This window comes from Magnetococcus sp. PR-3 (genome assembly GCF_036689865.1).
Taxonomy (GTDB): Bacteria; Pseudomonadota; Magnetococcia; order Magnetococcales; family Magnetococcaceae; genus Magnetococcus.
In genome coordinates this window covers 461,373-519,043 of sequence record NZ_JBAHUQ010000001.1, presented here as the reverse complement: position 1 = coordinate 519,043, position 57,671 = coordinate 461,373, and the positions used below count along the sequence as shown (strand labels likewise).

Sequence of the window (57,671 nt, the reverse complement as noted above, 5' to 3'; positions counted from 1 at the left end):
TTGTTATGTATTCCTCTGTTTTTGCCATTTCAATCCTGCCCAGGGCCAGTGATGTACCATCAGCATGGCAAAATGTATCCAAACTAAGTAAAACGACCGCATGTTGGATGTTTACTCTGTTTTTTTAGTGTTTGACGCTTACCCAAAAATATAACAAGCGTTTGTCATGTTTTTGGGTGATCACCACAAACGATTGTAGGGTTGGTTAAAGAGAGAATGAAGAGATCTTGTGACGAGGTGCAAGCTTGTCTCGTTTTATTCTCTTAACGACGTACCATCCCAGCTCTACGTACTTCTCTCTTATGGAGCAATCCTCTGCAAACACCCCAATTCACATGGGGTTTGGTTATTCTGCCATCGCTATAAAGACTTTAGAATTTATATCAAAATCAAATATCTAACTTCTTTGTGGTCGTTGGAGAAAAGGGGGGTGTCGCACCCTGGTTAATCCACTCTAACCGCTGCCATTTCAGAGTCATGTTCCCTAGGTGTTGAGGAAAAAGTTCATGGCTATGCTATCCGTCGCTTGCCTTATCTATGTCAGCGAGAACAGCAGTAACGACGGCAAACACGCAAAGGATATGCCGATGGTGGGGCAGAGGGCCAATCCTCACCTTTTCTGGGTGGATCCCTCATTATATTGGTAAGGGTAAGACCCCGTACATCGAGCAAAAATACACTGCACCTAGAGAAGCAGGTTCAAACGCTTGACCAGAAAAAATATTTGTTTTACAAAATCATTGAGGCGCACAACAAGGCTTATCGAGCATTTATAAACCATGACGAATTTGGCCAAAATGGCTCATTCAACCCATGTGAGATACTGCTATGATTCAATCTGTTTTAGTTAATCCACCCATGACTGCGGCAGAGAACTATGGTGATCTGGCGGATATGTCGCCTGAATTTCCTCTGCTTGGGTTGGCTTTTATGACAACTTACGCCAAACAGGCGGGGCACCATGTGGCGTTATTGGATCTGGCCAATGCGACCATAGACCAAGCGGTGGCCCAGCTGGCTAAGTATGATCTGGTCGGTATGAGCGCCTATATTACCAATGTGCGTTCGCTCTCTATTTTGGTGCAGCGTCTTAAACAAGCCTACCCGCATCAAACCCTTGTGATTGGTGGGCCTCACGCGACTCTGTTTCCCCATGATTTTGAAGAGTGGCCGGTCGATTATGTGGTGTCGGGGGAGGGGGAGCAAATTTGGGTAAGCTTATTGGAAGCCTTGAACCAGGGCATACCCCCTAAACCAATGCCCGGCTTGGGTATGCGCCAAGCCATGGGTAAGCTGGTTATTGCTGGCAAGGCTGATGTGGTGAACAATTTGGATGAGATCGGTCCTCCAGATATCAGCCAATATGATATGGCGCGCTACTATAGCCCCATGCATATCCGTGGAAAAAAAGTCATCCATACCCTAACAACCCGTGGTTGCCCTTTTAAGTGTACCTTCTGTGCTGCAACGGAGGTGATGGGGCGCACCATGCGGTTTCGTTCCGTGCCTGATGTCATTGAGGAGCTTAAGCGGTATCGAGATCAGGGCTATGATTCCCTGATGTTCTACGATGATATTTTTACCATCCGCAAACGTCATGTCTTTGAGTTGTGTGAAGCCATGGCGCAGAACCATTTAAAGTTTAAATGGACCTGCTTTACGCGCACCAATGCGGTCAATGATAGGGATATGTTGGCTGCCATGCGGCAAACAGGGTGTTATCTGATCACGTTTGGTTGTGAAACCGCCCATGATAAAACCTTGGCTCTCATGAAAAAAGGATTGACCCAAGAGGATAATGTGCGTGGTATTGAAAATGTGCATCAAGCAGGGATAAAAAGTCTCTCCTCTTTTATGATTGGCTTACCCAATGAAACCGCAGAGGATATTCAGCGCACCATCGATTTTGCAACACGCTCCAAACTTACGTTTGCCGTATTCCCCATTTTTGAACCGTTTAAGGGTACGGCCATTTACGAAACCTGCAAAGAGACTGGGCGCTGGGTTAATATTAAGGGCGAAAAAAATAGTTTACTGGTCGATGACGAGACCATTTGGGTGCCCAACACCATCTCTCGGGCAGAGATCCAACGACTGGCCGCTAGCGCCTTTAAACAGTTCTATTTCAAACCTGATCGTCTCATGAAGGTGGCCCACCATGCGTTATGGACATTGCCACCGGCGCGGGCATGGAAATTTATGCATGGTGGTTTGTCTTATTTCCTCCGTAAGAGCAAGGACGTCTCTGCTGGGCTGCTTCAGGGTTCCCGCTATTAAGCGTTCTTTTTTTCCCTATACCCAGGCTTGAAGGCAATGTCGGGCATGGTTAAAGCATAGGTGGTCACGCTATACTCTTCGCGCAAATGGTTTTAAAGGTCCATGGCGTTGATCAGTTTTACCTGTGTGATGGGAGCAGAGTATGTGTGGTATAGCAGGAACGGTTGGAACACCAGGTGATGCTCAAGCTCTGATCTCCACCATGACAGCGTTGCTGAGCCACCGCGGGCCAGACCATCAGGGTATTCATCATGATGGGGATGTGGCCATTGGGATGCGCCGCTTAAGCATTATTGATCTCAGTAGCGGTAATCAGCCAATCTCTACCCAAGATGAGCGCTACACCATTGTCTTTAATGGTGAAATTTATAACTATCGTACGTTGCGTTCTGAGTTGATCGAGCAAGGGTGCCATTTTCAGACCCATTCGGATACCGAAGTTATTCTACAGCTTTACACCCTGCATGGACCGGCGTGCTTGCAACATTTGCGCGGTATGTTCACCTTTGCCATCTGGGACCGTGTTAAGCGAAAGCTCTTCGTCGCCCGTGATCGGCTGGGTATTAAACCATTGTACTATTGGCAGCAGGGTCAACATCTGCTGTTTGCCAGTGAGATGAAATCTCTGTTGGCTTTTGCAGGGGTTCCTCGCCACCTTCATTATGGCAAGCTTAACGAATTTCTGACCTTACGCTATGTGCCGGGTCCAGAAACGCTTTTACGTGATGTTCATAAACTGCCAGCTGGGTGTTGTTTAACTTGGCAAAAAGGTGAGGTCAGCATTGAACCGTATTGGTCCTTGCCTGAAGCCGCCGCTGCCTGGGATGTGCCCCACACCCAGGCCGAGTGGCAGGCCCAGTTTGATGATTTGGTGCAGGAGTCCATTCAACTACGCATGATCAGTGATGTTCCGCTTGGGGCTTACTTAAGTGGTGGGTTGGATTCCAGCAGCATCGTTGCCACGATGGCTCAGATGAGCAACCAACCCGTCAAAACCTTCTCCATCGGTTTTGGTTGGGAAGGCGATGAGTTGGAAGAGGCGCGTATCATGGCCCAGCAATTGGGGTGTGATCATCATGAGGTGCTATTTAAACCCGAGCATTTTGACCTGTTACCGGAAATTGTTTGGCACAGTGATGAGCCGTTGGGTGATGCCATTGTTATTCCAACTTACCTGTTGGCCGCAGAGGCGGTTAAGCATGTTAAAGTGGTCTTGACTGGGGAGGGGGCTGATGAAACGATGGGTGGGTACATGTTCCATAAGATCATGCGCTTATCCAGCTATTATCAGAAGTTCATGCCCGCCACCATCCACCGCCATATGGTCGCGCCCCTGGTGGCCAGAACACCAGAAAAACTACTGAATGTACTCTTTGATTATCCCGCAGATTTAGGATCAAGTGGACGAGAGAAGGTGGTTCGTCTGGTCAACCAAATTGGGGAGGCTTCGCCTGAAGCGCTCTATCACCATTTAATCTCCCTGTTTGATGACCATGATAAACAGAGCCTCTACACACCCGATGCTTTGGCGCAGATGGCAAATGCTGGCCCTTCTACCATTGAAGATCCATGGCAAGGGGATTTTAATCAACGTATGTTGGGGGCTCAGTATGGCCACTGGTTGCCAGATAACATTTTGATGCGGCAAGATAAAATGTCCATGGCAAACAGTCTTGAGGCACGTGTTCCCTTTATGGACCACAAGCTGGTCGAATTTTTGTGGCGTGCCCCGCTGCAAAGCAAACTGACCTTGCGGCAGAACAAAATTATGCTGCGGGATTATGCCAACCGCATCCCTTTGCCCTCTGCCAAGCGGCGTAAAAAAGCCTTTTATATTCCCATGGAGAACTTCTTTCACCACCAGTCCTTTCAGCAGCTTGTTGATCAAACGCTTTCGCCAGACAAGGTGGCTGCGCGTGGTCTGTTTACCCAGAGCGCCATAGAAAAACTAAAAGCCCGTGTGGCCAATAAAGATTTTCTGGCGGCCAAGCAATTGTTTGCACTTATTTCGCTGGAACTGTGGATGACGCGTTTTAACGTACAGATGAACTAATATCGAGCGGGTAGAGGGGTGAGACGGACCCCTGGTGGTTGGTTAACATAAGGGGGCTTGGTTTGCTCCCTTTCTGCACAGGCTAAGACAATACGGGCACATGGCCTAAGCTTGCGGGGGGTGGTTGGGTACCCGAGGCATGTTTAAATAAAAAGGGAACAGGAACCGTGAACGATCATTCATTGTCAGCGGGTCGATACGACATCAGTAAAAGGCTTGTGGGTCTTTACGCGCTGTTCTTTGCTGTTGTTAGCTATCTGTTTTTTAATGAAATTACCATTGCTTCGAGCCAGGATAACAATTTTGTTCATGTGCTGAATGTCTATCTGTCACCGGAACGGTGGCAGGAGGATTTAGAGGGAAACATTGGTGGCTTTATCACCTATACCCTCTCGTATTGGCTGCCTGCGCTTATGCAGTATCATTTTTCTTTTCTTGAACCGATTTTGGCTCCTCTGCTCTTTGCTATACGGCCCATTTTGGTTCTTTTTCTCTTTGTTTTTATTCTTAAAAAGTATTCAGAACAGACCTCCTTATCCTTTTATGCGGCCTCACTTTTGCTTTTTGGCCATTTTTCCATCTTTTTGCTCACACCTGCTGGGTATGATATTGATTTTTTTTCGAACTATTATGCTCAGGATGTGTTAATCCCCATTTTGCTGGGGCTCTATTTTTTATTGAAAAAAAGGCCGGTTGCCGTGGGCCTTATGCTGTTTATCAGCCTATTAACGCATCCTGCTCAGGCCACCATATACGGTCTGTTCTTTCTGTTTTTTGTGCTGATCGAACGCTGGCACTGGAAACAGATACTGATCTTAGGGGCTTTTGCGGTAACAGGGAGTGCGCTAGAGCTTTATCTGCTTGATCATGGGGCTTTGGTCGCGGCTGAAACCATTAATGATCAGCAGTGGTGGCAGATTTTTGAAAAAAATGGGCATTTAAATGCCCCCTTTGTTCTTAAAAGTGAATTTATCTTACGGCTTGGTCTGCTGGGCTACATGAGCGCGCTGGCGTTTATGATCTCTACAGGTCGTTGGCGCAGGATTCTGGTTATCGGTCTGATCACCTATGCCTTTGCCCTTGCTCTTTTTATGCTGGGCGCATGGCTGCAGATCGCAACCCTTATGCAGCTGGCCCCTCTGCGCTATGCGAACTTTCTTATACTGTTGGTTCTGCTTGTGGTTGGGGGCTCTGAATACCAAGCTAATAAGAGATCCTTACTGATCCTTTTTGCTTTTCCCTTTTTGGTTTCTGCGGTGCCCTTGACCGTTGATCTTCTGCATATCCATAGCCTATCGACCCTCTCTAAGCTGATGGTTATCGGCTTGATCTTTATGCTCTTGTTGGCCGCTGTGTTTGCAAAAAAAGCCACGACCTTGCAGCTTATGGTGCCTTTGGTCTTTGTTGGTCTCATCGTCCTACCTGTTGCCAAGGTTTATGATCAGGTTAAAGCGGGTCGGCCGATGTTGGATATGGCTCGCTTTATTCAATCTCTGCCTGAAAAAAAGGGGGTGGTCATAATGTGGGGGAATTTACCCACCATGGTCCCCCTTAGAACAGCAACGGGCTACCCTGTTCTTGATGTGCGACGTAAGGGCTCTGCCATCTATAGTCGGTCTGTGCAGGTATACCAGGATGACCAGTTTCGAGCGGGGTGCTATCAAACCCACCGGGCGCCCTTAACGGAAAAAATGGTGGCCTGTTTAAAAGAACACCACCCCCTTCACTACGTTTTGAGTGATCTGGCCACACCGGTTGAAGGGGCTGAGCTGGTTTACGCCAACCATACCTATGGGCTCTACAAGCTATAATCTCTACCGGTACGCATGGGGGTGGTGTTTAACCATGGCCAGCGGCGTGGGGTTGGTCGGGGTGATGCCGTGTGATACGCCGCGCGGTATGGCTGAAGGGGTGGGGGGTGATCAGGAGACGTTTGGAAGTTGAGCGTTTGCGTGATCTACTGTTAGGGGGATAAGCTCGACCACACGGCCATGCGTGGGGTGGGGGGCTTGTTTCTATCGCTTAAGGTTGCCCAAATTTATGCTGTGCTTGGGCGACCATTATTTTGTCCGGTATGGTGTCATCTCTACGCCTTTGTTTGTGAGATTTGGGGGGTGTAAACCTCTTGAGTCATGAACGCTCAAGTGCATCGTTAACTGCTGTTGTTATATTTGCCGTATATGTGCGGAATGTATTGGAAATGAGGGAGAAGGTTGGGGCGTGCCGTGGGTCTGTTATTCTCACTAAAAATCACATATACGGTTTACTGGGGGCGAGAGTAGTGGTTGTATGGAACAGTTCGTTAGTGTCAGGCTCTGTCAGGTATGCGCAGCTTGTGACTACTCTGTCCTCATGCTGGCTGAGCATGCCAACAATAAGGGGGGGAGCCTGTTTCTCTGTCAGCTAGACCAACCATTGATCTGTACTTTATGACTCTGACATTTATGTGAGTATGTTGGGCCTTGGGTGGCGTGGGGGAGAGGGCTGTTTGTGTGACTGTAAGCAGGGTTGGTAGATATGATCCCCTGATGAGGGCGGCAAGCGCGCCTCCGTATGGTGGATGATGGCGGTACCAAGTGTTCGACCAGATATTGGATGGCATAAATAATGATGCATTCTTTTGTCAAACAGAAAATTTTATTGATTGAAGACGAAGCCTCTTCTCGTTTTATCTGTGAGAATGCGCTCGCCAAAGAGGGGTTTGAGGTTGTCTCGGTGGGGAATGCCGAGTCTGGTTGGCGGTTGGCGAAAGAGGCGCCTTATGACCTTTTTATTGTTGATCTGCTCTTGCCGGATATGGATGGGTTGACCCTTATTGAAAAGCTGAAGTCTCACTTTCCTGAAATACCCGTTTTGATTATGTCCATTCGCGGTGCACCAAAAGAGCGGTCAGAAGGCTTTGAAAAAGGTGCTTCGGATTATCTGATTAAGCCCTTCAACGTGGTTGAGCTCAACCACCGGGTCTGTAATTTGATCAAATGTCATGTTCGCCATGAGGGCGAGCAGGATAAGCGCTTTCAGCAACAGTTTGGTGCCTGGGTGTTGGAGACGCAGATCTACCGGCTGATGGGGCCTGATGATGTCGTGATACAGCTTACCCGTGGGGAGAGTACCATTTTACTGGCGCTTGCCCAGGCCGGTGAGCGGACGGTCAGCCGCGAGATGCTCAGTGAGCGTATTGAGCGTAAAGATGGTGAAGGACATTTACGCACGGTGGATGTGTTGATCTCTCGTATACGGCGTAAAGTCAGGAGCATAGAACCCCCTCCGTTTGAGGTTGTTACCGTGCCGGAAATGGGTTATCGGCTTACTGTTTTTGGGGCATAACCCCTTTTGCCTATTGGGTGTCTGCCCGTTTTTATCGCTGTTGTCTGGATCTGAAAAGTGGCTTTGACCTAAAGCCAAGCTTTTTGGGTCCGGTTCTCTCTCGGGAGTGGGATCTACCCCTAAAGCCCCCTGTTTTCTCCTGCTGTGTATTGAAGCCCCTTGATAACACAGTTTGTGCCTGATCTCTGTTGCCCGTGGACAGGTTAGCGGTTCGGGGCTGCCCCATCCAGCATACCGATGGCGCGGATCAGCCGGTCCAGCTCTTGGCTTAATACCACCCTTAACGTGGGTTCATGTGCCAACCCATGTTGCGCTATCGCCTCCTCCAGCATCTGCGCATGCTGCTGCATCACCACCGCACCCACGTTGGCGGCGTAACCCCGTAGACTATGTACCAAACGTATGGCTTCTTTATGGTTTTGCTGCTGGTAGGCCAGTTCCAGCTCTTGCTCAAAGGAGCTGAAATCTGTGGGCAGTCGCATGAATAGCTGTTGATAAAGGGCCCGATCCCCCATTAAGCGCTTCACGGCTATATCCTGTTCAACACCTTCTATGTCGGGCAGTGTGAACGAAGGGGGGGGCGGAAACGCGAGCTGTGCGACAGACGAGGCTTCGACGCCTGCTGTAGAGGTTGGCGGAATCCAGAGTGTCAGGGTGTCGAACAGTGTGTGGGTATCCAGGGGTTTGGGGATGAGGTCATCCATACCAGCATCAAGGCAGCGATTTTTCTCATCCGAGGTCAGGCTGGCTGTCATGGCAATAATGGGAAGATCCTGCCACTGAGGTTGCTTGCGGATGTGGCGTGTTGCTTCATACCCATCCATTTGGGGTAATTGAATATCCATCAAAACCGCATCATAACGCTGTTTGGGCAGTTGCGCCAAAGCCGCAGCCCCATGTTCCGCCAAATCAACATCTATCCCCCCCCGTTGGAGCAGGGTCATGACCAGCTCCTGATTAACCGGGGTATCTTCCACCAGCAAAATCCGCGCACCTTTAATGGGCTGACCCAGTATTTTTGGGTTAGCCAGGGTTGTGTGCTGGTGGGGGGCGTGGGGGATGCTCAGACCCATGACCTGCTGCAGTGCCACCATTAACTCAGAAGGGGTAAAAGGGGAGGGTAGATAACGGTGGCGGTGTTTGGTGCCCTCCAAAGGACCGATCAGAGATTGGGGCGGTTGTGTTGAGAGTTCAACAATCCCCAGTGTGATCTCCGTTTTTTGAACCAACGGTTGGAACGGTTGCGGGTGCTGTTGTGCCTCTATCAGCCAAAGGGTCGGGGGCTTAGGCTGTTGTGTTAACCATAGCTGCGCCTGATCCAGCGTTTCGTGACCATAACAAGGTAGCTGAAATGCGTTGAATAGATCCAACAGATAGTTACGGGTTTTACGGTCAGAGTGAACCACCCGTATAGGCTGGGGTGGGGTGGGCAAAAGTGCTTGCCCGTGTTGGGCCAGGGTGCGTGTATTTGGTGGCTGTTCAAGTTCAAGATAAACCTCAAAGCGGCACCCTTCACCCAACTGGCTGGTGACCTGAATCTCTCCCCCCATAAGTTCAATCAACTGGTGGCAGATGTTTAAGCCCAAACCCGTGCCGCCATAATGGCGAGCTGTGGTGCCCTCTGCTTGGGAGAAAGGGTCGAATAGATGTTGCTGATGTTCGGGGGCAATGCCAATGCCTGTATCGATAACCTGAATCTTTACCCCTAAGCGATGCTCGGTCTTTTTAACCACCTCTATGGCGAGCTCAAGGGCGCCCTGCTGGGTGAACTTAACGGCATTACCCAGTAGATTCATCACCACTTGGCGCAGCCGGGTGGGATCTCCCATGACACAAAGGGGTAAGTTTGGATCAATGGTTAGGTGAACGTTTAACCCTTTTTTATGCGCTTGGGGGGCGAGCAGTGCGGTTGTCTCCCCCAGTAGTTGTTCCAGATTAAAGGGGGTGGATTCCAGCACCATTTGATTGGCTTCAAGCTTGGAAAAATCCAGAATTTCATTGATGATCTCAAGCAGGGTGCGGGCGGCGGTATGCGCTTTGGATAGATAGTTGTGTTGTAGGGTGTTCAGGTGGGTTCCCAGGCACAGCTCCGTCATGCCGAGAACCCCATTCATGGGGGTGCGTATCTCATGGCTCATTTTTGCCAAAAAGGCACTTTTAGAGCGGTTGGCCTGCTCTGCAGCCTGTTTTTCCTGCTCCAGCAGCAGTGCCCGTATGCGAGCCTGTTCGGCCTCTTTTAGCGCCTCAATCTGGCGGTGAATGGCGTTGCGCATGTTGAGAAAGCTATTGGCCAGCGTGCCCAGCTCATCCGCTCGTTGAATATTGACCGGGTGGGTTAAATCCCCACGAGAAAAAGCGTCGGCACTGTTTTTTAGGCTCTGTAGCGGTTGTACAATGGTGCGCATAGAGACCCAAGAGATGGCAATAAACAGCAAGACAAAAAACACCCCCCCTTCAACCATCCGGTTAAAAGTGATCTGCTCAATCCGGCTATCTTGGTTGTGTTCAATTAACTCAATGGTGCGATGCAAACCCTGTTCGGCCCGCTGACGCAAAAGGGCCAGGCGATGGGTCTGGTAGTGGAATACAATCAGCCCCAGGTACTCCCCTTGGTCTCTAATCTCTTGTTGGATCCGTTGACTATCCGGTGGGGGGGCGATCGGCGCCTTTAAGCTTTGGATCTGCCCCTGGCTGTTTTGATGAAACCCTGCGTAAAACTGCCCCTCCCAGTCCAGAATTTCAATACTCACAACCTCACTGCTGGAGAGGATGGTTGAGGCGGTTGTGCGGATATAGCTACGGTTGAGAAGCTGAATAGCTTTTGGAATAAAAAAACGGGATTTCTGTTCGAGACAGCGGGTAATCTGGGGGGCTTCAGTCGTCTGAAAACAATCCTTAAATCCTTTAATAACCCGCTGGTTTGCAACATGGCTGTCATCTTCTATGGCGCTAATGGCGTTGAGTAATGGTGGGCGGACCATCTTGGTTAATAGCGCCAGCTGGGGTTGTAGCGCGGCGACCAGCTGCTGCTCAATATCTTGAATCTGCTTGGTCAGTAGGGTGCGCTGGTTGGCGATCTGCTTGGCCCCCTGTTGGGTGAGGGCGTTGCGTGCCAGATGAACGGTGAGGGTGTTGCCTGTCATAAAAATCAACAGGAGTACCAGGGAGAAACTGATCAGCAACCGCGAGACCAGGCTCTCGTGCCAGTATCGAAAGTAGCTGCGCATGGGGTTGTTTCTCCCTCAATATTGATCACTGGGTTTTAAGTGGGCATTACCATTTTTCGGTGCGGCGCAAAGCGTTGAGCTCCTGCTCCAGCTGGGCTAAAGCGTCGGCGGCCTTCTGTTTGCCTGAAAGAATAGAGTGGACTGCTTTATGAAATTTGCGCGAAACCTTGGGGTACGCACGGGCGGTACGCTTGGCTGGGCGAGCAACCCCGTTGAGTAGGGCTGTTTTTAGGGCCCCCATAAAAGGGCGCTCCTGCTTGATGATGGCATCGTCATAGAGTGTTTCAATGGTGGGGCTGAACGAATGACGCATGGCATGCATTTTCTGTGGGGCATAGTCGGTCAGTTGCTGGACTAAGCGGGCCGACAGTTCAATGTTCTCTGAGTAGCGGGAGACGGCCAAACTCATATCCCCCAATGTACCCGAGTGTTTGCCTGTCTCCCCGCCCTTTGGCAGAGGAATAACCCCAACCTTACCTCGTATGGGGGAGTGTTCATCATTTATGCGTGCCCAGATCTCCATCCAATTTCGCATAAAGACGGCATGCCCAGCACGGAACTGCTCGGTGTTTTCCATCTCTGTGTCGTGTAGAACCGATTTGGGGGAGATAGCGCCAATCCAGTCACGGGCCATCTGCAAAGCCTTGATCGCTTGTGGGTTGTTGATGGTTACCTGACCGGTGGCATCATCCACGATGGTACCGCCGTGGTGTGAGTCAACCCACTCCAAGGCATTGCAGGTCAGCCCTTCATAGGCTTTGCCTTGCCACAGGTAGCCTGCAAGTTCAGGGTGGTTAGGCTGTTCTAAACGCACGATCTCTCGGGCAATATGGGCCATCTGCTGCCAGGTTTGGGGCGGTTCAAAGCCGTGTTTTTCCAGCAGATCCTTTCTGTAAAACAGTAACCCTGCGTCTGTAAATAACGGCAGGGCCAGCAGGTGGCCTTGGGCATCGGTTAAGTTGGCGATGATGGGCTTAAAGTGCTGGTTAATGTTCTGTTCCGGGATATACTCACGAAGATCAACCAGATGTTTGCCCAGTACGCCGGGCCAGATGGTATCCATTAAAATGAGATCAAAATCACTGCTCTGCGCAGCTAAGATTTGGCGATACAGCCCCAGCAGATTATCGGACAAGCGCCCCCCTTCATAGAGCTTGACCGTGTGGCCCTGTGGGTTGGCCCACTGGTTGGCTGTCTTCTCAAAACTTTGGCAACCCCAGGCTGTACAGCCGATATGCAGGGTTTCACTGTGTACAGGCTCTGCGGTTGTGAGGAGTGTGAATAGACCGATCCATAAGAGGGCCGCTAGGCTGCCACACTTGGCTTGGAGCATGTGAAGGGGCGACAGAGGTGTTTGGTCAGGCATGTCATGCTCCGTGATCTTTTAAGATGGTCATAGATCGAAGTTGTGCGTTGTTTACGTCAAAAAAGCCGGATAAAGGCATTCTAAAAAAGTGGGTATTTTAACCATAGACCCGCCGGATGGCCCCGCGCCTGATAACCAGGGATAGAGCGGGCGGTAACATCCGCGTGATGTAACCCTTGTCAGGGCTTTAGCCTCACCTGAGGATGTCGTGTCATGGGGCTATGTGGTTAAAAATAAAACAGTCATGCACCACCGGTTTTTTAGTGGGGGTGTATGCAGAACTGAAGGTTTTTTTGAGCATGTCCTGCAAAACTACAATTTTTTATCGACCCGTCAGATGGGTTCATATCGATCAATGCTCAGGTTTTTCCTTAAGGGCAAAGCCGCCATTTAGGTCGTTTTTTGGGGGGGCTAAGATCTGCAGGAAAGTGTGTTTAATACGCTAACCTGTCACTTGTTTTGTCCGTAAAAAGATCCCATTTTATCCTACGAAATTTCCATTCTGAACGTCTGCTTAGGCTGGTGTCTCTTCTGCCAAATGTCAACTAAATCTCATGGTGTTGAGTGTGGTTGAGCCTAAAAACATGTCGCGTGTTAATGTGCTGTTTATGGCAGTGTGGTTTTATCATTTTTAATATTTCATGATGGATGAAAAAAGCTGGCATGGGGGTGCTGTTTTTCCGCAACTAACATGGGGGAAAATGGTATTATGTTTGGTCACTAATAATTTGAGTTGCATAGCCCCTCTTCAGGGTGTTCACACACGGTGTGTGGGGGTATTTATGACGCACCGATTTTAAGCCTCTGAATTTAGGGGGCTGGAGCTGTTGTTGGATGGCTCCTATGTTTGTTCGATCCATGTATTTATAGCGGCATAAAGGGACAGACGGGGGCCGTTTGCAACAGCATCAACCCAGTAAAACCTATGGTTGAAAGATCTCTAGGTGAGATGGATGGTTTGTTCATCCCCTATTCGGTATACACGCTTGGTGCCAGCTTTGTATCAGTTGATCGGGTTGGGCGAGGGCTTTTAATGGTTTTTCTTACTTTTCGGGTGTGACGACCCAGCTTGAATATCTGCCCTCTCTACGACACTGGGTTTAGGGTGGGTTGCTCAAGGATCGGTGTCCGTCCATGTGAATTTTAGTCAACATCAAGGAAATGCAATGTTTGAATCTGTCGTCCCAATCAACAAAGAGCGTCATGGACAAAAGCGGGTACGTAATACCAACGATTTTGGTTTTGCCTCCTCTTTTCACGTCGCTTCGATCACGCTGCACGAAATGGCCCGCGCTGCAGCGATTTACCCAGTGGTGTTTTTAGAAGATACCGATAAAGACAGTTTTCGCCCGGTGGTATTGCTTGGCCTAGAGGCAGGCGAAAACCTGTTTTTGAATGAAGAGGGCAAGTGGGACGCCAGCTATATTCCAGCCATTATCCGTCGTTATCCTTTTGCCTTGGCTAAAGGGGGCGATGACCGTTATGTGGTGTGTGTGGATGAAGCCAGTGACCTGCTGAGCGATGATGAGGGACAGCTGCTGTTTGATGAAGAGGGGAACGCCACCCAAGTTGTGGAGAATGTGCGCCGCTACTTAGGTGAGCTGCAAATGCTCGATCAGGTAACCCAGGAGTTCACCGCCTTTTTGACAGAGAACAACATGTTCACCCCGTTGAACATGCGGGTTAATGCCAAAGAGGGCGTGCGTAGTATCTCTGGTTGTTATGTGATCAATGAGGAGCGTTTAAACAACCTCACGGAAGAGAAGTTTATGACCCTGCGCAGTAAGGGATTCCTCCCTGGTATCTACGGGCACTTGATCTCACTGGCTCAAATTGAGCGGTTGATCAGTATGAAAAAAGGATCCGCTGATCCCCAGGTGAATGACGTAGCTGATCAAGGTTTGACAGCATAATTAAAGATCTGCATCTCCCTTCCAGCTGGGTAGAGGACACCATGAGCGACCGACTTTTTGTACCGATAAAACCCCTCATCGTTTTGGGGGTGGGCGTGGCAGTGGGTTTCACCGTTATCACCACACCTGCTTGGTGTGGTGAGATCGATAACGCACCTGAACCCGATCCGCCGATCGTCGCTGAAATGGCTGACTTTGCCAAAACACCTGGCTTATTCGAGCTGGTTAAGGCCTTGCCACTTTTTGCTCAATTGAGTGGCACGGAGAAAGAGGCGACCACCACCGTTGTGGATATGCCTCACGCTCCGGTCTGGCCAGAGGGGGCTTTAACCCTGGAAGCACTGGTCAAAGCGTTGCGCCAGCGTAACGTTAATTTGCAAAGTGGCCGGTTATCCAAAGATATTGCGGAAGCCAGTATCTTAAGGGCTCAGGGGGCTTTTGATACCCAGCTGAGCGCCTCGATCTCCCGTGTGCATACCGAAGAGCCCAACAATATTGAAGAAAAGACCACCCGCTACACCTCGGTTTACGAGAGTGACAGTACCGATGTCTCGTTGCTGCTTAGCCGTACATTTGAAACCGGTGTTAAGGTTACCGCTGAGCTGAGTCAAAGTCAGTTAATGACCAGTACCATGCGGGTGTTGGATGCCACAGAGCCGGATAACCACCGGGTGGACTATTCGCTCAGTCTGAACCAACCCCTGTTGAAGGGGGCGGGTAAAAGTGTCACGACCATTCCGATTCAGGTGGCCAAAATTGGTCAGGATGTGGCGGCTTTTACCTATGAGGATACCGAGTCCGTCACCATTGCCCAGGTGGCCATGATCTACTACGACCTGCTGTTGGCACAACGCAAAGTAGTGGCTTTTGAAGAGAAAATTGCCATGGGTAAGAAGATGCTGACCATGGCCAACAAGCTGCGCAAAGAGGGGCGTTTGGCCGACGCTGATGTATGGGAGGTTGAAAATGCGCTGACCCGCTTTGAAAGTGCCTTAAGTGAGGCCCACCAAACCCAGCGTGAAAAGAGCAACACCCTACGTACCCAAGTGCAGTTCGCTCTGGATGGCAACGATGGCATGTTGCAGGTAGACGAGACCTTGATGGAAGATTTTCCTCAGGTGCCTGCATTTAAAGAGAGTTTGGACGTAGCCTTAAACCAACGTTCGGACCTTAAAGCCAAGCATTTGGAGCGGGCACAAAAAGAGAAGCAGCTCTCTTACGCCAAGAACCAAGCCCTGCCACAGGTTGATTTTCAAGCCAAGTATGGCCGGAGTGGGCTGGCTTATAACCGTTGGAACGCCTATGGCGAATCCAACGGTATTGACCCCAGCTGGACGGTTGGATTATCGGCCAACTTAAATTTGGAAGGTAACCGCGAAGCCCGTGCGGATGTCCTAACAGCGCGTATTCGGTTGGATGAAGCCAAGTTGGCCATTAAGGGGTTAGAGGTCTCCATTGCCAATGATATCCAGACCACCCTCAAGGCCCTGGGCCATACCAAGGCCCGTTGGCAAAAATCCTTGACCGTGGCCGAGCGGGAGGCCAAACGGGCGAAGATGGAGATGAACCGGTTTAATGCAGGGCGCAGTGATATGCGTGCCGTGCTACGACAGCAAGAACGGGTTATTGATGCCAAGTCACTGGTCACCGAGCAGCAGGTGGCCACCATGAAAGCACAAACCATGTTCCAAGCCGCCCAAGGTGCCCTGGCGGAGCTTTACCGTTGAGCCCCACGGGCATCATAAGCCGTCTCTTTGGGCTGCTGGTGGCGGTGGTGCTGCCCCTTAGTGTCTGGGCGCAAGGCGGCCACCCGCAGATTTTGGGTATTACCAAAGCGTGGCAAAGTGCCCAGCTTAGTCTGGTGGTGGGGGGGCGTGTTGAGCAGGTTGAGGTTGAAGAGGGCGCCATGCTACAGCGTGGTGATCTGATTCTGCATCTTAACCGTATTCGTGAACGTTTGGAGCTGAAGCATCAAAAATTGGTGCTGGCAGACCGGGTACGTTTGAACGCATTGGCACAGCGGCGCAAGACACTAAAAGCCCAGGTTGCCCAAGCCAAAAAATTGCTGGCGAGTGGTGCGGTTTCCACCAAGCAAGTTGAGGATGAAGTACTGGCCCTGCAGGCGGTTGAAGCGGAGTTGCAGTCACTTGTTTTAGAAAAAAAACGGCAACAAGTTGAGCTGGAGATGGCCCGTAATAGCTATGAACAGCGTCATTTGCGGGCACCCTTTGCTGGGGTTGTTACCAAAGTCTTGGCCCGTGTTGGGGAGAGTATTGCCCCAAATGAAGCTGCGGTGGAGCTGGTGAATGTGGACCGGGTACGCTTTGTGGGGACTTTTCCTGCAACTCAGGGTAAGGCGATGTTGCAGCGCGGGGAGCGGGTAACCTTGGTGTTGGGGGTGGGTAACGAGCGTATTCACCGGGAAGCTTCCGTGGTTTTTGTCTCCCCCTTGGTGGATTCAGCCAGTGGTTTGGTTGAGTTTGCCGCCGCGTTTGATAATGGCGATGGTTCGATTCGTCCAGGTCTCTCTGGTCATGTTGTGCGTCAGGAGCCGTAATGAATTGCTCTGTCCAACAGGTTGCTCCGTCAGAGGTTGAAGTTGCAGAGGGCCATGGGGCGAGCCTCTCTGATCTCTTGACTTTTGAGGGGGCGGTTGAGCAGTTTTGGCCCGCCTACTTGGCAGGGGCTAACACGGCCTTAATGGCCCGGAAAGTGATGTTGCTGATCCGCTCTGAGGTCCAGCCATGGCAGGGGGTGTTGACCTCACCACAGCGCGCAACTTTTGAGGAGTATGATGCCGCCGATTTGTCCCAGTTGGCGGATCAGGCGCTGGAGCGTGCGCTTCCCATGCCGGGTGGGGAAGATCAACCCATACTGGCCTTGCCGTTGGCAGCCTCTCCCGATGGAGAGCGGCCCCATGCGGTTCTGATTTGCTGGCTCTCCCAGCCTTTTGTATTTGATGCCTCATCCCAGGCCCTGACCTCGCTGGTTATGACCCTGCCAGCCCACTTTATGACCCAATATAGCCAGCGTATGGCGATGCCCAGGGATGCCGGGGCGGAACGGTTATTCGAAATTTTACAGCTAAGCGCCAGTTTAAGCCGCCAACCGCGGTTTATGCGGACCGCCTTTGATCTCTGTTCTGAGTTGGCGGTTCGGTTTGAGTGTGCACGGGTCTCCCTGGGCTGGGTGGATGGGGATTACGTTAAGTTGGTGGCGGTCAGCCATATTGAAAAATTTGATACCAAAACCCAGGCCGCGAAAGAGATGGCCTCCGCCATGGAAGAGGCGTTGGATCAATCCTGCGTGGTGAGTTTTCCGGCACGGGATGGCGACCGGGTTGTTAACCGAGCCCATGAGACCTATGTAAAGCGGTTTGGCGAGGGCAGTGCCAGCTCCATCCCCATCCACTGGGGTGAGCAGACCATCGCCGTGCTGCTGGTTGAAAAAGGGCTAGAACCCTTAACGACGACCGCGGTTTGGGAACTGGAATTAACCACCCAGGCTTGTGCCTATCAGCTACAGCAGGTGCGGGCCAGTGACCGTTGGTTTGGGGCTCGCTTTTGGCACAGCTTCCGCCAAGGTGTGCGTGCTCTGTTTGGCCCGGAACAGGCCATGTGGAAGCTGGTTGCGGTACTTTTTTCCTGCACGCTATTTGGGTTGATTGTGACCCCTTGGAACTATCAGGTTGATGTTGGGGCTCAGCTACGTAGCCAGGATCTGCTGTTCATGCCCGCGCCCTTTGATGGCTTTTTGCACAAAGTGCATGTGGATGTGGGGGACCGTGTAGGTCAGGGGGAGGTTTTGGCCACCCTGGATACCCGTGATCTCAAGCAAGAAGCGGCCATGGCGACCTCAGAGATCGTGCGCTACAAGCGGGAGGTAGAAAAAGCCAACGCCTCGCGTAAATTGGCAGAAATGCAGATTGCCCTGGCCCGTTTGCAACAGTCTGAAGCACGGCTGGCCCTGGTGCAGTACAGGCTGGACCATGCCCACTTGAGTGCCCCCTATGACGGTATGATCGTAGAGGGAGATCTAAAAACTCGGTTGGGGGCGCCGGTTCGTCGCGGTGATCTGCTCTTAAAACTGGCCCGGACCGAGAATATTTATCTGGAACTTGAAGTGAGTCAGGCCGATGTACACGAGCTGAAACGTGGGCAGATGGGGGAGGTCTCTTTGGTTGGGCGTCCCGATCAACGGTTTGAAATGTCCATAGAACGTATTGACCCCATGGCCACCCAACGGGAGAACCGCAGTGTCTTTTTGGCCCGTGGGCAGATTGTGGGCGAGGCACAAGAGTGGTGGCGGCCTGGTATGGGGGGGAATGCCAAAGTCTCTATTGAAGATCGGCCTTTGATCTGGGTTTTGAGCCATCGCACAGTGAACTTTCTTAGGGAGTTGTTCTGGCTATGAGCGGGGGCAAGCAACAGGAGCGGGTGTTTAGCGATGCATGGTATCGCGTAGCCGAGGTTCGTGTTGCGCTGCGCCATAGTGTGCGGGCCCACCGGCAGCAGTTCCAGGGCGAAGTCTGGGTGGTGCTGCGGGATACCCTGAGCAGTGACTGGTATCGTGTCTCCATGGCTGGTTACCGTTTTTTGTGTCGTCTCTCTCTCTTAAAAACTGTGGAGGAGGTGTGGCAAGCCTCTTTGGAAGAGGATGGTCAGGATGCCTTAACCCAGGAGGAGGTGATCCACCTGCTGGGGCAAGTCAACCTTTCCAACCTGCTTCAGTATGACCGGGTAACCGCTGGGGCCAGTCTGTTTGAACGCTACCGAAAGCGGCGTAATAAAGAACGGGCAGCTTTGTGGATGGGCTTTTTGGCCATCCGTATTCCACTGCTGGACCCTGATCAGGCTCTGGAACGTTCCAAAGGGTTGATCCGGTGGTTTTTGGGGCCTTGGGGTATTGCCCTCTATTTGGGGTTGCTGGCGACCGCCTTTTTCTCACTGATCACCAGTGATACCCCGTTGTTTGAACAGAGTGCCGGTATTCTTGCCCCCGGTAATTTGGTACTGCTCTACGTGGGGTTTGTGGTGGCCAAGGTGGTCCATGAATTGGGCCATGCAGGGGTGTGTAAGCACTTTGGCGGTGAGGTCCACCGCATGGGTGTGATGATGCTGCTGTTCGCCCCTTTGCCCTATGTGGATGCCTCCGCCAGTTGGGGGTTCCGCTACAGTTGGCAGCGTATTTGGGTGGGGTTGGCCGGGGTGGTGGCCGAGTTGGCTGTGGCTGCGGTGGCGGCCATTGTGTGGGTTCATACCGCACCGGGTACCCTCAATGCACTGGCCTATAATGTTATTTTTGCCGCCAGTGTCTCGACGGTGTTGTTTAACTTAAACCCTCTGCTGCGTTTTGACGGCTACTACGTTTTATCGGATCTGCTGGGGGTGCCTAATCTGTTTCAGCGTTCGCGGGATCAGCTGAAGTTTTTGGCACAGCGTTTCATCCTGCGGCTGCCGGATGCCCGCCCTGCGGCGCAAAACCGGTGGGAGGTTCTGTTACTCCCACTCTACGGTACTTTAAGCCTGATTAACTGGGCCTTTTTAATGTGGTCCATCATCTTTTTTGTGGCGGGTCAGTATCTGGAATTTGGCATCGCCATGGCCTGGATGCTGGGCATTATGATGGTGGTGGTGCCACTGGTAAAACTGGTTCGCTACCTGGGGTTTAGTACCCAGTTGGCCCGTTACCGGGGACGGGCGGTGGGGATCTCTAGCGGGTTGTTGTTGGTGACCCTGGGGGTGCTGGGTAGTGTGCCCATGCCAGACCGTATGCGGCTTGATGGTGTGGTTGAGGCTGAAGCTTTTCGCCCTGTGCGCAGTGAAGCGACTGGACGGATAGCCCGTGTTATGGCGCAGCCAGGCACCAGGGTAGAGCGTGGGCAGCTGTTGTTGGCGTTGGAAAATCCACAACTGGCCGTTGAGATGCGTGCTATCGGGGCCCAGTTGACTCAGTTAAAAGCACAGGCTCTATGGGCCATGACCAAGCAGATGGCCGACCTGCAGCCCATTGAACAGCAGCAGGAAGCGTTGGAACAGCATCTGGCCGATCTGCAAAAAGAGCACGATGCCCTGTTGGTTCAAGCCCCCATCGCCGGTGTGTGGTCGGTCCCCGATGAGGAGGCCACCAAAGGGCGTTGGGTGGCCCGTGGGGATGCCATTGGCCTGTTGGTGCAGCCCGATCAATGGCGTTTTGTCGGGGTACTGCCGCAGATCGGTTCTCACCTGTTTGAGCATGCGGTCAACCAGGCCGAGGTGCGTATTCAAGGGCAGGAGAATAAGAACATAACCACCGTGCAGGTCGATGTTATTCCCCATGAACATGGGGTGCTACCCACACCCGCACTGGGTATGCCCGGTGGCGGTAAGATTGCGGTGGATCCCATGGATCCCAACGGGATGACGGCGGCAGAGCCTTTTTTCCGTATTCAGGCCAAGCTGCCGGATGGTGGCGATGTGCAGTGGGTTCATGGCCGTTTGGGGGTGATGCGGTTGACCTTGAATAACCGTCCTTTGTTGGAGCAGTGGGAGCGGGCCTTGCGGCAGTTTCTCCAACGGAGGTTCCGGGTATGAACGGTTATTGGGCACTGGCAGAGCCCAGTCCCCTACCCAAGGGGGTGGAGGGCTGGCTACACAGCATGCATGGGGTTTGGCGGAGCCGCCCCCAGTTAAAAGGGCAGTTGCGGCGTATGGCACACACCTGTTTGCAGCGCTGTAACGCGTTGGCAGACCTGGACGACGCCACCTTGCAGGCCCAGTTGGTGACCACACGGATCGCCTTTCGTCTGCAATCCCCCATGACGGGGGAGGCCTTGATCGATGGCCTGGCGCAGGTTGGGGAGATGGCGTGGCGCCACCTGGGTAAGCGCCCTTATTTGGTGCAGTTTATGGGGGCTTTGGCGCTCTACCGGGGTTGGTTGGCGGAGATGTCCACCGGAGAAGGCAAGACCTTAACCGTGGGGCTGGCGGCGGTCTTGGCCGGGTGGGAGGGGCGACCTTGTCATGTCATTAGTGCCAATGACTACCTGACCGAACGCGATGCCGAGCAGATGCAGCCGCTGTTGGAAGCCTGCGGGTTGACGGTGGCCAGTGCAGGTGGAGAGCTTAGTCCGGAAGAGCGGCAGGTACGCTATGAAGCGGATGTCGCCTATGTGACGGCCAAGACCCTGCTGGCGGATCATCTGCGGGATCAACTGGCGGATGGCAAAGGGGTTGGGCGCGATAAGATGGCGTTTCAGCGCTGGTATCGTCACGACCTGGGAGAGTCTCTACCCAACACCCTGATGCTGCCCCGGGGGCTGCATAGTGCCATTATTGATGAGGCCGACAGTGTCTTGATTGATGAAGCGGTCACCCCCCTTATTCTCTCAGCACCTCAGGAGGTTGAGGGCCTGCACGATGCGGTGAAATGGGCCGAAGAGGTGGCGGAAGGGCTGCGAGAAGAAGAGGATTACCAGCTGGATATCCGCCATCGGCAGGTCACTTTTTTATCCACCGCCATGGAGATGATGGAGGCCATGGCTTGGCGGTTGGCCCCCGTGTGGCGCAGTGCGGTTAGGCGACAGGCCTTGGTGCGTAACGCTTTAAGTGTGCGTCATTTTTTTCAGCCTGGACGGCACTATTTGGTGGATGAGGAGAAGGTGGTGTTGCTGGATGATGCCACCGGGCGTATGACCCCTGAACGCTCACTCTCAGCTGGGTTGCATCAGGCCATTGAAGCGTATGAAGGGCTACCGTTAACGGACCCCAACGCCTCTATGGGGCAGATGAGTTTTCAGACTTTTTTTCGTCGTTTTGCACGGTTGGCGGGTACCACCGGTACAGCGGCTGAGGCCGCTCGGGAGCTGTGGAATATCTACCGTTTGACGGTGGTTTCCATTCCAACCCATCGGCCCCCCCAGCGGCAAGTGGCACCACCACAGATTTTTTCTACCGCTGAGGCCAAGTGGCAGAAGGTGGTGGAAGAGGTGGCCAGACAGCATGCGCTGGGTCGGCCGGTACTGGTGGGGGTGCGCAGTGTTCATACCAGTGAACATTTGGCTCAGCTCTTGGCAGAACAAGCGCTGACGGCCCAAGTGCTTAATGCGCAACATCATGCGCAGGAGGCTGATATCGTCGCCCTGGCCGGTCAAACCGGTGCCATTACCATTGCCACAAACATGGCTGGACGTGGGACCGATATTGCCCTGGATGATCATAGCCGCAGCCTGGGAGGGCTGCATGTAATCATTGCTGAGTGTAACGATTCAGCCCGCATTGATCGGCAGTTGGTTGGGCGTTGTGGGCGGCAGGGTGATCCGGGTAGTGCGGTAAGCTTACTCAGTATGGATGAAGGGGTGTTCAAGCGTCAGATGGGGACCCTGGTACGGCAATCCATGCGGATGATGGGGCGTAAAGCGTGGAAACGTGGTGTGCAGTATGTGCAAAGTCGGGCAGAGCGGATGGCTTTTCATCAGCGTCGCTCGGTGATGGAAGCGGATGTGTGGTTGGATAGCGCTCTTCCGTTTTAGTTGTTGTTCTTATTGTAAGAAATATGAATGCGTACCACCCTTCGTTCGGTTTTTGGCGAAGTGAGGATTGGTTGCTGGTACGGCGTGTGTAGGCCCATGATGGGCCTGCGTTGCCATCTTTTGGTGTGGAGTTGTGTCATGAAGAAAAAGCCTGTGTCTCGTAAAGTCGGTTCGGCTGTGCAGCAAAGCTTTTTCCATCAAAATCGAGCCATGGTGGAGAAATTGGAGGACCGTATCCTCCTCTCCGCCGAGGCCATGGTACAGCAGCAGACGGAGGAGGATGCCCTGACGGCAGACACCTTTGATCTGGCGGTGGCGCAGGTCAGCAGCAGCTTTAGCGATGTCTCAGAGATCGCCTCTCAAGGGACGGTGATCGACCTAAGCCAAGATGGCGAAGGGGCTGAGCAGCTGGAAGGGCTGACCTGGCTGGAGTCAGATACACTGCTTTCGCTCAATGAGAGCCTCTCCAATGTGGTCTTCAACCTGGGCAGTGGTGATGATATCGCCACACTCTCTCAGGATGATGATGGCAACATGCGCCTGTCTGGTGACTCCATCTACGACATCGTGTTTGCCGCCCCCATCAATATCTTTGGCATTATGGGGGGGGATGGCACCGACCAGCTGCTGCTCTCTACAGTGGATTTGGGGGATACCACCCTGTTGGCAGAGGCTGAGACCATTGAGGTCTCCGCCGATGCGGTGGTTGAGACCACCGCCAGTGTGGTGTTGCGCGCGCAGTCGGCTTTTTCAGAAGATCGTACGCCAGCCAATGCCATTAGTTCCGTGATGGATCTGTTCGATGGTATTGACCATGGGGCTTTGTTGCAGGTTGAGGGGGCGATTCTGGCAGCAGAGTCTGTGGTGCTGGAAGCGTTGGTGGAGACCGATGTCTCTGTGACGGCGGATGCCCCTTTGGATGTCGCGGTCCTGATGGCCGATGTCGAGGCCACAGCCCTGTTGGGTAGCCAAGCTGATATTCAAGCACAGAGTGTGGTGTTGCGTGCGGTGAACGAAACCCGTTTGGCGGTAGACTCTACCGCTTCTTTGGGTGTGGCGGGTGTGGACCTTACCCAGATCACCACCGCCGGTGTCGCGGGTGGCGCCTCTATGCTGATCAGCCAGCTGGAAGATGATGCGGGGGTGGATCTATTAATTGAGGCGGTGGACCAGACGGATATTACCGTCAAACTGGCCCCGTCGGATGAAGAGATCCCCGATCTGGCCGAAGGTTTGGAAATTGGGGTGAGTCAGATTGACCTGGATCGTACCACCTCCGCCTTTTTGGGGGATGGTACCGCAGCGGTCACGCTGGATGGAACCGACTATCAGTCCGCAGGTTCGGTACAGGTGAGTGCTGCCAGTACCGACCTGGGGCAGTTGGAGAACCCCGGTATTTTTGGGGAGGTGCTCTCTGACCTGATTGGGGTTCAGAACACCACCATTGCGGAGGATGTGACCGCTCAAGTGGTGGATGCCGACCTGAACGTGGCGGCGTTGCAGGTCTATGCCCTGAACAATAGTGGGTATGATGCCCGCGGTAAAATTGCCCGTGTTAAAAGCAGCGGTACCACCCAGGCATTGATGGATGGTGTGACCGTAACCGCAGAAGAGGGGCTGGATCTGCTGGCCAAGGATAGCAGCCACTATGCCGCCACCAGTGCCGGTTTTTCTGCCGATATCCCTAAACTGGATGGTATTAAGCTCGGTATCGCCTCAGCAAGCAATACCATCGATCGTATGACCTTGACTGATCTCTCCAACAGTACCATCGAGAGTGCTGGCTTGCGTCTGCTGGCTACCCATGCGGTTACCCTGGCATCCACCACCGAGTCCATGGCCATCGCAGGGGGCGAAGAGGAAGGCAGTGAGGGTTCCCAACTCTCGTTAGGGGGCGTGTTTGCCTGGAACCAGCTCAATGGCGGTGTGTTCTCCTCCATTGAGGGAAGCACCATTACCGTCCATACCGAGGGTGCCCTGCAGGTTGAGGCACAGAATACGGCAACGGTCTCAGCAGACTCTGTTGCCGGTACTGGGGTCAGTGATGCCGCCGGTTCGGCGGGGGGTGGATCCCTGGCTTTCAATGCCGTGGGTTGGGACATGGGCAACATTGGTGCCGTGGCGCTCAGTACCCTGATCGGTAGTGATGTCGGCATGACGGCAACCCCGATGGATACGGTGGCCTATATCGCGACCAGTAATGTCACCATTGCGGGTGATATCACCGTGCAGGCGGTGGATGGGATAACCCTTAATGCCAACATCAACAACAGTTCCGAGGTCTCTACAGGTGAGGCTGAAAGTAGCTTGAGTGTTGCGGCCTCGGCTGTTTTGGCCAGTAACCGGGTGCGGAGCAATACCCAGGCTTATGTGGATGGTAAGGATGTAGAGAACAGCTACCCCCTGTACAACACGTATGCTGGCGGTTCCATGGCTGTTATGGCTAAGGATGAGGCGATCATCAATGCCGATGTGGCCATGTCATCGATCACATCCAACGCCGGGGGCAGCAGTGTTGCCGTTGGTGCCATTGTGGTCCGTAACGATGTACGCCAGACGGTCTTGGCTGAGCTGGATTCTGCCCTCATTACCGTGGTGGGTGACCTGTCGGTGGATGCCATCGGCCATGGTGCCATCCATGCCACCCTAAGTGGTGAGGTACGGGCCAGTGATGAACCCGCGCTGGATGAGCCTGCCCCGGAAGGGGAGGTGGAAGCCACGGAAGAGCCTGGTGTATCGGAAGAGGTGTTGGATGCTGAAGCGGCTGCCGAAGCTGCGGAAGAGCTCCCTGAAGAAGATCTACCTGCGGAAGAGCCTGTGGAAGAAGAGCCCGCAGCGGAGGCCCCTGCGGAAGACCCCGCCACGGCATCCAACCCTGTCGCGGCAAATGCGCTCATTGCCAATAACCTGATGCTCAGTAGTGTGGAAGCGCTGGTGAGTGGTGGTGTGATCTCAGCCGATGGGGATATGGCGGTACGGGCGGATAATGGGGTAACCATTAACGCCACCAACAGTGCCATCACCGAAAGCAGTGGCACGGCGGTTGGGGCAACCCTGGCCTTTAACACCATCGGTTGGGAGGCGCGAAACCTCCTATATGGCACCATTGATACCCTGGTTGGCAGTGAAATTGGTGATGAACGCCCCACCTCGGTACTGGCCCATGTTGACCAGAGCAACCTGATTATTGGTGGTGGTGTCGAGGTCAGTGCGGTGCAGGTACCGCAAATTAATGCCACGGTGATCAACAACGCCACCTCCACGGGGGATGGCGCGGCGGTGAGTGCGGTACTGGCCAGCAATATGGTCAGTTCACGGGCCGATGCTCTGTTAACCCCCTATGCAACCCCCGATGAGAGTGTGTTAGAGGTTGGGGAGACCACCCATACCATCGGTGGTGGGTTGGTTCTTAAAGCCAGTGATACGGCGGGTATTTCAGCGGAGATCTCCATGCAGTCTGGCAGTGGCGGTGGCGTCGCTGTTGGGGGGCTGATTGTCCGTAACGATGTCCGTAACGATGTCTCCGCTTTGATTAATGACGCCCACCTGGATATTGGGGGCGATGTAGAAGTGCTGGCACGAGGTTCGGCCACCATTACCGCCAGTTTGAATGGTGAAGTGGTCTCGCTCTCCGATGAAGAGGCTGAAGAGAGTAGTGATGATCAGGCCGGTGGTCTGGCGGTGGGGGCTTTGATCGCGACCAATGCCATTCTTAGCGATGTTCGCGCCACCGTGGTGAATAGTGATATCGACAGTGCAGGCTCGGTAACCATTGATGCCAACAACGCTTCGCTGATTGATGCCACAAATAGTGGCACCATCAGCTCAGGGGGGACCGCCGTTGGCGCCACCCTGGCCTTTAATACCATTGGTTGGCAGCCACAAAACCTTCTGTTTAGCACCATCGACGCCCTGTTGGGGACCGAACTGGGGGATGCCCAACCTGCGGCGGTGCAGACGGTTATCTACAACAGCTCTATTGAAGCGGATGGAGATCTAACCAGTGGGGCAACCGGGGATGCACGCATTACAGCCAGCATTGCCAATGAGATCTCTGCCACCGGTGCCAGTACAGCGGCTGGGTTTATTCTGGCCAGTAACATGGTCTCCTCCCGGGTGCGTAATTTTGCCCGTAACGGTGAGGATGAAAATGGGGATATGACCCTGATGGCAGGGGGCAATATGAGCCTGACTGCCAGTGACAGTGCGGCCATTGAGGCTGACATTAGCTTAGCCTCCAGCAGTGGTGGCGGGGCCTCTGTTGGCGGGATTGTGGTCCGTAACGATGTGCGTGGTGATGTACTGGCCGAGGTCTATGATGCGGCGATGGATGGCGGGGGCGACTTTACCCTGAGCGCCCTGGAAAATGCGGCCATTACCGCCACAGTCTCTGGTGAAATGACCACCCAAAGTGCGGAAGAGGAAGAAGAGGCCTCCGATCTGGCCGCAGCCCCCAGTAGCTCTCCCTTGGCGATTGGGGCGGTGATCGCGACCAATACTGTGCTGAGTGAAGCCGACGCCCATGTAACCCGCAGTGCGGTGGATATGGATGGTGCGCTAACTGTGGCCGCAGACAATGTCTCAACCATTACGGCGGACAACAGCGCGGTGGTCTCCTCTGGTGGAACCGCCGTTGGGGTGAGCCTGGCTTTTAACACCATTGGTTGGGAACCACAGAACATTTTTACGCAGGCGGTCGATGCCCTGTTGGGGACCGCTATTGGGGATGAACAGCCCGCCAGTACCCAGGCCTCCATGACCGCCACCACCTTCCGGGCCGGTGGTGATGTCCGTGTCACAGCCGGTGCTTTTGATGCAACAGAAGAGAGCGTGGCCGGTGCGGGTATTTTTGCCACCATCAACAACGCCGCAGCCTCTGATGCGGCCAATGCCGCCGCCAGCTTTGTGCTGGCCAGTAACCTTATTAGCAGCGACACCGCCGCCTGGATCAGCCCCTATGAGAGCGCTGATGATGCGGGAACCGAGCAGTTGACGGGCAGCACCACCGGCGCTTTGACCGTAGCTGCCAGCGACTCAGCGGTGGTGGACTCTGGCATTACCCTAACCACCACCAGTGCAGGTGGTGCCTCGGTAGGGGGGGTGGTGGCCCGCAACGATGTGCGCACCGGGGTTGATGCCTATGTGGACCGGCTGGACCTGACCACAGGTGGTGATTTGTCGGTTCTGGCCATGGAAGCGGCTGCCATTAACGCCACCTTAAGTGGTACCAGTACCTCCTCTTCTGACGGGGAGGAGAGTTCAGGGTTGGCACTGAACGGTCTGATCGCGACCAATACGGTGTTGAGTGATGCCGATGCCTGGATTGCTCAAAGTGATATCCTAAGCGGTGGTACCCTGCAGGTACACGGGGAGAACCGGGCAGATGTGACCGCAGAAAACAGCGCTACCATGAGTTCCAACAATGGTACCGCCGTTGGGGTTAGCCTGGCTTTTAACACCGTGGGCTGGGCACCACAAAACCTGTTTGCCAATACCATTGATGCCTTGTTGGGTACCTCTATTGGCACCGAACAGCCCGCTGCGGTCTATACCTCAATTGATGACTCCTCCCTCACCATTGGTGGGGATCTGGATATGGCGGCCAAGGTCTCTGGTACCATCAACGCCACCACCAGTAACGAAGCCACCGCAGGCGGTCAATCTGCCGCGGCTGCCATTGTGCTGGGTTCCAATATGGTCAGTACCGTGGCGGAAGCGACCATTGTTGAACCCGCCGATAGTACGGATGCCATCACCGTCGGGGGAACCCTATCGCTCTCTGCCGATGATGCACCGGCTGTTTACGCCAACACCAAGCTGGTCGCTTCTGCAGCGGGTGAAGGGGAGGGGGCGGATGCGGAAGCCTACTCCCGCGTTGACTTTATGAGCAGCGATGGTGAGCAGGAGATCGCTTTTGGTGCACAGGTCCAGGTGGCCAGTGACCATGAGGGGGGGGGTAAAAGTGGTCAGATCTACCGGTATATGGGGGGGGAGACCTCTACGCTGGATCTAACCACCCAAGATTATACCGATAGTGGCGCGTGGTATGAGTTGATAGCCCCTAAAGGTAAGGCAGCAGAACTGATCGCCCTGCTGGAAGGGGCGCAGATGCCCTATTTTGAACGTTCGGTCGACTTTGGCTCCATCTCCATTGGTGGTGAGGATTTTGACCTAGGGTTCTCCGCTGGAATTGGCTGGCAGGATACACCCTTTTTGGAGTTCATTGCCGGGGGTAACGATTCCGCCGATGGCGAGGTCACCAAAACCGATGAGGGACTTAAAGTGACCGTCCCCACCTTGGATCTTGGTGGTCGTTCCTTTGAAGGGCCTGAGTTTAACTTGGCCCTGGATTTTCCCAACCCTGTTTTACCCTTCTTCTCCTTTGATGAAGTGCTGGGCACCATTGAGCATGGTGGGCAGAGCTTTGATTGGGGCATTAAGGCTTCCCTGGGTTGGGAAGATATGCGCCTGTTGGATATGGTTAATCTGGAGGCCTTGCTGCAAGGCAATGTGGATCCTCAGTTACCGACCTTCGATGCCGCTTTCTTCTTTGATGATCTGGTCATTGATGATCTACAAATTTTGCCTCAACAACTGCGTATTCAGCCCCCGGATGTACTCATTACCCTGTTTGGCACCCCGGTACGGCTGACCTACGGCGCAGAAATTGTTATTGAAACTCCTGAGCATCTCTCCGACTACATCGACCCTGAGCTTGAAGAGCTGGAGGTGGTGATTGAGGATGTGGATCTGGATGCACTGTTCAACCGTGCAGGTAGTGAAGATCGCCCCGAAGGGTATTGGGATGAGGCGGTCTCTATTGATGTCAGCAACCCTGAGCTCCCTTATTTTGAAGAGGAGCTGATTTTCACCACGGTGAACATTGGCGATACCGAATGGGATGTAGGTCTGCGTGCAGGTTTTGGTTGGCAGGATAACATCACCCTGCTGGAAATGCTGATGGCGGATGCACCCGAGACAGGCATCAGTGCGCTGGATACAGGTTTGAGTCTGCAATCCCCCGGTTTTGATATCGGTGGGGTTTCGCTGCAGGGGCCTGAGGTTAATCTAGAGTTGATCCTGCCTGACCCAGAGCTACCCTATGTGGAGTATGCTCAGGCGCTGGGCACGGTGGAGGTGGATGGTCAATCCATTGAGTGGGGCGCAACGGTCTCTCTCGGGTGGGAAGATGCCACCCTGCTGGATCTGGTGGATGTGGATGCCTGGTTAGAAGGGCGTTTTGAGCCCAACCTGCCGACCGCGTCGGTGGATCTATATCTGGACCTGCCCGAGGGGATTGAAGGTCAGGTCTTACCTCCCGAGGTCGAAATTTCCCTGCCATCGGTCAAGCTGGATCTGCTGGGACAAACCGTCTTGTTTGGATTGGGGGAGACGGTCACCGTCGCCATGCCTGATCTCTATGCGGATCTGGTGGATGACACCATGGATCCTCTCCAGGCCTCTCTGCCTGGGTTGGATCTGGATGCCGCTCTGAATGGTGATCTCTCAGCCTACGAACCGGATGGTTCGGAACTGAGTATGGATGTCACCGACCTGGACTCTGTAGAAGCCATTTTACTGGAGCTGATTCAGATACTGCCCGGCCATTTTGTCTTTACCAACTCTCCTTTGCTGGAGACGGTGGATGTGCTGGCCAGTAACATCCTGCCTTTCTCCATTACCGACTTCACCTTAGAAGATCTGCTGCCGGAGTCCCTGTACAATGTCGTGGGGCTGTTTGTGGATCCGGATGCCGATGCCGTTGAGCTGGATCTGGCAGAGATGACGCTGGATTATGATATTCCAGGGTTGGATATCCTCATCAATAATCCTCTGCTGCCCTGGTTTGAGGAAGATCTGATCGCCGATACGGTGACCATTAGTGGTGAGAGCTACGATGTGGGTCTCTCGGTCTCCACCGGTTGGGAAGATCTACGCCTGTTTGACATGCTTATGGGCGAAGGGGTTGATGCGTCGTTTGATATTTCCGAGACCGGTCTGTCGTTACAGACGCCGGGTGTGGATGTTGCGGGGATTAACTTCCACGGGCCCTCTTTGAACCTGGATCTACTGTTGCCTGATCCAGAGCTGCCCTTCTACCAGTACCAGCAGGAGCTGGGTACCCTGGAGCTGGATGGAGAGTCGGTCACCTGGGGGGCTGAGGTCTCGGTAGGGTGGGAGGATACCACCCTGTTGGATATGGTGGATGTTGGCGCATGGTTAGAGGGTCGGTTTGAGCCCGTTCTGCCCAGTATTGATGTTGACCTATGGTTGGATATGCCAGATGGCATGAATGTGCAGGCCCTGCCCAGTCAGTTTGAGGTGACGCTGCCGCAGATAAAAGTCACGGTACTGGATCGGATTTTACTGTTGGGTTTCTCCTCCACCGTGCTGGTAGATACCCCAGAGGCCTATGCGGATTTGATCGATCCAGATCTGGCCCCCATTGCGGCGCCGCTGCCGACCTTGGATCTGGACCGTGCTCTGTTTGATGATGAGCTTACCACCTACACCCCTACAGGGGATGAGTTGGTGGTGGATGTGCTGGATCCTGACTCCTGGCAAGATGCCTTGATGGACCTTATCCGTATAGTACCGGGTAACTACAGCATTACCGACCCCCACCTGTTGGGCAGTTTACTGGGCTTTGAAATTGACACAGACATTCCCTTGGCGGAGATCGCTCTGGATGTTGGGCTACCTTTCGATCTGTCTGATTTTACGCTGGATGAAGTGCTGCCCGCATCGGTCTATGATCTGGTAGAGATCTTTGTCGACCATGAGGCTGATCTGGTTACGCTGGAGATCCCCACCATCGACTTTGGGGCCATTGGTTCCTCTGTGCCTGCGGTGGATGCCTTTATGGATCTACTCAAGAGCATCCCCACCGAAGTCCGACTCTATGATCCAACCATCTCTGGTGATGTTTCGGTCAGTCTGGAGGACTTTAACAGTTATGCCAGTATTCTCGGCTTGTTGGGTATTGAAACCAGCTTTGAACAGAACATTGATTATTCGGTCCCCCTTACTGAGACCATTGCCGATCTGGATATTCCCTATTTAGAAATTCAGACCGATGATCAGGGGGAGAGCTATCTGGGCTTTAACCTCTACGATGTGCTCCCTGAGTCGGTCTTGGATGTTTTGGGATATTTTATCGATACCGAAACTGCCGATGTGGTGGAGTTGCGTATACCGGATTATGACTTCGGGACCATCGATAAAGATACCCTGATCAACGGTTTTAACGCGTTGATGGGTACGGATTATGGCCAGACCACCGATACCACGGATACCACGGACAGCACGGATACCACGGATACCACGGACAGCACGGATACCACGGACAGCACGGATACCACGGACAGCACGGATACCACGGACAGTACGGATACCACCGACAGCACCGACCCCGATGCCGCTGCTGAGGAGACCCCGGTTGTAGATTGGGCTGCTTTGCAGGAGATCAGTGGTGGTGAAAGTGGGGTTTCTGAACTGCAGCACCTGACATTAACCCGTGATGCGACGCTCACCGCAGGTATGGAAGAGAACCCCTCTGTACGTCTGGCCTTGGGGGATTACCTCACTGAACCGGTGGATGTATTGGCCATTGGTGAAACCAGCAATGAGTCGCAGCGTTTGACCATTAGTGCCACGGAATCTCTGTTACCTGTCGAGTCTGCCGGGGTGGCCACTGAGTATCAGTTAAAGATCCACTATGCCAACGGTCAGACCCCCAGCTCACGAGACTCCTTCCAGTTCTACTACGACAGTGATGTGGAAAACCTGTCGAAAAAGGCTACCTACAACGGTATGCCTTTCAGCCAGGGTCGCCATATTGCCGAGGCTCTGGGAGATCTGTTGGGGGTCAGTGGTCGGGCCAACCGCCTGGGTAGTACCGATGCCTACCGTCTGAGTGGCATTAAGGTCGATGCCCTAAACTCCCCCCTGAACAACCAGCTTTATAAGATCACCTTCTCCAACAAAATGTTGGACCGGATCAGTGATCTGGGAACCCTACAGGTGGTGGGGAAAGATGGCAGCATTCTGGAACTCAGCCTGACCCCCATGGAAACTGTGGTGGTGGCCGATCCTGAGCCGGTTGTTGTGAGCTATGAACTGTTCCTGGAAGGATACTCTACAACCGTTACTTTTGAAGGTCCCTCCAGTGAGGATGCTGCGGATATCGCCACCGCGATGGAGGCCAATGCCGCTGCGATACAAGACGCTTTGGAGCTTTTGGTTGGACCTTCCCATACCACGGTGACCTATGATCCCGATGCCTTGGTGGGCTGGAACTTTGATATCGAGTTTGTGGGGATCATGGCCGGTGAGAACTTTGAGGAACTCACCGGTAAGACCCGGGCCAGCTCGGATGGGTTGTTGCTGTTCAATACGGAAACCAAACTTGATGGCAGTGAAGGGGCGACCGTTGAAGACCAAGCCGCTTTAATTGAGCAAGCCCTTAATGCAGAGCTTGGGGAAGGTAGTACCACCGTTTTTGTGGATGATGAAGGGGGCTACCGTATTCTTTACGGGGCTGAGTTTGCCGATCAGGATATCCCCAACCTTCGGGTGTTGGAAGCCGATGTTGGGGTGGCGGGCAACAGCAGCACCCTGCTGGCGGGGCAAAACAGCCGTGGGGCCGAGTATCTGTTTAATCCCGATGGCTTGGGAGATGCCGCCAGCTTTGATCTACGGGTTAGTATTGATGGGGTGGCCTATGAGGTGGCGGGGCTATCCCCCGGGGCTAATGCCACGGCATTGGAACAGTCCATTGCCGGTGCCCGTAGTGAAGCGTTGGATGATGACGCTACCCAGCGCTTGGATGAGACCGGGTTGGATGTTGTGGTGCGCGCTGCAACCGGTGCTGAAGGGGGACAAGGGTGGGTGATCGGCTTTGAGGGTGAGGTGGACAGCCACCGTATTCAGGGGCTGGATATTCTGGTCAATGAGACCCCTGCGGCAGAAGAGCCTTTGGAGACCCCGGCCTCAACCTCCTCCCAGGCTATGGCAGTGGGTGGTGTGGTGGTACGCAACGATGTTCGTGGTCAGGCTACGGCCTATATTCTCCGTGCGGAGGTCCATGCCGGTGAGGTCACCATAACCGCTACGGATAATGCGGTTATTAAGGCGACCATTGATGCCACCGCGACGGCGGTTACCGACGACAGCGGGCAACTTTCCGGGGGGAGTTCAGGGGGTGGGTTGGCTGTAGGAGGGGTGATCGCAACCAATCTGGTGCTCAGCGGAGCCGATGCACACATTTTGGACAGCGATGTGACCACCACAGAGGGTGGCGTGACGGTTGAGGCGTTGGATTCTGCCCATATTGCCGCACAAAACAGCAGTTCTATGACCTCCGGTGGTCGTGCTGTGGGGGTAACCCTGGCCTTTAATACCGTGGGTTGGGAGTCTCAAAATGTTCTGTTTAATGCGGTAGATGCCCTGGTCGGTAGTGAAATTGGCGATGCCGCACCGGTTGAAACCCAGGCATATGTCGAGAATAGCAGCATTAATGCCGCGGGTTCAGTCACGGTTAAAGCCGACTCCGAAGCGTACATCCATTCGGCCATCAGTAATGAGACCACCTCTGATCTCGCCGCAGCCTCTAGCGGTGCGGCTGGGGGTAAGGCCTCGGGCACCAGTGTGGGGTTTGTGCTGGGCAGCAACATGGTCAACAGCTCTGTGGATGCCTTCATTACCGGTAGCGATCAAAGTGTTACCACCACAGATGGCAGTTTAACGGTTAGTGCCAGCGATGATGCACGCATCACCTCAGATGTAAACCTGGCGGCCATTACCTCCGCCAATGAGAGCGAGTGGTCCATGGCGCTTAAGGCGCTGATTAACTATGTCGGGATCAGCTATACCGATAGCTCTGGGGTGCAGGATCTGAAAATTGGGGATCGGGTGCGTCTGGCCGATGCCGACTATGATACGTTTGATCGTCCGGCCAGCCTGGAGCTTGGGGATCGGGTGCAGTTGGGCAGCAGTATCGGTGGGGGAACTGCGGGGGCAACCTATGAGTATCTTGGTGAGGAGCCTTTGACCGATGCGTTCCTGGATCAACAGGACTATAGCGATTCCACCCAGTGGCGTCGCATACGCGGTGATGTCGGCTCCACCTATATTTATATGGGAGCTGGCGAAGAGAGCAACGTCAACTATGAGAACTATGAGGATGGTAGCCGCTGGTTCCAGTTAGAGCTGGGCGCGCTGGCCGATGTCGGTATGGCTGTGCTGGACTCTCTGGGAGAGTCCAACGACAGTGCTTCAGCCTTTGGTGGGCTGGTGGTGCGTAACGATGTCCGTACCGATGTCCTTAGCCATATTACCGGACAAAGCTTAACCATTGGTGGTGATATTACGGTTACGGCCCTACAAAATGCCACCATCACCGCGAATGATGACAGCAACGTTAGCGCCCAGGATACGGGTGTTAACGTGATGATCGCCACCAATACCGTCATGGGCGATGCCCAGGCCTGGATGGCCGATAGCTCGGTGGTTACCAGTGCGGGTACGGCAGCTGGCAACCTGTCCGTTGCGGCTGAGAACCTCTCCCGTATTACCGCGACCTTAACCAGTAAAATCCAAGCCAGTACCTCTGTGGGGGTGACGTTAGCCTTTAACACCATCGGCTATGCCCCCCAAAATCTGCTGGCGGATATTGGGGATGCGGTTCTGGGGCTGGGGATCAATGATCCGGATGGGGTGCAGACCCAAGCGTGGGTGGACAACAGTGATCTGAGCTTGGCTGGTGACTTGACGGTAGATGCGCAGTGGACAGGTGCCATTGATGCCGTGATCAAAAATGCAGCACTGGCGGTGGATGCCAGTATTAAATCCAGCGAAGATAAAACGGCCATCACCGTTGCACCCGTGGTGGCGATGAATAAAATCGCCGGAGATACCGCGGCGTTTATTACCCATGCCCAGCCCATTGTAGCGGCGGGTGATCTGTCGGTAACCGCCCGTTCCGGTGCCCGGATTAATGCGGAAGTAAGCGCCAGTGCCATCGGTATCGCTGCCGGTAGTACCGGTTCTAAGGCGGTCTCCATTGGTTTAAGCCTTACCCGTAACGACATCCGTAATGATCTCAGCGCCTTTATCGATGGTGGTGACACCACGGATCCGGTGGCTCTGATCTCCAGTGGTGGCCAAATGGCGATCCAGGGGGTGCGGGACTCCGTCATCACCGCCAATGGTAGTGCCACCGCCGTGGCCATTTCCGCCAGCTCTAAAGGTGGGCCTGCGGTCTCGGGGGCAGGGACCTTGGCCTTTAACCGCATCAGCGGTAATACCGACGTCTTTGCCCAAACTGTGACCTTGGAAACCACCAATACGGAGCGGGGTGATCTGTTCATTACCGCCTCTGACGATTCCACCATTGATGCCAATATCACCTCCATGGCGGCATCGGTCTCTGTGGGGGGGAACAGCAGCAAGGCCTTCTCCTTGGGCTTCTCCCTGGCCCGTAACATCATCGGCTCTAAGGCGGTGACCGCCAGCTATGATGTTAAGGCCAGTGATTATAGTGAAGATAACCTGCTGACCACGTTGGAGACCGGCACACGGGTGCTTAACGACACCGGTATGCTGGGGGCTGAAGTTTATGAATATGTCGGCGATACCGTAACGGATACGGAAAATGGTATTGAGCTGCGTACCCGCAACTACTCCGATGAAAATAACTGGAAGCTACTCAGCTACACCCCAACCATTGCGGCGACCCTGGCGCGCTTGAGTGAAGTGGATGGGCGTATTGCCGGTGAGCTGCGTCTTGAAGCCGACAGTACGGCGGTGATTGATGCGGTGGTTCTGGCGGGTTCTGCCGCGGTAGGGGCCTCCTCCAGTGGTGCCACCAGTGTCAGCGCCGCAGGTGTTTATGCCGAAAACCGTATTTACAGCAGTGTCGATGCCCGTATTGATGGACGCGCCAGTGACCTGCCCGATGAGCGTCTGAGCCTCAGTGCCGACACCATCACCATCGATGCTGAAGGGCGTGCCAGCATTCGTGCCGTTGCCGGGGCCGCCTCCATCGGTGCCTCGTTGTCGGGTGGGGGTACCGGTGCCGCGATCTCCATCGGCCTCTCCCTGGCCTTTAACAGTATTGATAGTGATGTGCTGGCCAATGTCAGCCATATGCACCTGTTAACCACCAGCGGAGATATCGATATCGCGGCCAAAAGTGGGGGGCAGAGCACCATGCCTGACCTGCAGTGGACCGACCTGTTGGCGCGTGGCATAACCGCTGAAGGACTGGATGCCCTGGGCAATAGCAACGCTGCAACCACCTACGACAGTGATGAAGATCAGAGCTGGACCTATTTGGCTGAAGAGGGTGAGACCCTGTTGATGACCGATGATCTGGTGCGTGCATCGGATGGTCGTATCTACAGCTTTGATGGGGCGGATGAGACGCTGGTTGACCTTGCTGCCGTGGATTATACCAGTGATGGTGACTGGCAGGAGGAAGAGGCCGATGAACAGGAGCTGCAGGCCGGTTACACCGTTACGGTAGATGCACGGCATAGCTATGGTGGCGAAGCTGGACGGGTTTACCGGTTTATCGGTATTCCCGCAGATTACACCACTGAAGAGGGCGAAATTGCGGTTCAGAATGAAGATGTCGTCCGGGTAGCCAGTAACCATGAAGATGGTGATCTGGTGGGTAAGGTCTATCGCTATAGTGGTTCGACCATCACTGTGGATCTGAGCAGTGAAGACTTTACCGGTGACAACTGGGAAGCGTTGGATATTGAAGAGGATGCCCTGTTGTGGCAGGAGGATTACTCCAATACCAACCGTTGGGAGCTGGCTACGGAGTTTGCCGATGCTGATGTCGCCGATGCTCTGTCCGATGCCCTGGCGGATGCTGGTGTGGCACTGCCTACTGCAGAGATGATCCGTCCTTCGGCAACCTACAGCAGTGTAGATGACCGTTATTGGGATCTCTCCACCGATGATGGTGAACGTGAGGTGAGCCAAGGTCAGCTGGTGGTTGACCTGACCAGTGATGAGGGTGAGATCTATCGTTATCTGGGGGATGCCGAGACGATGGACCTGGGTGAGGCCATCTTTACCGATGCCGCCATCTGGGAGCAGGTGATTAATCAGTGGGATCACCAGGTGGTCGCACCAGGAACAGATCTGGAGACAGAGGCTCTGGTGAGTGCCGGTGATCGTGACTATCCGGTGTTGGTCAGCTACCTGGGGGATGCCGATACGGTTGATCTGGGCTTGGCGGATTTTGCCGATGATACCCTGTGGGCGGCCCAAACCATCCACACTCTGCCCACCACCGATGTGGTGACCCTGAACGAAGGGGACTATTTGTTGGTGGACCTGGGGATTGCGCCGATCTATCTCCAGTATGTGGGGACCGATCCTGTGGATCTGGATCCTGCTGAGTATGAGACCGCCACCATGGATGAAACCTTGTGGCAGGTGGTCGAAGGGGTGGTGGCCACAACAGCCATTGAGACCACCGAAGTGAGCACCGGTACCCTGGTTGCCGCAGAAGGGGTGGATGGCCTTGCCGTCTATCGCTACAGCGGTGATACGGCTGAGCTGGATCTGCAGCGTACAGAGTTTACAGTCGAAAATGGCTGGTCTGAGCTGGATGCAGGTACCCGTATGCTTAAAGAGCAGACGGTACGGGTTGCCGGGTCGCACATCTCGGGTGGATCGGCGGATCAAACCTACCGTTATATCGGTAAGAACAATCTACGTTTGGATCTCTCCAAACAGGACTACACCGACAGCAGCCTGTGGCAGTTGGTGGAGCCGACGTTGGATGTCTCCGTGGTGGAAGCAGGCAGTACCTGGACCCTTGTTGATGGTGTGGGTCGCTCCTATACCCTGGAGCTGGAGGGTGAAAGTGTTAGCCTTTCTGCCAACAGTATTAGTGCGGTTTCGGTCGCAGCTTCTGCGGCTGTTGGTGCGGCGCTGGGTAGTACCGGTGTGGCGGTCAGTGGGGCGGGTGCGGTCTCCGTTAATACGGTCAATGGCAACACCGATGCGATTATTGAGAGCAGCACGGTGGAGAGTGCGGGCGCGTTGACCATGGATGTTGACAGTGATGCCAAGATTGCGGCCACTGTGGTCGCTGCTTCGCTTGCTGTGGGGGCCGGGAGTAGTACCGGTGTTGGGGTCTCTATTGGGGTCTCGGTGGCGCGCAACTTGATCGGTCAAGCAGGCTTTGGTGTGCAGGATGTTGAGGCTATCGCCACCGTCCGCTCCATGGTGTTGGACTCTAACATTAACACCGCGGGTGCTTTAACCATGACTGCGGATGCCGAACAGAGCATCCATGCTTTTGTGCTGGCCGCTTCTGCCGCAGTGGCGGTCGGGGGCAGTACAGGGGTTGGGGTCAGTGGTTCCGGTGTGTGGGCAGAAAACCAGATCGGCAACCAGATCTTTGCTGGGGTGGACAGCAGCTCCCTGATTGGTGAGCGCACCAGTAGCTTGGCCATTGGTGGGGATGTCACCATCAGTGCGTCGGATATCTCCCGTATTAAAGCCTATGCTGGGGCCGCTTCGTTGTCGGTCGCCATTGGCGGTAGTGCTGGGGTCTCCATTTCGGTGGGGGTCTCTCTGGCACGCAACGTTATTTCCACCACGGTGGATGCCGGTTTGGCTGGGGCGGATCTGGTCTCCGCAGGTGGCGTCATGCTCACCGCCCATTCCGATGCCAGCATTAAGGTCATCTCCTGGGCGGCCTCTCTTGCCGTCGGTATTGGGGGTTCAGCAGGTGTGGGCGTCAGTGGGGCGGGTGCCTCGGCGCTCAATATCATCCTGGGCGACAGCCGTGCGGTGATCAGTGACAGCGACCTGCTGGTCGCAGGCCCTGTGGTGGTGGATGCCCAGGCCGATAACCGTATTGATGCATCCATCCTCTCTGCCTCTGTTGGGGTCGGGGGCGGTGGTGTGGCCGGTGTGGGGGCCTCTATCGGGGTAGCCCTAGCCCGTAACTTTGTGGGGTATAACCCTTATGATAACGATGAGGATGCCGTTACCTATCATTCCAATGAGGATCTTCCCAGTCAAATTGTGACGGGTGATGTGATCCGGCTGGGGGATAAGTCCGGCTCCAGAGCGGGTGAGGTCTACCGCTATATTGGTGAGGAGACGCTCTATCGTCAGGATCTGGATGAAGATGGTGTCTATGATAACCTGATCTTGGCTCAAGATTATAGCGACAGCACCCTTTGGGAACTGCACCTGACCACCGATGCCAATGAAATTTTGGCTCAAGTGCATGGCAGCTCCATGGCTGTGAATGGTGAGGCCACAGAGACGGTTGATCTGACCATTACCGCCGATAACCGGCAGGTGATTGATGCCACCATCTTCTCTGGCTCTGTGGCCCTGTCGGTGGGTGGTACTGCGGCGGTGTCCATCAGTGGGGCAGGTGGTAGCGCCCTTAACCGTATTGGATCTCATACCCGTGCGTTGCTGACCGACAGCAGTGGTGAAGGGGTTAACCTGGATGGGGATGTCATCATCCGCGCCAATGATCTGGCCTCTATTGATACCACGGTTATGGCGGTATCGGTTGCGGGCTCTGCCGGGGCTTTTGGTGGCTCTGTCAGCATGGCGATCTCCATTGCGGAAAATCATATTGATAATGAAGTGACGGCACTGGTGGACGACAGTGTGGTCTTGGCCAGTGGCGATGTGACCATTGAGGCGGTGGATGATGCCTCAATCAACGCCACCTCTGCCGCTGTCTCCTTGGCCTTCTCGGCCAGCGTTGGTGGTTCTTTCGCGGGTGGTGGGGCCTTTGCGACCAATACCATTGAGACCGCTGTGACCGCAGCCATTGACCGTACCAGTGGTGCGGCTGTGGAGGGAAGTGTCGCTGGGTGGACGGAAGTCTTGGCCGGTGGAGATCTGACCCTGAATGCGGACAGTAGTGCGACCATCGACAGCACCGTTGCGGCCGCCGCAGCCAGCTTTGGCTTGGTCGCGGCCGCGGCTGCAGGTTCCGTTGCCACCAATACCCTGTCACCACAGGTCAATGCCTATATTCATGAGGCCGAGGTTCAGGCCGGTAGTGCGGGTACCATCACCATCAATGCTGGGGGTGAACAGAAGGCCAGTGCTTTTGTCGCATCGGTCTCCATCAGCTCAGGAGCCTCCATGGGGGCCTCCACGGTGATGACGCGGGATGATGGTCAAATCCTTGCCTATCTGGGGGATGATGTCACCGCCTCAGCGGGTACACTGCGTATTCGTGCAGAAGCCACCGATGAGATCTTCCAACGGACCATTGCAGCCAGTGGTGGCCTGTTCACCGGTCTGGCTGGGGCCTACTCGGAGCTCAGTATTACGGCGGATACCCTCGCGGCCGTTGGCGATCGTGCCTTACTGGATGTGGGCACGCTGGATGTCCGCGCCGACCGAGATCAGGATTTTGATGCCACATCGTACAATTTGGCAGTGGGGGCCTATGCCGGTAGTGGGGCTTCTTCCATCACCGAGGTAACCGGTACGGCGGATGTCACCGTGGGTGCCGATAGTATCATTAATGCCTCGACCATTCTTATGGCGGCAGATAACCGTGCGGTGAAAAATCGCTACACCTCAGATGATAATTCGATTGAGTCTATGTCTGCGGGTGTGGGGAGCCTGGATGTTATTGAGTCGGTGGTGGATATCGGTACCGCCAACCGTCAATTTGGCGCCAACGTCACCATTGGCCAAGGTAGTGAACTGACGGTTACCACCGATGATGGCAGTGAAGGAACCTTTGAAGTCACCACCAATGTGGATGTGAGTGCGCTGGATAAAGTACGGGTCGATGGTGTTGCCGGATTAAAGGTGACCTCGGCAGGGTCCACCCTGGATACGGATCTGCTGTCGGATATCACCATAACCGGGGCCTCCCTGCGTAACCTGAGTGGTGATCTGATCCTGTCGACCAAGACCGATGCGATCATTACCAGTGGGTCTAATGTCTTTACCCTGGCGGCCATTGCCGGTGCCATGGCCAGTTCCAGCGCCAATATGGACAGCAGTAATACCATTCATCTAACCGATGCCACCCTTTCTGCGCTGGATGTCAAACTCTATGCCGGAGAGAGCGCGGATCGGGTCAGTAATATCCTCTCTGCCACCGCCCAGGCAGATATGACCACCGTCTCCATTTATGGAATCAGTGCCCCGAGTGTGGGAGCGCAGATTGATGAACACAACATCATTGATCTGGATGGCACCACCGTCATTACCGCGGTGGGGGATGTGGATCTGGTGGCGCAGGAGGGGTTGAGAGGGGATGACCGTGCCTCAGTCGATGGCATGGTTCTGAATATTGGTGGGATACCTTACGGTATGGAGGCGGCTGGCCGTGCCGATGTGGACTCTGTGCATGAGATCCGCATGGAAGAAGGGGTCACCATTGAGGCTGGGGTTAACTACCAAACTAAGATTCAGATTTTACCCTATCTGGTTGATGGTGTACGGCAACTGGATGTCTCACGTATTGATAGCGATCTAACCGAAGCAGAGAAGCTTGCCCTGGGGTTGGATCCTGCCCAGCAGTACCACTATGCGGCCCTGGCGTTGGAAGATGTGGCCATGGGGGTGAGCACAGGCACCATCGTGGAGGCCATTGCCGGCGCTTTGGGGGGTGGAACCGCGGGTTCCTTCTACCAATATGGCCCCCTTGAGCTGGATACCGCCGATGCCAGCCTTGTGCTGGAAAAAGAGGACTACAGCGACAGTGACGCTTGGCAGGAGATCACGCCAGATTATCAGTTGGATGGCAGCGAGGTGGATCTCTCCGTGGCGTATGGTGAGGTTGTCCGTACCAGTGATGGACGCTGGTATGAGCGTATTGGGGATGATCTGCTGCTCACCACCGCCAATGAGAGCTTTGATGGCGAGGATTGGTCAGAGTGGGAGGCTATCCAGAGTGATGATGGCCTGCAGTTTGGTCTGCAACTGAGTGATGATTTCTATCTGGTTAAGCCCAAGTCTGTGGATCTGCCGCAGTTGGTCTACGCCAATGTGGCCAACCAGTTGTTGGAAGATCGCGCCAAGATTAAGGGGTGGATGGCCAGCCATGCGGGGAATGCGGAGGCGATTGCCCGTTATCAAGCGTTGGTTGAGGCCATTGATAGCCGTCTGGAATCCATGGGGATGACCGATACGACGGAAGATGGTGAGACCTCCCCACGCAGCAGTTTTGATCAGTTGTTCCTACGTCTTCCGACCATTACCGCTTCGGGTGGTGGGGTGTATGTCACCACCGGTAGCAGTTCCCAAGCGACCCTTCAGGCTGCCTTTGAGGCTGGCCAGTTGATCGCCCATGGTGACGCCTCTGTCGAGATCACCAATAACACCCCCTTTGGTCTGGAGATCAACGATATCCAGGTCCTTAGCGGGGGTCGGGTGGATCTGGTGGATGGGGAGATGGTAACCCTGGGTGCGGGCACCACCTACTTGAACGGTATCGCCCTGGGTGAGGCCTCGGATGGGGGTAACAGTACCATCACCATTATGCAGGACTCCTACCCGGCAGAGTATTACGACCTGGGGCAGGTTCAGATCCCAGAGGCCCCGCAGGATCTCTATGTACGGGGTCGGATCGTCAATGAGGATGGTACCCTGAACCTGACCAACCTGGAGGGGAGTATCCATGTCACCGGTGAGGTGCGTGCTGGTACCTTAAACCTCTCTGCGGCAGGGGACTTTAACCTCTCAACCGACGACTGGTTCCATGCGGGGAGTGATCCCCGTCAATTGGTGGACTTTAACGAACAGTTTGGTCTGGCACTGGCCAACCAAAGTGTAAATGGTAGTTTTGTTGAACAGAGCATGAGCACGGGTGATGGCCGGTTGGATGCCTTAATGGCGGCCATTACCAACCCGGCAGACCCTGGTCATATCTTTGCCATGGGTGCCATTAATATCAATGCCAACTATCTGAATATCAACGGTTTGATTCAGAGTGGTGTGGAGAATATTGAGCTTACATTTGAAGCGGATTTTGCCCCGGATGCGTCGGTCAACTTTACCGATGAGTCGGGTGACTTGCGCGATGGCATTACCTTTGGGGGGGATGGCCTGCAAACGGTAGATGGGTTCTTTGATGCCGACAGCGGCACCCTTGTGCTGGATGCGATTGAGCCTGCTGCAGGTGAGATCAACATTACCGGTACCATCGTCAGTACCGGTGGTGGTGAGCTGTTGGTGGCCAGTGGTTATGCCTCGGTCAACATTACCAACCTCACCGATTATGATATGGCCCTGGATAAAATTGATGTCGCCGAAAACCGTGAAGGCCGCATCACCATTACCGACTCTACCTCCTTACGCAGAGAGCAGTTCACGGTCGCGGATGGTCTGTACAGCCGTGAAGTCAGCCAAGGCACCCTGACCGAGGTTGATGGCATTAGCTCCATCAGTTATGAGGTGGTCTCTACAGAACATGATCTGACCGAAGAAGAGCTCTTCTACCAGCCAGAAGAGGGGCGTTATTACGTCTGGACCGAAGGTCAGGCCAAGACGGAAACCAAGTGGGAAACCTGGAAGAAAAAGAGCTTTAACCTGATTGGTTTGGATAGTGACTGGTTGGCCCGTGACAGCAAGGCAACCTCCACCAGTTTGGCCTACACCGATGGTGAGCCGCTGCTGGAGTCGGAACTGGTGCTCTCGGCTGAAGAGCTGGGTCTGACGGCTGATTCTGACATCTACTTCTATAATAACTATGATGAGATGCGTAACCCTTCGGTAGACTTAGTCTCCGATGTCTCTTTGGTACGGGATATTACCACCAGTAATCTCTACCGCTATGTGGGGGAAAGTGGTGCGTACTCCTTCCCGGTTACCGACTTTAGTGACAGCAGTCTGTGGTTGTTTGAAGAGACCATGGTTGGTGGTCGACAAATTCAAGTTCTTAATGCCGAGAGTGTTCAGGCCAACCCCACCAAATGGTGGAGCTGGACCTTTGATACGGTCATTAAGGCCACCAATTCAGTGTCGCTGTACTCCTCTGACGGTAAGTGGTCCCCCTCGAAGGAGAGCAACACCTTTGAGAGTGATTTTGCCAACCAGGAGATCACCATTGATGGCCCCCACACCTCGGGTGGTGGCTGGCTGCGCAAAAAGACCATCACCACGCATAAAATTACCGAAACCGGCCTGAAGGATTTCTACACCTACGCGTTGCGGGCAGATATGCCGGTAACCATCTCTGCGCTAACCGGCTCTACCGACCCGACGGTCAATATTGTTAATGACAACAGCCAGCTGCTGCTACGGGGTAATCTCTCCTTCTCCGATCAAGAGGTCGCGGATGATGGTGAGTCGATCATTCAGCCTGTTTCGATCTCCTCCGATGCTCTGACGGTTTCAGGTAATGTGGTCTTCTCGGGCCGTCTGCCTGAGCTTTATGCCAACAGTGATGTGACCATTACCATCCAAAATGGCCGGGGCAAGCTGGCTCTGGTCGCAGAAGGGGATGTGGTGGTTAACCAACTGGCAGGCCGTGAAGCCAGTAGTCTTAAAGTTAAAGGTATTTCCGCCAGTGGTGACATCACCATTGATGCCTATGACAGTATCATCACCGACTCTTTAGGGATGATTCAGGGGCACTATCTACAGCTACACAGCCAAACCGGTCTGATCATTGGTAATGTGGATTCCGAAGGGCTGGCGGCCAAGGCAGAAGGTAGTATCACCCTGGTGGAAGTGGAAGGGGATATGAACCTTGTCGCCCCCACCATGGCGGGGATGACGGCCTCTATTGAATCGGTCACTGCCGATGTCAACCTAGAGGTTAAGGGTGGCGCCATTTTGGATGTCGCCATGGAACGTTACACCCCAGATAGCGATGAGGTGCTCGCACAGCTGGATGAGGCAGGCTTTTCCGATTCGGAACTGGCCGCAGCCGGGCTGGGCAGTGCTGATGCGTTAATGGCCCAGGCCGCCTATACCATGGCACCGGATCTGGTGGCGGCCATTTTGCCCCACAACGATGTGCTGGGGCAGGGGGATGCCAACAGTGATGCTGAACAGCTAAATGTCTTAGGCCGTAATGTGACCTTGGTCACCTATGGGGGAGAAACCGCCAGTTTGGGTATGACCACCGACCGGGTGACCATTTTTGATCCCGCTGATTTTGCCAACCTGACGGAAGAAGAGCAGCATCTTCTGGCATTGGCCAGCCCCGGTGATGTGGTAGATACCAACTATCAGCGCTACGAATATTTGGGCGATGACACCACCTTTGATCTCTCCTTAGAGAGCACCTTTGATCATGCAGGCTTATGGCGTGAGGTGGTCACCGGTGAGAGCACCGACCTGCCCATGTTGACCACCTCTGACGGTCTGCGTGATGTGGTGGCGGGGCAGTGGGTTGAGAACCATCGTGAACTGCTGTCGGTGACCATTCAGATCTCAGATGATCTGAATGTGAGTGCCTCAGGTACCATGACCGTCTATGCCGAAGGGGATATTACCCTGGCTGCTGAAGGGGATGTGGTCATCAGCGATGAGACCGATAGCGCCTTGACCATGGGGGGCATAACCGCACTGGGTAAAGTGCGTGTGGATGCCACCGGGGGTATTATCGCCAGTGGTAGTGGTACCCACGCTTGGCTGACCAGTGGTGGTGATATGTGGCTGCGGGCCAGTGGTGAGGCGGGCTATGTGGGCGGGGCCATACGTGGTGCCACCAGCGACGCGCTGCTGACGATGGATGTGCAGGGTAGCGAAGCTCTGCTGACCGTGGAGGCTTTAGGCGATGTCCGTTTGCTGGATGCTTCGGACAGTTTGAACCTGGCTGGGGTGCATGCACAACAAGGGGACCTTTACCTACAGAGTAGTAACGGTAGCCTGTTGGCCGCTGAGTTTGATGGTACCCATGTTATGGGTGACCATGTGACCTTAATTAGTGGTGATGCGGACATCACCGCTGCAGGGCTACGGACCATTGGTTCTGCCGCCACAGATCTAACCCTGGAAGCTGACCAGTTGGTGGTGGAAAGCCACAGTGGGTACCCCTCTTTCATCTATGTTGATGCCACTGGGGATCTGGTGGTGGAGTCCATCGCTCTGCAGGACAAGGGGCAGATCCGTATTCATGCTGAAGGGGACCTGACGGTTAATAGTGCCCTGGAGTTGGAGAGTAACGACAGTAATCTACTGGATCTAAACGCAGAAACTGGTGACCTGACCCTGGCGGGTGAGCTGTTAAGTATCTCTGGTACGGTGAACCTCGCGGCTGGTGGGGATCTTATTCAGCAAGCGACCCTCTGGTTTATGGGGGCTGAAACCACCCTGACGGTTGGCGGTAACCTGGAACAGCAAGGGGCGGTGGTCTTGCGTTCGGATGGTGCCTCTGATGACAGTGATGCCGCTTTGACGGCCACCATAGGTGGTGACCTGCTGTTGGCACAGATCTCGGCAGGTGTGGCAGATATGCACCTGAGCGTTGGGGGGCGTGCGGTAGAGAATAGTCAGGATGCCGAGGCGGACCTTATAGCGGGTGTGCTGACCCTGCGGGCAGGGCAGAGCATTGGTACCGGGGGCCGCTATGGCGCCATGCTGGAGACCGATGTTGACAGCGCGGTGCTGGAAGCCGATGGGCACATCGCCATGGATAACAGTGGCGACCTAACCCTAACCTCTGCAGATCTCCACAATGGAAGCAACGGTTCCATGGTGGTGAACAGTGAGGCGGCCCTACATATTGCAGGGGGGATTACGCTGGAAGGTGCTGCCAATCTCCTGTTACAGGCGGCAACGACCCTGACCCTTGCCGATGCACAAACGATCACCAGTGAAGGGGGGCATTTAACCCTACTGGCAGCGGGAGATCTGGCTCTGGCAGGGTCGGCATCCTTAAACAGTGGGGGTGGTGACCTAACCCTGCAATCCACGGCGGGTAATCTGACCATGGCCGCCGACAGTGTGGCCGATACCGAGGGGGGTAATGCCCACCTGCAAGCCTCGGGTACCCTTACATTGGGTCAGGTGGAAGCACGAGAATGGGTGGATGGCCTCCGTGCTGTAGCCACAGAGGGCAGTGGTATTAGTGTACAGGCTGGGGCGGCGATTGACAGTGCACTGGCCAGCGATAGTACGGCCTATAATCTGGCCGCTGGTGAGGTACGTCTGCAAGCGGGTAGCGGTATTGGTGGTAGTGATGAGACCACTGCGTTAAAGAGCCATGTGGTTACAGTCAGTGCCACCACCAGCAGTGGTGATGTGCGGTTGAACAATGCCACCGCATTGACCGTGGGTTCGGTGAGTGATCTGGCGATTGAGCAGGTGGTTGAAAGTGGCTACACCGCCATGAACTGGCTGGCTGATCAGTCTGGTATTGCCACCGGGGCCAGCGGCGCGGTCAGTGTGACCACCACTGGAGATTTAACAGTGAACAGCACCCCTTCTCTGGATGGAGGGGTGGCCATTGAGGCCGGAACGGGTGGGGTAAGCCTGACCACAACCGGTAGCGACAGTGATATTTGGCTGACCGGTGGTGTGGTTAGCGGTGGGGCCATTACCCTGCAAGCGGGTGGGGCCTTGCAGCTGCATACGCTCACCTCAGGTAGCTATAGCAGCCATTTGGCGGATGCCGCAGGCAGCTTTGGCGGTAGTGGAACGGTTAGCCTAACCGCGGCATCTGGTGCCATTACCACCACCGACTCCGGTACAGCTCCCCAGATTATTGCCGACCGGTTGGAGATGATCGCCTCTGCCAGCATTGCCACCATGACCCTGGCGGTCAATACCCTGACTGTGGATGCCGGTAGTGGTGATTTGACCCTGACCGATGTGGATGGCTTTGGCGCCACCACCACAGGTTTGAACCTGGAAAGCCTGCAAGGGGTGGGGCATGTCACGGTTACCACCCAAGGGGATCTGGCTGTGACCAGTGCCCGTGGGGCGGATGATGGCACCATGACCCTGACCAGTGCTGGGGATATCTCTCTGGCTGTCGCCGATGCCTTGGCTGATGCGGGTGAGGCTGCCGGTGCAGAGTTAACCCTGGTGGCTGCTGGGCTGATTAGCAGCAGTCGACTGTTTAGTGGCAACAGCCGTACCAGCTACCATGCCGGTGGTCCCTTGCGTGTGGGTGCTGAAGAGAGCTTTGCCGATGGTGATGACTTTATCGCCTTTGATGGGACAGAGGTGATTTCAGGGGATCTGATCTTAGCGAGTGACACCACACTCTCGATCTCAGAGGTCATGCCTGAAGCGGCGACATCCACCACCCTTAAAGCGTTGGATGGGGTGAGTGTGCTACAGGCTGGTCAAGATCGTATTGATGCGGGCGCTGTGACGGTAGATGCCCCAACCACCTCGGTTCTCACCGCCGATCAATTTGCCGCAGGTAGCGATCTGCTGGCCAGTGGCCAAATGACCTATACCGAGAGCAGCGACGGTTTGGTGATCACCTACAGCAGTGATCTGGTTTTGGATGCTCAGTGGCTCACGGATATCGCCGCAGTGACCCCCCAAATAGCAGACAGTTGGTGGGAAGATGATTCACTCAGTCAGGTCACTGTGCAAGTAACGGGGAATATTGTTCTCAACCAGGTGGAGAGCCTGCCCAGTGATCTAACCTTGCAGGCGACAGGGTCGGTCAGGGTTGTATTAACCGAAGCCAGTGGGGTCAGTGATCTTGCGGTTTCAGCCGGTGAGACCATTGAGATCACCCATACGGGAACCTCGGCCCTTAATTTGGGTGAGATCACCAGTGGTGCTTTGGACAGTGCCGGTTCGGTCCAGGTGCACAGTGGTGGCGACTTAACCCTCAGTGGCACAGTGCAGACCTACAGCGGTTCTGCACAGTTTGAATCTGCTGGGGGGAGCTTGACACTGAACAGCACCATGGAGAGTGATTCTCTGGTGTTGGAGGCCCTATCGGGTATCAGCAGTGGGGCCAGTGCCGCGATCTCTGCGGGTGACATTGTGCTGCATGTCTCCAACGGCAGTGTAGGCAGTGCCTTGTCGCCTCTGACCCTGGATGTCACCAGTGGCGGTGAAGGTCTGTCGGGCCAGGTCTCGGGTGATCTTTACCTCACAGATGAGAGTGGTGATCTGACTCTGGATCATCTGGTGGTGGGGGGCAGTGCAAGCCTGATCGCCAGCAGCGGAGCCATTCTTGGTGGTGCTGAAGGGGGGTATGCTGACTTGCGGGCAAGCAGTGTGGTGGTCAATGCCCAAAGTGTCGGTCGTGCCGCTACTGTGGATTCCGTTATGGACGCTTTGGTGTTGGAGAGCAGCAGCCTGACCGCAACCACCACCACAGGGGATCTGCTGGTTCAAAACTACGGTGACCTGGCCTTGCAGGCCTCGCAGAGTGCTGGCGCACTGCTGGTGGATGTGGCGGGTGATCTGAGTATTGAAGGTGATGTTACGGCCCTCAACGCGACAAGTTTGCTGGCGGGGGGTTCGATCACGCAACAGTCCGGTACCCTCAGCTCTACCACAGGAACCCTTGAAGTGGTGGCCAACCGGGGAGATGTGGTTCAACAGAGCGGTGCGGTGATCCAAAGTGATGCTGCAGATCTGTGGTTACAGGCCGGTGGAGACATTACTACCACCACGCTGGTTACCCCCACCGCGGTCGCACTTATCGCCCAACGGGGTTCTGTTTTGGGCAGCAGCAGTGGGGTGCAGGTCGATGCCAGCAGCCTTTGGTTGCAAGCTGGTGAAGCGATTGGTGCTGATGTCTCCGAAGGGGCAGTCAATGCCACTTCAGCCGATGTGACGGCCCTGTCTCTCTCAGTAGACAGCCTGGCCGCTCAGAGTGCCGGGGCGATCTATGTCGCCGATGCCGATCACCTGAACGTGGATGATGTCACGGTCAGTGTTGACCGGGCTGGGGCGTATGAGACCACCCAGCAAGTTCAGAATGGGCATGTCAACACCAGCGATGGTGGTGCCATTAGCCTAACGGCGGGTAGCGATACCGTGAGCGCCAACCTGAGCATTGCCGACGGCTCTACGGTTGAAGCCTCGGCGGGGGGTGATCTGAACCTCCATGCCTCCGACACTGTTCGACTGATCGAGTTGGATGTCAGCAGTGAGCTGGATATGGGGGCTGTGTTGGTGGGGCAGGATGATCTGACGATCACCGCCACCAACGGTGTGAAAATTGTGGATGGTAGCGGTGTCGATACGGCGGGTGTGCTTTCCCGTAGCCATCCTGGGGATATCCACATTGTTGGTGATCAAACCCTGGGTGCGGATCTGACCCTTGCTCTGAACATGAATGCAGATGGCGATAGTGAGCAGTTGTCGGTTAGTGGCACCCTGACCTTGGGGGGCACCTTGCGGGTGACCCCCACCAGTGGTTTTGTGCCCGATCTGGGTGACCACTTTAACCTGATTGATGCCACCGTCGTGCAGGGCACGTTGGATGCCGCCAGTGGTCTGTTTGGGTATGATGATGGCCAAACCGTTCTGGCCCTGGATCAAGGGGCAACGGATCTTAATCTGACGGTCGTAGAGCGGGTTGCTGCCGATATTCTGACCATTGAGACCCATAGCTCCACCGATGCCGATCACTTTGGCATGTTCCACAATGCCGCCTATTTTGGGGCTGATCTTACCTACGATGTTGGTATGACCATGCGCTCCAGTGATTTTCTCACTGTGGATGGTGTGTTTGCGCTGGGGAATGCAGAGCAGACTGTAACCCTCTCGGGTGATGAGGTCGGCACAGCAGATGTACGGCGCTTCCTGATCGGCGGCGAGAACCTGCACGGTTTTGTCGGCTTTAACGGACCCTACCGGTTGGATACCAACCATGATGGCGACCTAAGCGATGAAACCCCCAATGCCGATGCCGCAGGCTTTGAACTAGAGGGTGTGGATGTCGCCTTTGCACTCTACTTAGAGGAGGATCCCGCATCAGATCAGCGTTGGTGGTTGAGTAGTTCTGCCCTCGCCGAAACGGTGACGGAAGTGGGCTTCCCCATTGTGGACTTCAGTGTGGACCAAATGGGTATTGACCTGAACTTGGGCAGTGACGGCAGTGTGGTCAACTATGTCGCGGAACCGCTGGATGTGGCCATTAACGACAGTGGAGAGACCATCACCATCGACCATGATGGTGCCGAAAGTACGCTGGTTCGTGCCTCTGGTTACGTCACATTGGCGGTGGATGAGTTCTTCCACCTCTCCGGTAACCTGGGCTTTGAAAAATCCACCCGCGAAGTCACCTTGGCGGATGGCAGTAATAAGCAGGTGGATACGCTGACCCTTGGCGGTGAAGGGCTCTACGCGTTTGCGGGGTTGGATGGCCCCTACTGGCAGGACAGCACTGGTGACGGCATCATCGATGGTGAGGACCAACCCCTGGACAGCGGTTTGGGCTTGGCCATGGAAGATGTCGGCTTTGGCATGGCATTGATGAACGATGGAGAACTGCAGTGGACAGCCCTGCATGCCGAGGCTGGTAGTGTTGAGGTGGTGGGGATTGAGGGTATCACCCTTGCCGCCCGTGATATCTCTGTGGAGATCAATACCGTCAGCGGTGTGGATGCCGCTTTTGATGCCAACGCGAAGGTGGTGGACTTCCAAGCTGAAGAGGCCGCCGCTTTTGATGTGGTCACAGGTACCGGTCAATCCATGAGCCTGACAATGGATGGTGCCCATGGCCAGTTAGTGCGGGCCAGTGGTGATGTGGATCTTAAAGCTGGGGATTTCCTGGAGCTTTCCGGTTCTGTGGGTTTTGAGCGTCGGCAAGAGTCGGTCACCCTGGCCGATGGTAGCGATGTTCAAACCACGATATTGAGCATTGGTGGCGAAGATCTATCCGGTTTTGCCGGTATTGGCCCCTACGGTACGGATGTCGATGGAGATGGTCTCTATAGTGATGATGAGCTTAATCCCGATGCCGTAGGCTTTGGTCTGCGCGATGTGGATTTTGCCTTTGCCAGCTTTGTGAGTGATGACGATGGCTATACGGACGCCCAGTGGCGTGCGCTCAATGCCACTGTGGGTCATGTGGATCTGTTGGGGCTGCCTGATGCTCTGGATCTGACCATACGGGATCTTGGGGTAGCCTATAACAGCGCCACTGATGGTGTGTCGGTGATCGACTTTGCCACCCGTGAGGTGGACGGTGAGATGGTTGATCAGTCGGTAACCGTGGTGACCGGTACTGATAAGAGTATAGACCTCAACCATGATGGCGACCGGGGTGAGATGTTGCGTCTCTCCGGTGGTATGGATCTCAGCGTGGGCGATTTCTTCCATGTGGGCGGCACCATGTCGGTGGAAAAACTGCAACAGCAGGTGACCCTGGCCGATGGAACCCAGGCTGATACTGATGTGCTCACCGTGGGTGGTGCGGATCTTAACGCCTTTGTGGGGCTGGGCGGTCCCTACCGCAGTGATCTGAATGGTGATGGCGTCATAGATGACGCCGATGGGGTCAACCCTGACGCCATGGGCCTAACCGCCAGCGGTTTTGAGTTCGCCCTGGGGCTGTTCCAAGAGAGCGATGGTGATCACCGTCAGTGGACAGCGTTGCAAGCCGAAGTGGCTGAAGCGGCGCTGGTGGGTGTGCCTGAGGTTACTGCGACGGCCAGCAACCTGATGGTAAACATCAATCAGGTTGAAGGTGTAAGCAGTGGGGCGCAGGCCGATCAGGTGATCGATTTCTCTGCGGCAACCTTTAGTGTGGCCACTGGGACCTCCACCCTTAAAGATCTGAACATGGATGGCGCCAAGGGTGAGCTTATCCAGGCGGCTGGTGACTTTGATCTCAGTGTGGCGGGCTTTGTTCAGGCTCAGGGTAGCTTGGGTTTGGAAAAATCCCAACAATCGGTCACCTTGGCCGATGGCACCAGCATGGCGGTTGATAGCCTGACCATTGGTGGTGCTGGGCTCAACCTCTTTGCAGGTGTGGGTGGCCCTTACTTTGTTGATTCCAACCTGGATGATGTCATTGATGAGACCGATGACCGTGCCGAGGGTGTCACCGGTTTTGCCATGGATAATGCTGAGTTTGCATTGGCACTGCTGACCCCGGATGCCTCCAATCATCAGATGGCAGGTGTGCAGTGGATGGGGCTGGAGGCCAGCGCCGATCAAGTGGGCTTTGTTGGGTCTGAGGATCTGGTGCTGACCGCTGAGAATATTCAGGTGGATATTAACCAGGTGTTTGGTCTGGCCACGGGTGTGAACAGCGCCGAAAAGGTGGTGGACTTTGCAGCATCACCGCTCGCGGTTATTACCGGTAGCGACAGCACCCGTAGTTTGGATATTACCGGGGATAAAGGGGCACTGATCAGCGCCTCTGCCGATGTCACCATTACGGTGGGGGATTTCTTCCACACCAGTGGCTCCCTGGGCTTTGAAAAATCCACCCAGACCTTGCTGCTCTCCGACGGTAATCTGGTTGAGCATGACATCCTCACCATCGGTGGTAGCAACCTGCAAGCCTTTGCAGGTGTGAATGGCGGTCCGTTGGTTGATAGCAATGATGATGGTGTGATCGACAGTGATGACACCCCCGGTGATGATGCCCTGGGTCTCTCCCTAGCTGGGGTGGAGTTTGCCTTGGTGGTGGCCCAAGACACGACCCGTGATGTCACCCGTGTGGCGGTTGAGGCCGGTGTTGGTGCCGCCCGCTTTGTGGGTATTGATGACTTTACCATGGAGGTGACCGACCTGAGTGTGGCGGTTAACCTCGCAGGTGAGACAGATGGTGAGGTGATTGATTTTGCGGGGGATGCGTTCCGTGTCACCACAGGAACGGACCGTTCCATGACCATGCAGCAAGATGGCGCCTATGGCACCGCTTTAAGTGTCTCTGCTGATATGACGTTTGCCATTGAAAGCTCGGTTTACCTGAGCGGTAGTGTGGGGATTGAAAAACAGCAGCGGACCCTTGATCTGGCCGATGGCAGTGTGGTGGAGGTGGATGCGCTGATGATCGGTGCCGCTGGCCTGGAGGCCTTTGTCGGTACCGGTGGTCCTTACCGTGAAGATGGCGAGATTATTAATCCTGAGGCCGCCGGGTTCTCCATGAGCGGTGTGGATCTGGCCATGGGGCTGTTCCAAGCCCGCCAAGATCAGATGAATGCCGAGGAGCTAAGCCTGGATGGTGGCCAGTGGATGGCCATCTCTGCCCACGCAACGGCGCTGGATGTGGTGAATCTGCCTTTGGATATGACCATCTCGGAGCTGGATATTGCCATGAATCGGGTCTATGGGCTGGATGAAGCCTTGGATGCCGAGCTGCATGTGGCTGACTTTACGACCCCTCTTGAGGTCCGTACCGGTAGTGACTCGGCCCATTTGATCGATTTCTCCGGTGAGTTTGGTCAGTTCCTAAGTGTTCAGGGCCATATCCAAGCGCAGTTGGGTGAGGTCATTTCCATTGATGGCTGGGCCTCCTTTGAACAGTGGCGTGAGACCCTAACCCTGAGTGATGCCTCCCAGGTGAACACCGATGTGGTGACCATTACCGCAACGGATGTTAACGCCTATATGGGTGTGGATGGCTTGGGTGTTCAGTTGACCAATTTGGATCTGGGGTTGGTGTTGGCAACTGCTGCCGATGCCACCGACAGCCGCAGTTGGCTGGCGCTGGAGGGGCGTGCTGAGACACTGGCCTTAACAGGTTTGGAAGAGTACGGGGTTGTATTGACGGGGCAGGATCTGGCTTTGGGGATCAATACCGGTTGGGGCAGTGACAGCCTTGGGCTGAGCAATGAAACCACCATTGACTGGGTAGCCACCGGTGTGCGCACCCTCTCGGTTGGGGCCGATAGTGTGACCCTGGATGCCGACGGACAGCGGCTGTTGCTCTCTGGCACCATGGATGTCGCCATTGATGGCCAGGTAAGTGCCAGTGGCAGTATGCAGCTGGCACTGGAGAGCCAGGATATCGTGGTGGGCGGTCAAACCTTGAGCGCACAAAGCCTGTTGTTGGGGGCTTCGGATCTCTCCGCAGAGCTGGACGGCATTGCGGTGGAGAATGTGGATCTGGGCATGGCCTTGATGACCCCCGAGTTTGCCTCGGGTGACGATAGCCGCAGCTGGTTGGCCCTCTCTGCTCGGGTCGATGCGGTTACGCTGGATGCCGCAGCTCTGGGTCTGCCTGACGCTCTGGTGGTGGATGCCACCTCCCTGGCGCTGGACCTGAACATGGGGCTGGGGGACTTTGCCGGTGTTGATAACGATCGGGTGATGGATCTGGCCGGTAGTCAAGCCATTGCCGTGGCCACCGGTAGCAGTGTTGCCGGTGAAGAGACCATGACCCTGGACTTTGATGGTGAGGCTGGAGAGTTCCTGACCCTGGGTATGGATGCTGTGGTCGAGGTGGGGACGATGGTCGCCCTTTCAGGCCGCTTTGCCCTCTCCCGTGCTGGTCAGCGCTATGTCACGTTGGATGATGGCAACCGCCGCCGTATGAGTGTTACCGCACTGATGGCGGATAATGTCAACATTAAGGCGGGTGAAGGCGCAACCTCGGATATCGCAGGTGACTTTACAGGTGTCGAGATTCTTGATGGAGAGATGGCCCTGGTTCTGACGGAAGATCTCTCCGGAGCCGGTAGCTTTATCGGGTTGAAAGCCGGTGCAGATCTGGCGGCTCTGTCCGGTGTCTCTGGGCTGGAGATGGCTGTCAGTGACCTTGCTCTGAGTTATAACGATGGGTTTGGTACCGGTGCGTTGGCTGGACGGGTGGTCGACTTCAGTGTGGGGGATATTGATGGCGATGGCCGTGATAGTGGCGCCACTGTACTGAAACTACCTCAAAACCCAGCTTCCAGCTTTGTGCTGGATATGAATACCGAGCACCTGGATGCGGCCGGCTCCGTCAGCATTACCATTGGTGAGGGGGATACCCCGCTGTTGACCGGTTCCGGTGACTTTGCCGTGCGCATTGCACCTGATCAAATGGCACTGGGCATCAGTAGCCTTAACGCCTCCATTCATGTGGCCGATGAGACCGCCACTGTGCGGGATGGTGGTATGGCCATGATCACCGCCAATGGTGGCTTTGCGCTCAGCTTGGATGCCTCGGTCGCCTTGCCCATTCCTGGTCTTATGGGGGTTACCCTGCTTGGGGATGTGACGCTGGATGTCAACCAGACTGGTTTGGCTCTGGATCAATCGGTCCAGGTGGGGCAAGAGGCGGTCGCCCTACTGTTTGCCGATGGCAGTGAAGTGGTGGATTTCTCCATTGATAACCTGGACGCCTCCTTAACCGGTCTACTGGGTAGCAGCTTGGGCGGTGTGGCGACGGAGTTGATGGATGCCCGCATGAGCTTGGCGAGTATTGAGGCGTTGCCACTGGTTAATAAGCGTATTGATGAGCTTATTGAGATCTCAACGGTGCTCAACCTGGGGGATTACATCAACCACTACATGGGTATGGAGAGCGACTGGGCGGATATGCCTGAGGTCACCTATGGCGAGTGGGACGTGCCGACCATAACCGGTTTGTTGGATTATCTGAATGATGAGTGGGTACCTCAGTCTGGCCTGAGCACACTGGATGATACCACGCCCTTGCGCTTTGCCATTACTGAGACAGGGCTGACCATTGGGGTTACCGCAGGTATTGACTACGCCATTGAAGATCTGGCGCTGGAGCTGGGGACGTCTCTGGATGCCCTGGGTATGGCGTTGGATGCAGACTTTACCGTGGATGCTGCCATCAATGCCGCCCTGGACTTTGACTTTGTGCTGGATTGGAGCAGCGGTCTTACCGCCGACTTTGAACTGCGGGATCTGAGCTTTGCCGGGGATATCAGTGCGAGCGATGTGGTGGTGTCGGCAACCCTTGGGCCACTCAATCTAAGTATTGGTCGGGAAGGGGACAATGCCGAGACCCAGACAGCCTGGGAGCGGGGTAGCCTGACCGCAGGTATTGCGGGGGCCATATCCTATGTGGATGGTACCTTCACCGTGGATACCGACCCAACCCAGAACAATGAACTGGCGCTCTACCTACCTGTTTATGCCAGCATTGCTGGTGTGGATATTGTGGGGGATGGGCCCGTGC

General features: G+C 54.8%; 14 protein-coding genes (2 of these 14 cut by a window edge). 11 read left to right on the top strand and 3 right to left on the bottom strand.

Translation table 11 applies throughout. From position 1 onward, the window contains the following. Nucleotides 1–28, bottom strand: partial view of a class I SAM-dependent methyltransferase gene (locus V5T57_RS01515; protein ID WP_332889383.1) — the beginning only. It extends 830 nt beyond the left edge of the window; only the first 28 of its 858 coding nucleotides appear in the window; the start codon lies at nt 26–28; its stop codon lies beyond the left edge, outside the window. Nucleotides 29–828: 800 nt separating this feature from the next. Between V5T57_RS01515 and V5T57_RS01510 the strand changes: the two genes are divergently transcribed. The 4 genes from V5T57_RS01510 to V5T57_RS01495 all read left to right on the top strand — a co-directional run bounded on the left by V5T57_RS01510 (nt 829) and on the right by V5T57_RS01495 (nt 7,657). Next, nucleotides 829–2,277 carry a B12-binding domain-containing radical SAM protein gene (locus tag V5T57_RS01510; RefSeq protein ID WP_332889382.1) on the top strand — a complete coding sequence of 483 codons (1,449 nt, stop codon included), beginning with the start codon at nt 829–831 and terminating at the stop codon, nt 2,275–2,277. A 142-nt stretch (nt 2,278–2,419) separates the two neighbouring features. Then, a complete protein-coding gene (asnB, locus tag V5T57_RS01505) occupies nt 2,420–4,330 on the top strand; it encodes an asparagine synthase (glutamine-hydrolyzing) (protein ID WP_332889381.1) in 1,911 nt (636 codons plus the stop codon). 167 nt (nt 4,331–4,497) lie between these two features. Then, a complete protein-coding gene (locus V5T57_RS01500) occupies nt 4,498–6,141 on the top strand; it encodes a hypothetical protein (RefSeq protein WP_332889380.1) in 1,644 nt (547 codons plus the stop codon). 796 nt (nt 6,142–6,937) lie between these two features. Further along, nucleotides 6,938–7,657, top strand: a complete 720-nt coding sequence (locus tag V5T57_RS01495) for a response regulator transcription factor (protein ID WP_332889379.1) — start codon at nt 6,938–6,940, stop codon at nt 7,655–7,657. Nucleotides 7,658–7,860: 203 nt separating this feature from the next. On the opposite strand, the gene V5T57_RS01490 is transcribed toward V5T57_RS01495, so the two are convergent. Together V5T57_RS01490 and V5T57_RS01485 are read right to left on the bottom strand one after the other, a co-directional pair. After that, nucleotides 7,861–10,884, bottom strand: coding sequence for an ATP-binding protein (locus V5T57_RS01490; protein ID WP_332889378.1), 3,024 nt, complete (start codon nt 10,882–10,884; stop codon nt 7,861–7,863). 46 nt (nt 10,885–10,930) lie between these two features. After that, nucleotides 10,931–12,250 (bottom strand): ABC transporter substrate-binding protein, encoded by a 1,320-nt coding sequence (locus V5T57_RS01485; protein WP_332889377.1) that lies wholly within the window; start codon nt 12,248–12,250, stop codon nt 10,931–10,933. A 1,166-nt stretch (nt 12,251–13,416) separates the two neighbouring features. On the opposite strand from V5T57_RS01485, the gene V5T57_RS01480 reads away from it, so the two are divergent. From V5T57_RS01480 to V5T57_RS01450, 7 genes are all read left to right on the top strand, one after another. Next, the gene (locus V5T57_RS01480) at nt 13,417–14,163 is read left to right on the top strand and encodes a SapC family protein (RefSeq protein WP_332889376.1); all 747 of its coding nucleotides are present in this window, start codon (nt 13,417–13,419) and stop codon (nt 14,161–14,163) included. Between the two features lie 41 nt (nt 14,164–14,204). Next, nucleotides 14,205–15,890, top strand: coding sequence for a TolC family protein (locus tag V5T57_RS01475; RefSeq protein ID WP_332889375.1), 1,686 nt, complete (start codon nt 14,205–14,207; stop codon nt 15,888–15,890). After that, nucleotides 15,887–16,720, top strand: a complete 834-nt coding sequence (locus tag V5T57_RS01470) for an efflux RND transporter periplasmic adaptor subunit (RefSeq protein WP_332889374.1) — start codon at nt 15,887–15,889, stop codon at nt 16,718–16,720. Before V5T57_RS01475 ends, V5T57_RS01470 begins: the two co-directional genes overlap by 4 nt. Then, nucleotides 16,720–18,576, top strand: a complete 1,857-nt coding sequence (locus tag V5T57_RS01465) for an efflux RND transporter periplasmic adaptor subunit (protein WP_332889373.1) — start codon at nt 16,720–16,722, stop codon at nt 18,574–18,576. The genes V5T57_RS01470 and V5T57_RS01465 overlap by 1 nt, the downstream gene beginning before the upstream one ends. Further along, complete coding sequence (locus V5T57_RS01460) at nt 18,573–20,735, top strand: hypothetical protein (protein ID WP_332889372.1); 2,163 nt, start codon at nt 18,573–18,575, stop codon at nt 20,733–20,735. The genes V5T57_RS01465 and V5T57_RS01460 overlap by 4 nt, the downstream gene beginning before the upstream one ends. Further along, the gene (locus tag V5T57_RS01455) at nt 20,732–22,672 is read left to right on the top strand and encodes a preprotein translocase subunit SecA (RefSeq protein WP_332889371.1); all 1,941 of its coding nucleotides are present in this window, start codon (nt 20,732–20,734) and stop codon (nt 22,670–22,672) included. Before V5T57_RS01460 ends, V5T57_RS01455 begins: the two co-directional genes overlap by 4 nt. A gap of 138 nt (nt 22,673–22,810) precedes the next feature. Further along, on the top strand, nt 22,811–57,671 hold the 5' portion of the coding sequence (locus tag V5T57_RS01450) for a hypothetical protein (protein WP_332889370.1). Its footprint extends 11,333 nt past the window's final position; 34,861 of the gene's 46,194 nt are visible here — the first part of the coding sequence; the start codon lies at nt 22,811–22,813; its stop codon lies beyond the right edge, outside the window.

Excerpts from the sequence above, each read along its gene's own strand:
- V5T57_RS01485 (WP_332889377.1), bottom strand. The coding sequence starts at position 12,250 with ATGCCTGACCAAACACCTCTGTCGCCCCTTCACATGCTCCAAGCCAAG.
- V5T57_RS01495 (WP_332889379.1), top strand. The coding sequence starts at position 6,938 with ATGATGCATTCTTTTGTCAAACAGAAAATTTTATTGATTGAAGACGAA.
- V5T57_RS01460 (WP_332889372.1), top strand. The coding sequence starts at position 18,573 with ATGAGCGGGGGCAAGCAACAGGAGCGGGTGTTTAGCGATGCATGGTAT.
- V5T57_RS01510 (WP_332889382.1), top strand. The coding sequence starts at position 829 with ATGATTCAATCTGTTTTAGTTAATCCACCCATGACTGCGGCAGAGAAC.
- asnB (WP_332889381.1), top strand. The coding sequence starts at position 2,420 with ATGTGTGGTATAGCAGGAACGGTTGGAACACCAGGTGATGCTCAAGCT.
- V5T57_RS01490 (WP_332889378.1), bottom strand. The coding sequence starts at position 10,884 with ATGCGCAGCTACTTTCGATACTGGCACGAGAGCCTGGTCTCGCGGTTG.
- V5T57_RS01465 (WP_332889373.1), top strand. The coding sequence starts at position 16,720 with ATGAATTGCTCTGTCCAACAGGTTGCTCCGTCAGAGGTTGAAGTTGCA.
- V5T57_RS01475 (WP_332889375.1), top strand. The coding sequence starts at position 14,205 with ATGAGCGACCGACTTTTTGTACCGATAAAACCCCTCATCGTTTTGGGG.
- V5T57_RS01455 (WP_332889371.1), top strand. The coding sequence starts at position 20,732 with ATGAACGGTTATTGGGCACTGGCAGAGCCCAGTCCCCTACCCAAGGGG.
- V5T57_RS01480 (WP_332889376.1), top strand. The coding sequence starts at position 13,417 with ATGTTTGAATCTGTCGTCCCAATCAACAAAGAGCGTCATGGACAAAAG.